Here is a 56499-nt window from a genome sequence, read left to right as displayed (position 1 = left end):
GACGATTCGGTGCTCAGCGCGTCGATTTCCTTGACCGCGGCCGCGCTGCGCTGCGCGAGCGCGCGGACTTCGGCCGCGACCACCGCGAAGCCCTTGCCATGCTCGCCCGCGCGCGCGGCCTCGACGGCCGCGTTCAGCGCCAGGATATTGGTCTGGAACGCGATGCCTTCGATCGTGCTCGTGATTTCGGCGATCCGGCGCGTCGCACGGCCAATGTCGTCCATCGTCGCGACCACGCGTTGCACCGCGGTATCGCCGTGGGTCGCGGCGGCCGATGCGTCCGCGACCAGTGCGTTCGCTTGCGCCGCGTGTTCGGCGTTCTGCTGCACGGCGGCCGTGATCTGCTCCATGCTCGCGGCCGTCTGTTCGACGCTGCTCGCCTGCGTCGCGATGCGCGCGGCGATGTCACCGCTGCCGGCCGCGATGCCGACCGTGCCGCGCGCGATGTCGGACGAACTGCTGCGCACCTGCGCGACGATGCGTGCGAGGCCGTCGCCGATGCCGTCGACCGCCTGCACGAGCCGGCCGATCTCGTCGTTGCCCGCCGCGCCGCGCGCGGCCGCGCCGTCGCGGATCCGGAGGCTGAGATCGCCGGCCGCATAGCGTTCCGACGCACGTGCCGCCGCATCGAGCGGCCGGCTCACGACGCGCCGCACGACGACCACGAACAGCGCCGCGAACGCCGCGACGAGCACGGCCGCGATCATCAGGAAACGGTTGCGGACAGTGCGCATGCCCGCCAGCAGTTCGTCGTCGAGCGCGATGCCGCCGACCAGCCACTGCCATTGCGGAATCGTCGTGAACGACACGAATTTCGCGGTGGGCCGGGCATCGTGCGCGGCCGGGTCGGCCGACGTGTATGCGAGTTGCCCCTGGCCGGCCGCGAGCATTTGCGAGTACGGTGCGCGCGCGTCGTCGGCGTGCTGGCCGGCCGCGTCGGGATGGACGATCAGGTTGCCGCGCGACGCGCCCGGTGACGCATCGAGCACGAAGTAGTAGCCGCTTTCGCCGATCTTCAACGTCCGGATGCCGTCCTGGACGACTTGCAGTTCGGCCCCGACGTCGAGGCCGACGAACAGCGCGCCGATCACGCGGCCGGTCGCGTCGGTGAGCGGCTTGTACTGCGTGATGTACGGCCGGCCGAACAGCTTCGCAAGGCCCGTGTAGCTGCGTCCGGCGACGAGCGGCGCGTAGGCGGGGCCGGCGCGATCGAGGCGCGTGCCGACCGCGCGCGTGCCGTCCTGCTTCTTCAGCGACGTCGTGATGCGCACGAAATCGTCGCCGTCGCGCGCGAAGATCGTCGCGATCGCGCCGCTTTTCTTCAGGAACTGGTCGGGAATCGAGTAATCGAGATCGAGCGGCTGGCCCCCCGCGGACAGCACGGGCGCGGCGACGCCGCCGATGTCGACGGTGCGCGCCGGGTCGAGCGAGAAATCGGCCGGCAGGAACCCGGCGAACAGCGACATGGCGCGGCTGGCTTCAGCGGACAGTGCCTTGTCGAACACCTCGACCATCGCGCGGATCGACTGCTCCTTGTCGGCGATGCGGGCATGGGCCTCGTCGGCGAGTTGCTGGCCGGCGAAGTGGGCGAGCGCCCATGCGAAAACGGTGAACAGCAGTGCGACGAGCGCACACGCCAGCGCGGCCAGGCGCGCGCCGACGCTCGCCCGGCCCAATTGGGGCAATCTCATATGACATCCTGAGTGGGGAGGGAGAGAAACGGAACGCACGCGTCACCGCATACCGTAAGGAATACGGCAGCTTCGGCGAATTCTTTAGCGGTGCGAAGCCGACGGCGGCGCGAGCGGGTTCACTCGACGCAGGCAGGCGGCGTCAGTGCATCACGAGCCAGGCGATCACCAGATACCGCCCGACCTTCGCGATCGTCACGATCGCGAGGAAGGTGGGCAGCGGCTCGCGCAGCACGCCGGCGATCATCGTCAGCGGATCGCCGATCACCGGCGCCCAGCTCAGCAGCAGCGACCAGCGGCCGTAGCGCGCGTACCAGCGCTCGGCGCGCGCGAGCGCGGACGGCTTGACCGGAAACCAGCGGCGGTCGCGGAAGTGCTCGATGCCGCGGCCGAGCGCCCAGTTGATCGCCGAGCCCGCGACGTTGCCGATGCTCGCGACGAGCACCAGCGCCCACGCGGGCTCGCGCCCGGCGAGCAGCAGGCCGGCGAGCACGGCTTCGGACTGGAGCGGGAACAGGGTCGCGGCGACCATCGACACGGCGAACAGGCCGCCGTAGGTGAACAGTTCTGACATCGCGCGATTGTACCGGCCGCGCACCGGCCGGCACCGGTCACGCGGCGTCGGGTACCGAACAGCGAACGCGCGCGGCCGCTCAGTTCCAGCCGACCATGATCGCGCCCATGCCAACCAGCAGCCCGCCCGTCACGCGGTTCATCGCGCGCATCCGCGCCGGGCGCTGCAGCGCCCGGCCAAGCCGGTGCGAGAACAGCGCCATCGACGCGACCCCGCCAGCGAACAGCAGCGCGAAAGTCGTCGCGAGCAGCAGGAACTGCGCGTTCACGCTCCAGTCGTCGTTCGGGACGATGAACTGAGGAAAGAACGACGGAAAGAACAGCAGCGTCTTCGGATTCAGGCCGGAGGTGGCGACGCCGCGCCAGAACAGTGAGCGTCCGGTGTCGGCGGCGGGTGCGGTGCTGCCGGCTTCCGTCGATGCGGCCGGCGCGGTTGCCGGCGCGCGGTTGAGCCACTGTTTGCAGCCGAGCCACACGAGGTACGCGGCGCCGGACCAGCGCAGCACGGTCAGCGCGTGTTCGTCGAGGTTGACCAGCGAATTCAGGCACAGCGCGGTCAGCGCCAGTTGCAGCAGCACGGCGAGCGTGCCGCCCCACACGCACGGCAGCGCACGACGCCAGCCGGCGCGCAGTGCCTGATTCATCGTGAGGAGGTTGACCGGGCCGGGGGCGTAGATGAGGACGGCGGACGCAGCGAGGAACGACAGATAAAGCCTGAACGACATGACGGGCGGTGCGGAAACGGAGGATCGGGCGCCGGCCCGCGCTGCCGGATCGGCGCGCGGGAAGCGGGGAATCGCATGCCTGCGTGTCCGGCGCCGCAACTCGTGATTGCGGCCTGGCGTCCCGCTGCGAAGGGGTTGTCGCGGGGAGCGTGCCGGACAACAGGCATGGAGAAAATGTATCAAGCGGGCCGGTTAAAAGGCTTCCTGTTTTCCAGCAAAACCGACCCAAAACCAGAATCATGTTCAGCTAGAATGCCGATTTCAAGTAGAAGATTCTTCCTGTCATGGCTACCCGCGAACGCACGCCCAGAACCCTCGACAACCAGGACCGCAAGATCCTCGGCGCACTGCAAAAAAATGCGCGTCTGTCGAACGCCGAACTCGCCGAACAGATCGGCATGTCGACCACCGCATGCTGGAACCGCACGCGGCAGCTCGAACTCGACGGCTACATCGACGGCTACGTCGCGCTGGTCAACCAGCGGATGCTCGGCTACGCGGACATCGTGATCCTCGAAGTCACGCTCGATCGCCACGAAGACGACGCGCTCGCGCGTTTCGGCGCCGAACTGGCGGCGCTGCCCGAAGTGCTCGAGGCGTATCTCGTGTCGGGTGAATACGACTACTGGATCAAGGTCGCGGTCGATGGCACGGCCGGCTACGAGCGTTTCCTGCGCGAGAAGCTGTACAGGATTTCGAGCATCCGCCACAGCCGCTCGATGTTCGCGCTGCGGTGCATGAAAGACGTGCCGTCGATTCAGGTATGACGACGGCGGCGCCGGGCCGCGCGTCGTCGTGACAACGCCGCGCGCGGCTGCGCTGGGGAAGGGAGGTGGCCGGGCTGTCGCGGCCGGTGCGCGCGGCCCGGCGCCGGATGCAGTCCGGACATGCCGGCTGGGCGGGAAAACGGATGAATCTTCCGTGACGACCCGGCGCGGCGCGTGGCATGCGCCATGTGCCGGCATTCCGGCAAGCGGCAGTCAACATCGTGCCGACACGCTCGGCACCAGCATCACGGCGCCCACATCGCGTGAGCGCATTCAATCGAGGCCATTCGGCCCTTTTTACAATATCCGTTGATACGCCGACGCCGGACGCGGCGGCCTTTCGGCGCGCGTCCCGGCACGCGGATCAGCCGGATATCGTGCCGCCGGCCGGCAGCCGGTCGCGGCGATCAGCGCGGCAGGCGTGCGTGCGCTTCGGCGATGACTTCGCAGTTCTCGAGGTGCAGTGCCCATGCTTCTGCAAGCAGCTCGCCAACACGTGCGAGCCAGCCAGCGGATTGGGTGGAACGATCGGAGACATTGGACGTTTGCATGACGAAGCCCCATATAGGTGGCGAGTTAGGGATAACCCTAATCATACGGGAGCCTCACCGTCTTGTGAAATGCGATTTCGTTATATGAGAATTACTGACAATTTCTGTTGCTGCTGCGCAACATGAGCGGAGTCCGCGGTGTCGTTGTTCGGTGGACCGGCGTGACGAGGCCGCGGCGAGCACGGGCCTCGCAATGAGGGACAGGAACGGAACGTCAGGCGGGGAGAAGGGCGCGGCAGCGGGGTGACGATTACTTGCCGATCCATCCGAACCGCCACGACAGGCGGCGCGTCGCGGCGAGCAGCGCATGTGCGAGTTCGCTGTCCGGCCCGCGCGGGAAGCCGCGCGACGAGCCGATGATCGCGATCACGAGCCGGATGCTGCCGGTGTGATCGAACACGGGCGCGGCGATCGTCCCGATGCCCGGCACCGGCGCATCGAACGCGAAATCGAGTTCGTCCGCGCGGATCGTCGCGAGCCGCGCGTGGAACGCGTCGTCGACCTGCGTCGCGCCGCCGGCGAGGCGCACGGGCTCGTCAGCCAGCAGGCCGGCCAGCACGTCGTCGGACATGCCGGCCGCGAAGATCCGCCCGATCGCGGTATTCACGAGGGACATCACCGTGCCGACCTGCAGGCTCACGTGCTGCGGCCGCGCGGACTCCTCGAGGCGGATCACGGTCGGCCCGAGCGGCCCGAGGGTCGCCGCGGCCACGCTCATGTCGGTCGCGGCCGCCAGCGCGACGATCTCGGCTTCCGCATCGCGCGTCGGCGACACGCGCTGCATCGCGATCAGCCCGAGTGCCTGGCCGAGCGGCCCGCCGCCGAAGCAGCCCGCATCGTCGCGGCTCAGCAGGCCGATCTTCTGCAGGCTCACCAGATGCGGAAACGCCTTCGCGGCCGGCATCCCGGCCGCCGCCGCGAGATCGCGCAGCGGCAGCGCACGGCCCGCCGACACGAGCGCAAGCAGCAGCTCGCCCGTGCTGTCGAGCGCGTTGATGCCGCGCTGCGCTTTCGCGTCGTCGGCGAGCGCGGGCGGCATGCGCTGGACTGCCGGGGCTGCGGCCGGCGGCGACGGCTGCGCGTCGCGGCCGGCATCGAGCGACGCGGTGGCCTGCCGCGCCGCATCGCGCAGCGCCGTCGCGATCGGGCCGTTCCAGCCGACATCGATCGACCCGGTCGAGCCGATCACCGTCAACGCGAGTTGCAGGCGTCCGTCGGCGTCCAGCACCGGCACGCACATCGCGCTGACGCCGGGGCTCGGCCGGTCCACGCCGCGCTCGATCCCGCGGGTGCGGATCGCGTCGAGTTCGGCCTGCCACGCGCGGGCATCGGACGTGGGCTGATCGCCTTCCGCACCCGCGAGCGTGTCGCCGGCGCCGGCCTGGCTGGCCGCCATCGCGTCCAGCTGTGCGGCGTCGCCGAATGCCCGGAATACGCGGCCGGTCGCCGTCGTGTCGAGCGACATCACCGATCCGACGTGCAGGTTCACGTGCAGCGGATAGCCGCCGTGCTCGATGCGCACGATCGTCGGCCCGAGCGCGCCCGGCACCGACAGCGCGACGCTCAGGCCGACCGTTTCCGCGAGCCGCGCCGCGTGCGGCAGCGCCGCGCGATAGGCCGGCTGGCGTTCGATCGACATCAGCCCGAGCCGCAGCGACAGCGGCCCCGGCTCGTAGTTGCCGGTGAGCGCGTCGCGTTTCACGAGCGCGAGGCGCGTCAAGCTGACGAGATAGGTATGCGCCTGCGCGGTCGACAAGCCGGCCGCGGCCGCCAGCTCCGACAGCCCGAGCGGCTTGCGCCGGCGCGCGAGCGCGTCGAGCAGCCGGCCGCCGACCTCGACGCTCTGGATCCCGCGCTGCGCCTTGGGCGGCACGTCGTCTGCGCTGGCTTCGTGGTTCTGCACGCGATGGTTCTTCCGTTGACGAAACCCCGCATGGTATCCGACGCCATTTGATGCGCCAGCCCGCAGGTTTACCAGTATTGGACAATAGCAAGCGACTTTGTCATTGACAAATTATCGGTGCGGGTCGATGATCCGCTCACTCCCCTCAACACATGGCTCGCAGCCACGGAACGCAACATGGCCAAAGCATTCGCCTCCCAAGCCGATCTGGAAGAGAAGAAAGTCACCTGGACGCAGCTGTCCGAGAACGCGTACGCCTACACCGCCGAAGGCGACCCGAACTCGGGCGTGATCATCGGCGACGACAGCGTGCTGATCGTCGACACGACCGCGACGCCGGCGATGGCGCAGGACCTGATCGCGAAGATCCGCAGCGTGACCGACAAGCCGATCAAGCACGTCGTGCTGTCGCACTATCACGCGGTGCGCGTGCTCGGCGCGTCCGCGTATTTCGACGAAGGCGCGCAGCACGTGATCGCGAGCCGCGGCACCTATGAAATGATCGTCGAGCGCGGCGAGGCCGACATGAAGTCGGAGATCGAGCGTTTCCCGCGCCTGTTCGCGGGCGTCGAGACGGTGCCGGGCCTGACCTGGCCGACGCTCGTGTTCGAGCGCGAGATCACGCTGTTCCTCGGCAAGCTCGAAGTGAAGATCATGCACGTCGGCTCGGGCCACACGAAGGGCGACACGATCGTCTGGCTGCCGTCGCAGAAGGTGCTGTTCTCGGGCGACCTGGTCGAATACGACGCGGCCTGCTATTGCGGCGACGCGCAGCTCGAACAGTGGCCGGCCACGCTCGAGGCGCTGCGCGCGCTCGGCGCGGAAAAGCTCGTGCCGGGCCGCGGCCCCGCGCTGCTGAATCCGGCCGAGGTCGACAAGGGCCTCGACTACACGAAGGACTTCGTGACGACACTGCTCGCGCAGGGCCGCAAGGCCGTCGAGCGCAAGCTCGACCTGAAGGCGTCGATGGCGCTCACGCGCGAAGCGATGGATCCGAAGTTCGGCCACGTGTTCATCTACGAGCACTGCTTGCCGTTCGACGTGTCGCGCGCGTTCGACGAGGCGAGCGGCATCGCGCATCCGCGCATCTGGACCGCGCAGCGCGACAAGGAAATGTGGGACGCGCTGCAGGACTGAGCGGGTCACGGCGGCGGGGCGTCCGGACGGACGGCCCGCCGTTTTCCTGACGGCACCTGAACGGCGGCGGCATCGCGCCGCGCTTCACGGCGCCGAATTCCGATCGCACAAGAAAGCAGGGCGCATGCACGCCCTCGGAGACTGCTGCGCGCTCGACGCGCGCGGCCCGTTTGGAGAGAGACATGCCCCGATCGCTTCCCGCCGAAGCGACGATCGCGCACGCGAGTGCTGCGGCGTCGACTTCCTCATACGAATCCGCGTCCGCGTCCGATGCCGGCGATGCGCTGCTGTTCCGCAAGATCGCGTGGCGGATCGTGCCGTTCCTGTTCCTCTGCTACGTCGTATCGTTCCTCGACCGCATCAACATCGGCTTCGCGCAGTTGCAGATGAAGCACGATCTCGGCTTCAGCGATGCGATGTACGGTCTCGGCGCCGCGGTGTTCTACGTCGGCTACGTGTTCTGCGAGGTGCCGAGCAACCTGCTGCTCGCGCGCTTCGGCGCGCGCCGCACGTTCACGCGGATCATGCTGCTGTGGGGCATCGCGTCGACCGGCATGATGTTCGTGTCGCAGCCGTCGCATTTCTACGTGCTGCGCTTCCTGCTCGGCGTGTTCGAGGCCGGCTTCTTTCCGGGCATCGTGCTGTACCTGACCTACTGGTTCCCGGCGAACCGGCGCGCGGCGGCGATCTCGGTATTCTTCGCGGGCGTCGCGGTCGCGGGCGTGCTCGGCGGCCTGATGTCGGGCTGGATCATGCGCGACATGAGCGGCGTGCTCGGGCTGCACGGCTGGCAGTGGATGTTCGCGATCGAAGGCGCGCCGGCCATCGTGCTCGCGTGCTTCGCGTTCACGTACCTGGTCGACCGTCCGCAGGACGCCGCGTGGCTCACGTCCGACGAAAAGGCGCGCGTCGCCGCGCTGTGCGGCGACAGCCGTACGCACGGCGCCGCGCATGGCGTGCACGACAAGCGCAGCCTGGTCGCCGCGCTCGCGAACCCGCGCGTCTACCTGTTCGCATTCATCTACTTCTCGCTGACCTGCGCATCGCTGACGCTCAATTTCTGGATGCCGCTGATGATTCGCGACTTCGGCGTGACCGATGTCGTGGCCGTGAGCCTCTACACGGTCGTGCCGAACGCGGTCGGCGCGGTCGGGCTGATCCTGATCGCGCGCCGCTCGGACCGCACCGGCGAGCGCCGCAGGCATTTCGCGTGCTGCACGATCGGCGGCGGGCTCGCACTCGCCGCGCTGACGCTGCACCTGCACAGCTTCGCGGCGATGCTCGCGTGCCTGTCGATCGCGGCGACGCTGATCTTCGCCGCGCTGCCGATCTTCTGGGCCGTGCCGACCCGCTACCTGTCGGGCAACGCGGCCGCCGCCGGGATCGCGTTGATCAGCAGCATCGGGATCACGAGCGGCATCGTCAGCCCGTGGGTGATCGGGCTGATCCGCACGCGCACCGGCAGCATGGATCTCGCGGTGTACCTGCTGGCCGCGTTGCTCGCGCTGAGCGGCGCGGCACTGATGCTCGGCGTGAAGGGCGAACCCGCGCAGCGCGCCTGAACCCCGGCCGGTCGCTGCCGGCGGCCGGCGTTGCGCTTCCAGTCCGCACCGCATTGGCATCCGTCGAGGAGACGATCGATGTCAGCCCATCTTCAAGCGGACGCCGCGCATGCCGTCGCGTCCGGCACGCGCGTCCGACCATGGCGCGCTGTACCGGCGCCTCGGCACGCGGATCGTGCCGTTCCTGTTCATTTGCTACATCGTGTCGATCCTCGACCGCAGCAACATCGGCTTCGCGCAGTGGCGGATGCGGCGGGATCTCGGCCTGACCGACGCGATGGACCGCCTCGGCGCGGATCGGCTAGGCCCGATACACCTCGATCCGGTTGCGGCCGCGCTCCTTCGCCACGTACAGCGCCTTGTCGGCGCGCGACAGCGCCTGGTACGCGCCGAAATCCGATGTCCGCATCGCGTCGATGCCGATGCTGACGGTCAGCGAGAGCAGATGATCCTCGTGCACGAGCCGCGTGTCGGCCGCGCGCTGCCGCACGCGCAGCGCGAGCGCAACCGCCGCGTCGATCCCGGCGCGTGGCAGCACGATCGCGAATTCCTCGCCGCCGAGGCGCCCGACGACGCCCTCCGGCCCGATCTCCGCGAGCAGCAGCCGCGCGAAATGCCGGAGCGCGCGATCGCCGAGCGGATGTCCCCAGCGGTCGTTCAGCGCCTTGAAGTGATCGAGATCGAGCATCAGTACGGCGGCGTCCTGGCCGCTCGCGCGTACGCCGCGCAACGCGGCTTCGCTTTGCCGCATGAACGCGTGGCGGTTCGACAGCTGGGTCAGATGGTCGGTCGTCGCCATCCGGTGCAGTTCAGCCTCGATATGCTTGCGCTCCGTCGCATCCGTGATGAAGCCGTGCCATACCGTGCCGCCGTCCGGCGTGCGCTGCGGGCGCGCGTCGCCTTCGCGCCATCGCATGCCCTGGTCCGGCAGCAGCACCCGGTATTCGAGCCGCCAGGGCGACAACTGCTCGGCCGACGCCAGCAGCGACTGACGGTATGCGGCCAGGTCGGCCGGATGGATCCGGGTTTCGACCGCATCCGCATCGCCTGCGATCTGGTCGGGTGTCAGTTCGTAGATGTCGCGCACGCCTGCGCTCGCATACGAAAAGAACCGGCGGCCGTCGGCGCTCTGCCGCAGCTGGAACACGAGGCCGGGAACCTGGTCGGTCAGGTTCGTGACGAGCGTGACGGAGTCGTGCAACCGGCCGGCGAGCTCGCGCAGCGCGGTGATGTCCGTGGTCGTGCCGACCATGCGCAGCGCTCGCCCGTTGCTGTCGCGGGTGATGACCTTGCCGCGGCTGCAGATCCATTTGTACGTACCGTTCTTGCAGCGGATGCGGTGCTCGACCGCATAGCTGTCGGTCCGGTTCTCGAAGTGGGCGAGCATCGCGGCCTTCACGTCGGCGACATCGTCCGGGTGCAGCCGTTGGTAGGCGTCCTCGATCCGGCTCGTCAGCTCGTGCGGCGCGTAGCCCAGCAGCGCCTTCCAGGCCGCCGAGTAATGGATCTCGCCGGTTACCACGTCGCGATCCCATACGCCGGTGCCGCTTTCGCTCAGCGCGAGCGTGGTCAGCGCGCTGTGTTCCTCGATGGCGCCGAGCCGTTCGCACAGCGCGGCCTGTGCGCTCGCGCGGCAGATCGCATGTTCAGCCAGCGTCGCCAGATCGTGAAGAAACGTGCGTTGCGCGGCGTCGAGCGTCAGGCCGGTGCTGCCGGTGACACACAGCGCGCCCAGCGTGGTGCCGTCGGGTGCGATCAGTTCGCAGGCCGCGACGATGTGCGGCCCGTCGTGCGGGAGGCTGCCCGCATCGGGCGTGATGAATCGTCTGCCGGCAGTCGGTGCGCGCTCGACATGCGCAGGGAAGAGCGCGGGGGGACGTGCGGCGGGCAGCGTGCCGTCGGATGCCGCCACGCGCTGCGCGCCGCCTTCCGCGTGCGCGACGAATGCGCCGGCCGTGCCGAAATGCGCACGCGCGAGACGGCACACGGTCGCCAGCTCGGGCAACGGCGCAGGCGCCGGACGATGGTCGGCGGGGACATGAGGGGAACCGGGCGTGTCGCCGATCCCGGTGGTGAACATACGGAACCGCATGGTCGAATTCCGCGACGGTCTATTGCGCCGATGATCGGACGAATGTCCGGGCGCTGCTTCGGGGATGCAATCCGAGAGATTATCGTCGAGTGAAATCCGTGACAAGCGGGGCGAAACCGGCTTGGGCGCCGGCGAGACGGCGTGGCCGGCATGCATCGCGGGCGTCGACGACGATCCGCGACTCACCCGCCATCGCCCGATTCAATTCGATTGGGCCGCCCCGTGGGGGCAGCCCGGGGCGCGGCCTGGAAACCGAGGGCTAGCGCGCAACCGCATAGCGCGGCGCAGGCGAATCGGTCGACAAATGCGGCGCCATCGTGCGGCGCGCGGCCTCGTACGCATCCCATTCGTCGCCCGCGTGCAGCGACGGAATCGTCACGCGTTCGCCGCGATCGAAACCGACCAGCGCCGCATCGACCAGGTCCGACGCCGACATCACGATTTCCTTCGGCAGGTGTTCGAGCGGCAGGCCGCCCGTCTGCCAGAAGTCGGTGGCCGTCGCTCCGGGCAACACGGCCTGCACCTGCACGCCCTGGCCGGCGAGTTCGTGATGCAGCGACTGGCTGAACGCGAGCACGAACGCCTTGCTGCCGCCGTATACGCCGTTCAGCGTTTCCGGCGAGATCGCGACGATCGACGAGATGTTGATCACGGCGCCGCGGCCGCGTGCGACGAAGCCGGGCACGGCCGCATAGGTCAGGCGCGTGAGCGCGGTCACGTTCAGGTCGATCATCCGCGTCATCGCGTCGACGTCGCTGTCGAGCAGCGGCGCGTGCGTGCCGACACCCGCGTTGTTCACGAGCAGCGTGATGGTCGCGTCCTGCTTCAGCTTTGCCTCGACGGTGGCGAGCGCCGCGCGGTCGTTGAGGTCCGCGCCGACGATCTCGACGCTGCGCCGCGTGTCGTTGGTGATGCGCTCGGCGAGGGCGGCCAGCCGGTCGCGGTTGCGCGCGACCAGAATCAGGTCGTAGCCGCGGCGCGCGAGCCGGTCCGCATAGATCGCGCCGATGCCGGACGATGCGCCGGTAATGACGGCGGTACCGCGATGTGCTTGAGTCATGATGTCGCTCCGGGTCGAAGGAGGGTGAGTGCGTGAATGCATTCTGGCTTCGAACCGCCGCGAAACAAATGACGTAGATGGGTATGATTCAGGACATCGGGCCGATCGCGGCGAGCGTGGCGCCCGGCACCGGAGACATGCATGCACCGAATCGGCTTCCTGATCAGCGACGGCTTCCAGATCATGGCGCTCGCCGCGCAGTCGGTGTTCGAGTACGCGAACATGGGCGCGGACGAGCCGTTCTACGCGATGGAGAGCTATTCCGTCGACGGCGGCGACGTGCGCTCGTCGCTCGGGCTGCCGGTCGCCACGCGCGCGCTGCGCGGACGCGGAAGCGACGTCGATACGTGGATCGTCGCGGGCGTCAACGATCCGCTCGCGTCGCCTGCGCCGGCCGGCGTCGTCGCGTTCCTGCGCCGCGCGAACCCGCGCGCGCGGCGGATTGCCGGCATCTGCACGGGCGCGTTCGTGCTCGCCGAGGCCGGGCTGCTCGCGCAGCGCCGTGCGACGACGCACTGGGCGTTCGGCCGCGACATGCAGAAGCGGTTTCCGGACATTCGCGTCGAGGAGGACCGCATCTACATCGTCGACGGGCCGATCTGGACATCGGCCGGGATGACGGCCGGCCTCGACCTGGCCCTCGCGATGGTGGAAAAGGATCTCGGCGCGAACGCCGCGCGCTCGGTCGCGCACAAGCTCGTGATGAACCAGCGCCGCGCGGGCGGGCAGTCACAGCATTCGGAAATGCTGGACCTCGCGCCGAAATCCGACCGGATCCAGAATGCGCTGAACTACGCGCGGCGCAATCTCGGCCGCGCGCTGAGCGTCGAGGAAATGGCGGAAGCCGTCCACCTGAGCCCGCGCCAGTTCAGCCGCGTGTTCACGCTCGAAACCGGGCAATCGCCGGCGAAGGCGATCGAGCGGCTGCGGCTCGAGGCCGCGCGGCTGATGATCGAGCAGAGCCGCCATTCGCTCGACGTGATCGCGAAGGAAAACGGTTTCCGCGACCGGCGCCACCTGCGCGACGCGTTCGTGCGCGGCTTCGGCGTGCCGCCGCAGGCGATCCGGCGCGTCGCGCGGGCGGACGAGCGCGAAACGGCCTGAGGTCGATCGTTCAGCGCGTGACGAACGCCGTGGCGTCGTGCGGCGCGGTGCGCGCATGCTTGCGCTGGCGCAGCAGCGCGACGCGGCAATTTTCGCGCGCGGTCTCGCGGCCGTCGTCGTCGAGCAGCACCAGGTCGCCGCGCATCACGTTGAGCGTGATCACGTCGTCGCCGGGCGCGCCGAGCGTTTCCGGCGTATGCACCGACCCGGCCGGTTCGAGCACCGTCGAGCCGGCCTGCGCGATCCAGTCGTACTCGCGGTAGCGCCACGCACCCTGCAGCGTGTGGACGAACACCTCGCCGTCGTGACGGTGGCGCGGCAGCGTGCCGCCGGCCGGCATCTTCAGCAGCGCGGTCAGCGTGTCTTCCGCCGCATTGATATGCAGATACTTGATCGCGAGCCCAGGCAGGTCGGCGCTCATCGGCAGCCACGGCAGCGCATCGCCGGGCAGGCAAGAGATCGGCGGCAGGTCGGTGGGGAGCGGGGCGGACGGCTGCGTCATGGCGGGAGGCGGAGCGGAAACGGAAAGTGCGCATTATCGCAGAGCGGATCGGACGGCAGAACAGCGCGGATCGTCTGCTGCACCGGACGTTCGGCCGCACGCCGATCGACGCGCCGGTCACGGGCCGGGCATGAACCATCTCGGCCCGCGCTGGGCGCTCGGCGCCGGCGCGGCGGCGCTGGTCGCCGTGTCTTTCCTGATGCGGATGCGCCGACAGTCGCAGCCTGCCGGCGAAGCCCGAGCCCGGCTACGCGCTGTCTTCGTCGCTGACCGGCCGCGCCGCCGCATGCGCGGCTTCGAGGCACGACTGGAACAGCAGCGCCGCCCGCGACGGCCGCGGCGAGCGCCGCAGCAGGCTTACGAACCTGCACCGGTAGTTGAAGCGCTGCGGCGCGATCGGCTGCATCAATCCCTTGTGCTCGAAGCTCTCCGCGTAATGGTCGGGCAGGAAGCCGAGGTAGCGGCCGGACAGGATCAGCGTCGCGATCGATTCCTGGTCCGATGCCGTCGCGCTGCGCGTGAGCTTCGCGCGATGGCTCAGTTCCATGTTCGGCGAATGGAAACCGAGCCCCGCGAACGCGTGGTTGCGGATCGTCGTCCACGTGAGCTTGCCGTGCGGCGCATCGAAGAGCGGATGCTGGCGGCCGCAGTACAGCAGCATCCGTTCGCCGAACAGTTCCGAATACACGAGGCTGCCCGAACTGCGGTGCGCGGGAATGATCCCGACCTGATAGCTGCCGTCGATGATCCCGCGCTCGACCTCGTTGATCGACGCGACGTGCAGGTTCAGGGCGACGTCGGGCGCTTCGTCCGTGAACCGGCGAATGGCGTCGCCAAGCCGCGCGTTCGGGTTGGTGGCCGTCTTGTCGAACACCGCGATGTGCAATTCTCCGCCCATCTTGTCGTGAATGCCGTCGATCCTGCTGCGAAATGCCTCCATCGATGCGAGCAGCCGCAGGGTTTCCTCGTACACCGTCTGCCCCTCGGCGGTCAGCGTGAAGCCCGCGCGGCCGCGCCGGCACAGCACGAGCCCGAGGCGCGTTTCCAGGTCCTTCACGTGCCGGCTGATCGTCGAGATGCCGATGTTCAGCTCGAGTTCGGCCGCCGCCATCCCGCCGCACTGCACGACGCCCTTGAAGACCCGCAACAGCCGCAGATCCATGTCGCTGAGCTGCCCGAGCAGCGCGCGGCTCTTCGGTTTCTTTGCTTGCATAGTTGCGCAAGTGAACATTGATATTGCGATATTCAAAAGACTAATTGGCGTCCCGACAATGTGCAACATCATCACGAGGAGGAGGGGCGCGCCGCGCCGACCGACATGACCGACACGACCACCGCCAGCCAGCAGGAAGAGACGAACATCCGCACCGACGCCGCCTGGCTCGACGCCCACTGGATGCCGTTCACGGCGAACCGCCAGTTCAAGTCCGACCCGCGCATGATCGTGTCGGCCCGGGATGCGTATTACACGGATGGCGAAGGCCGCAAGATCTTCGACGGCCTGTCGGGTCTGTGGTGCACGGGCCTCGGCCACGGCCGCGCGGAAATCACGGAAGCCGTGAGCCGCCAGGTCGCGCAGCTCGACTACGCGCCGGCGTTCCAGTTCGGCCATCCGAAGTCGTTCGAGCTCGCGAACAAGATCAAGGACCTGACGCCGGCCGGCCTCGACTACGTGTTCTTCACGGGCTCGGGCTCGGAAGCGGCCGACACTTCGCTGAAGATGGCGCGAGCGTACTGGCGCGCGAAGGGCAAGGGCACGAAGACGCGCCTGATCGGCCGCGAGAAGGGCTATCACGGCGTGAACTACGGCGGCATCTCGGTCGGCGGGATCGGGCCGAACCGCAAGCTGTTCGGCCAGGGGATCGACGCCGATTTCCTGCCGCACACGCAACTCGCCGAAAACAAGTTCTCGCGCGGGATGCCGGAAAACGGCGCCGACCTGGCCGACCGCCTGCTCGACCTGATCGCGCTGCACGACGCATCGAACATCGCGGCCGTGATCGTCGAGCCGTTCTCGGGCTCGGCGGGCGTGGTCGTGCCGCCGAAGGGCTATCTGAAGCGCCTGCGCGACATCTGTACCGCGCACGACATCCTGCTGATTTTCGACGAAGTCATCACGGGCTTCGGCCGCGCCGGCGCGATGACGGGCGCCGATGCGTTCGGCGTGGTGCCGGACATCATGAACTTCGCGAAGCAGGTGACCAACGGCGTGCAGCCGCTCGGCGGCGTGATCGCGACGAAGGAAATCTACGACACGTTCATGGCCGCGGGCGGCCCCGAGTACATGCTCGAGTTCCCGCACGGCTACACGTACTCGGCGCACCCGGTCGCCTGCGCGGCCGGTGTCGCGGCGCTCGACCTGCTCGTGAAGGAAGACGCGGTGGCCCGCGTGCGCGATCTCGCGCCGCATTTCGAGGCGGCGGTGCACGGGCTGAAGGGCCAGCGCCATATCGCGGACATCCGCAACTACGGGCTGGCGGCCGGCCTGACGATCGCGGCGCTGCCGGGCGAGCCGGCACGGCGCCCGTACGAGATCGCGATGCGCTGCTGGGCGAAGGGCTTCTACGTGCGCTACGGCGGCGACACGATCCAGCTGGCGCCCCCGTTCATCTCGGAGAAGCGCGAGATCGACAACCTCGTCAACGCGCTGTCCGACGCGCTGAACGAAGTGGACTGAGCCGCGGCTTGCCCTGAGCGACAACCGAATTCACGAAAGAGCCTGAACGATGAAACACGACAGCAATGTGACCTCCACCGTCGGCCACCTGATCGACGGCAAGCGCGTCGACGGCGGCAGCCGCGTCCAGCCGGTGTTCGACCCGGCGACCGGCGAATCGCACAAGAGCGTCGCGCTCGCCGACAAGCTGACCGTCGAAGCCGCGATCGCGTCCGCGCAGGCGGCGTTCCCGGCGTGGCGCAACACGCCGCCGCTGAAGCGCGCGCGCGTGATGAGCCGCTTCAAGACGCTGCTCGAGGAGCATGCGGACGAACTGTGCGCGCTGATCACCGCCGAGCACGGCAAGGTGCTCGCCGACGCGATGGGCGAGCTGCAGCGCGGAATCGAGAACGTCGAATACGCGACCTACGTGCCCGAGCTGCTGAAGGGCGAGCACAGCAAGAACGTCGGCCCCGCGATCGATTCGTGGAGCGAGTTCCAGGCGCTCGGCGTCGCCGCCGGCATCACGCCGTTCAACTTCCCGGTGATGGTGCCGCTGTGGATGTGGCCGATGGCCGTCGCGTGCGGCAACACGTTCGTGCTGAAGCCGTCCGAGCGCACGCCGTCGTCGACGCTGCGCATGGCCGAGCTCGCGCTCGAGGCCGGCCTGCCGCCGGGCGTGCTGAACGTCGTGAACGGCGACAAGGAAGCGGTCGACACGATCCTGACCGATCCGCGCGTGAAGGCCGTAAGCTTCGTCGGCTCGACGCCGATCGCCGAATATATCTATTCGACCGGCTGCGCGCACGGCAAGCGCGTGCAGGCGCTCGGCGGCGCGAAGAACTTCGCGGTCGTGATGCCCGACGCCGATATCGGCAACGCGGTGAACGCGTTGATGGGCGCCGCGTACGGTTCGTGCGGCGAGCGCTGCATGGCGATCCCGCTGGTCGTCGCGATCGGCGATGAAACGGGCGACAAGGTGGTCGAAGGCCTGAAGGCCGAGATCGCGAAGATGAAGGTCGGCCCGGGCAACGGTGCCGGCATCGACATGGGGCCGCTCGTCACGCAGCAGCATTTCGAGAAGGTGACGCGCTTCGTCGAAGCGGGCGTGGAGGCGGGCGCGACGCTCGTCGTCGACGGCCGCGGCGTGAAGGTCGACGGCCACGACGGCGGCTACTACCTCGGCCCGTGCCTGTTCGACAACGTGACGCCCGGCATGCCGATCTATCAGCACGAGATCTTCGGGCCGGTGCTCGGCGTGATCCGCCTGAAGTCGCTCGACGAGGCGATGGCGCTGATCGACGCTCATGAATACGGCAACGGCACGTGCCTGTTCACGCGCGACGGCGAAGCGGCGCGCTACTTCGGCGACAACATCCAGATCGGCATGGTCGGCATCAACGTGCCGCTGCCGGTGCCGGTCGCGTACCACTCGTTCGGCGGCTGGAAACGCTCGCTGTTCGGCGACCTGCATGCGTACGGCCCGGATGCGGTGCGGTTCTATACGAAGCGCAAGACGATCACGCAGCGCTGGCCGTCGGCCGGCGTGCGCGAAGGGACGGTGTTCAGCTTCCCGTCGAACCGCTGACGCGTGGGTGCCGGCCGCACGCGCCGCCTGCCGGTCGGCGGGTGTCGCCATGCAGCCGGCGTAGAGACGCACAGGCCCGCCCCGATCGGCGATCGGGGCGGGCTTTTTCACGCGTGCCGCGGCTGTCCTGACACGCGATGCGTGGAAGCGGCGCTTACGGGGCGACGACGTGCCACACGCTCTTGAAGTTGTCGCCGTTGCGATCGCCCTGTTTCATGTCCTTCGAGAAGAAGTACAGCGGCTTGCCCTTGTACGCCCATTGCGGGCTGCCGTCGTCGCGCTTGACGATCGTGTACGGGCCGACCGGTACGTCGGTCGCGCTGGCCTTGTACGGCGGCCAGAGGGATTCGCATTGGCCCGAGCACGTACTGGTGCCGGCGTTGGGCTTGTCCTTGTCGAACGAATAGACGGTCATCCCGTTCGCGGCGACGAGCGCGCCGTTTTCGACCTTGGTGATCGAGCCTTGAGCCGAGGCCGAAACCGATGCCATGGCGAGCAGGACGGAACTGACGAGCAGCACGGCTTTCATGGTTACCTCCTTGTAGTCCGGTGGGCGGCGCAGTTGCGCGCACGGCCGGGCGTGCGCGCGACTGCGGGGAATGGTGCCGGAACGCGGCGCCGCGGCCGCCGGTGCGAGCGACGCGAAGTCGAATGGCGGCGGCACGGACGCGCTTCATTCACCATAGGCGGTTTTTGGCAGGGCTGCGAGAAGAACCGGGGGCGCATCGGCGGCGCGTCGGTCGCGCGCAACGATGGGGCGTTTGCGCGCGCGGCGGGATTCGGCATCCGTCCCCGAAGCGCATGATCGCGGGGTGAACGGCGCCGGTCCGTGCGATGGGCGGCTTCAGGCCTCGTCGGCGGCGATTGCCGCGGCTGTTGAGCCGGCGTACCTGTGCCCGGCCGTCAGCGCAACACCGGCGCCGACGCGAGTGCCGTCAGCATGGCCGGCATCGCAAGCGCGGCGGCGATCGTCTGGAACGCGGTGATGCCGGCCATCAGCGGCGCGTCGCCGCCGAGCTGGCGCGCCATGATGTACGACGAGGACGATGTCGGCAGCGCCTGGAACAGCAGCGCGATGGTCAGCGCGGCATCGCCGAGCCCGAACAGGCGGCCGGCCGCGAGCGTGGCGAGCGGCATTGCCATGAACTTGAACGCCGACGCGATGCACATCGGTTGCATCCATCCGCGCGCCGCATCGAACTTCAGTGCCGCGCCCACGCACAGCAGGCCGAGCGGCATCGATGCGGCGCCGAGCGCGCGAACGGCCGGTTCGACGGCGGCGGGAAACGCGATGCCGGCGGCCTGCATCGCGATCCCCAGCGCGCACCCGACGACGAGCGGATTCGACAGGATCTGGCGCGCGAGCGCCCAGGCGCCGAGCCGCGTTTCGCCGTAGCGCGCGAACACCAGCACGCACATCAGGTTCACGGTCGGCACGATCGCCGCGACGCACACGGCCGCGAGCGCGATCCCGTGCGCGCTGAACAGTCCGGCGGCGAGTGCCGTGCCGACATAGTTGTTGAAGCGCACCGCGCCCTGGAACACCGACGTGAACCCGGCGCCGTCGACCTGCACGAACCGGCGGACCAGCAGAAGAAGTGCGGCGACGAACACGGTCGACCCGACCAGCGCCGCCGCGAGCGGCAAGACGGGCAACGATTGCAGCCGCGCATTCGCGAGACCGTGCGCGAACAGCGCGGGCAGCAGCACGTAGTAGCAAAGCCGCTCGGCGTGCGGCCAGAATGCATCGGCGATGAAGCCCGTGCGCCGCAGGCCGTGGCCGAACGCGACCAGCAGCGCGACCGGCGCGAGCGCGAGCAGGATCGGGCCGATCATCGACGCGCCTTCAGGTGGACCGGTCGGGACGGCCGGCAGGCGGAGCAGCGGAACGAAGCGGGAATGCATCCGGCGGGCAACATGGCGGCACGCGATCGAAAGAGTGACGATGCCGCCAAGTTAACACGGGGTTGCAGCAGGAATTATTGTTAATTATCGGGTGTTCAATGAGAAATTCTCATCGATGAAGCTGTGATTTCGGCGGCCAGCGCACGGGCGAAACGCTCGGCCGGGCGCGACTGGTGTTCGAGCAGCACGACCGCGCGGCCCATCTGCGGCTGGCCGAACGGCAAGCGCGTGACGGGCGGCAGACGCGCGAGCGTCGAGTCGGGAAGCGCGACGATCGCCGCGCCGAGTCCGCGCGCGACCATGCGCGCGATGGTCTCCGCGCTGTCGAGCACCATCTCCTCGCGCACGCGGACGCCGATGCGGCGCAGCTCGGCGGCGATCATCCGGCCGGCCCACGCCTGCGCATCGAAGCGGATGAACGGCAGCGCCTCGAGCAGCGTGCCCGCGTCGCGCTCCGCGTAGTGCGGCGGCGCGAGCAGCCAGAAGCGGTCTTCGTACAGCGTGGTCCACGTCAGCTCCGCCGGATGCGGGCGCACCGGGCGCGTCGTGATCGCCGCGTCGAGTTCGCCGGCCGCGACGCGGTTCGCCAGTTCGGCCGACATGCCGGCCGATACGTGCACGCGCAACGACGGATGCGCGTCGCGCAGCGCAAGCAGCGCATCGGGCAACGGTCCGGACAGCGCGGTCTGGATCGCGCCGATCCGCAGGCGGCCGACGAGCTTCTTCTCGTCGCTGAGCGCATCGGGAATCCGGTCGACCATCGCGAGCACCTGTTCGGCCTGCGCGACGAGAATGTTGCCGGCTTCGGTGAGTACCGGCTGGCGGCGCGAACGGTCGAACAGCTGGACGTTGTATTCGCTTTCGAGCGTCTTGATCTGCAGGCTCACGGCGGACTGCGTGAGCCCGATCGCTTCGCCGGCGCGTGCGAAGGTCCGGTATCGGGCGATCGCGACCAGCGTTCTGAATGCGCGTAGTGACATGGACTCGGTGAGGTGGGCGGCCGGGGGCCGGCACGCGGATTGCTCGATGATGCCGGAGGCGGCGCATGGACGGCGCGCCGAAGCGGACGGAGCAGCCGGCACGCTGGCGGACATCATGCCCGTGCGTGCGGAAACGGGCAACCGCGGCACCGGCGGGCCGACGCGGAAAGCGTGATGCGGCGTGGTGCGGTGCGTGCGCGCCGGCCGGTGCGGGTTTTCGTGAACGGCATCGAGCCGGGCGTGCGCGTCTATCCGCCAGCGCGGGAGCGGGCGCGGTCGTGCGTGCCGCCCGCATGGTGTTGAACGATGCCTCGGGGCGATGCGGGCCGTAGCATTCGTCCCGGCCCTTGACGGAGGTAACGACGATGCCTGACGACCCCGGTGAAGTTGCGCGCGCGAGCTATCGCGCGTATGTCGACAAGGACCGCGATGCGATCGAAGCGCTGATCGCGCCGGACTTCCATTTCACGAGCCCGCTCGACAACCGGCTCGACCGCGATGCGTATCTGGCGCGCTGCTGGCCGAACAGCGCGATGCTCGCCGGCTTCGAGTTCGTCGACGTCGCCGTGCACGGTGAATGCGTGTTCGTCGTGTACGAAGCCGAAACGAGCGCCGGCAGGCGGTTCCGGAACGCGGAGCGATTGCGCGTCCGCGAAGGGCGGATCGTCGAGGCCGAGGTGTATTTCGGCTGGTATGTGCCGCACCAGGCGCCTGATGGCGGGTTCATCGAATCCGGCGGTTGAAGGCGTCCGTCAACACCGAAGCGCTTAACCCGCCGCATCCTCCCCCAGCGCCTGAATGAACCGCGAAAACAGTTCCGGCTGCGACGAGATCCCGAGCTTCGCGTAAAGGTGACGCCGATGCACCTTCACCGTCTCCGGTGAAATCGCCAGCCGCTCCGCGATTGCCTTCGACGAATTGCCGCGCAGCACCATTCGCGCGATCGACATCTCGCGATCGGTCAGCACGCCCGCGCCGAAGCGTGCGAGCGCCTGTTCGACGCGCGCGCCGAGATCGTCGTCGGGCGTCGCGCGCGCGGCATCGCCCACCAGCCGCCAGTGCTGCCGGATCGCCGCAAGCACCCACGGCATCGCGGCCGTCAGCTTGCCGAGCGGCTCGACGTCGAAGCGGGTGGCGGCGCCGAGCGACAGCGACAGCAGCAGGTCGGGATTCGGCCGCAACAGGATCTGGATTTCATCGTCGCCGACCGCATCGCGGAAGTAGCTCAGGAAATACTCGCTCTGCCGGAACAGGTCGGGCGCGACTTCCTCGAGCCGGTAGCAGCCGTCGGCGAGCCCGTCGTGCGCGGCCTGCAGGAACGGATCGAGCAGATATAACCCATTGAGGTAAAGCGGCACCGGCGACGCGCTGTCGGTGCCGCCCGTGTCGTATTCGTCGAGCACGAGCGGCACGCCATCGCGGCCGATCGCGGTCGCGAGCGCATTGTCGAACGGCACCATTTCGTTGAGCAGCAGCACCAGGAAACGCCAGAAGCGCGGCTGGCCGAGATGATCGATTGCGCGGCCGAGTGCCTGGTGCATCGCGATTTCGGAGAAGAGTCGATCCATACCACCACCGGAGGGCGTAACACGAAGGGGGAATAGCGGTCCTGAAATTGGCTTCCTAGACTGCCACGCAATCAATCGGGCCCGAGTATGGGTGTTCAAAAAAGTGCAGCATAGGCGCAATAGGAGAACGAAATGGCGATGATGTCGGAATCGACGGGCACGCTGCAAGCGACGCCTGCCACGGAAGACGCGCCGCGCGCGTTGTCGCAGACGCTCAGCGTGCGCGACGCGGTGATGATCACCGTGTCGGGCGTGACGCCCGCAAGCTCGATCTTCGTGATCGCGCCGTTCGCGATCCAGCAGGCCGGCAGCGGCGCGGTGCTGTCGTTCGTGCTCGGCGGCGTGCTCGCGCTCGCCTTCGCCCTCTGCTACGCGGAGCTCAGCGCCGCGCACCGCAGCGCGGGCGGCGAATACGTGATGGCCAAGCGCGTGTTCGGCACGCTGCCCGGCTACCTGACCTTCATCACGGTGCTGTCGGTTAGCGTCTTCATTCCGGCCGTGCTCGCGAGCGGCGCCGCGCCGTACCTGAACAACGCACTCGGCACGCACTTCAGCAACCAGTCGGTCGCGCTCACGATCGTGCTGCTCAGCTATCTGCTCGGCATGCTGAACATCAAGACGAATGCGTGGATCACCGGCGCGTTTCTCGTCGTCGAGATCGGCGTGCTGATGCTGATCGCCGGGCTCGGCTTCGGCTCCCCGCAGCGCGGCGCCGACGTGCTGGTCGCGCCGGTCGTCGCGAGCGGCAATGCGCTGGTGCCGGCCACGCTCGCGGCGATCGTGCCCGCGATCGGCACGGCGATCTTCTGCTACAACGGCTTCGGCTCCGCCGCGTATCTCGCGGAAGACCTGCGCGGCGGCAACCGCAATGTCGCGAAGGCGGTGATCTATTCGCTGCTGGTGATCCTCGGCGTCGAACTGGTCCCGCTCACGGCAATCGTGCTCGGCGCGCCGTCGCTGACGGAGCTGACGAAGAGCGCCGACCCGATCGGCTATGTCGTGCGCTCGCTGAGCAACCCGGCGGTGTCGCGCGTGGTCAGCGGCGGGATCTTCCTGTCGGTGTTCAACGCGATCATCGCGATCGTGATCACGATGGGGCGCCTGCTGTACAGCAGCGGCCGGCATGCGCTCTGGTCGCGCGCCTGCAACCGCGCGTTCTCGACGATCCATCCGCGCTTCGAATCGCCGTGGCTCGCGACGCTCGCGCTGGCGGTGCCGTCGTCGGGGCTGGTGTTCGTGTCGAGCCTCGACGAGCTGACCGCATTCACGGTCGACCTGCTGCTGCTGATCTACCTGGTCGTCGGGCTGGCCGCGCTTGCGAGCCGGCTCGTGCGCCGCGACGTCGAACATCACTACCGGATGCCGCTGTGGCCCGTGACGCCGCTCGTCGCGGTCGCGGGCGCCGCGTATACGCTCTACACGACGCTGGCAACGGCGACGAAGCCGACCGACCTGATCATCATCGGCGGGCTGCTGGTGGCCGCGCTCGTGATGTATGGGACCTGGGCGCGCCACAGCGATGCGTTCCGCTCGCTCTGAACCCCGCGTCGACACCTTGCCGTACCGAAACACCGAACCATCGAAACACTGGAGGAATTGCATCATGCGCACGAGGGATCTCGGCATCCGCATCGGACTCGGCACGCCGGGCCGCTTCAACGCGATCACGGACGTACCGGGCGTGCGGGTCGGACATTGCACGCTGAACGTCGAGAACGGCGACGCATCGATCCGCACCGGCGTCACCGTCATCGAGCCGCGCGCGGGCGCCGCGCACGATTCGCCGTGCTTCGCGGGTGTCCACGTGTTGAACGGCAACGGCGACGCGACCGGGCTCGAGTGGATCCGCGAAGCCGGCCTGCTGACGACGCCGATCGCGTATACGAACACGCACAGCGTCGGCACGGTGCGCGACGCGCTGGTCGCGAACGAACGCGAGGCGGCGGCCGGCCGCGTGTACTGGTGCATGCCGGTCGTGATGGAAACCTACGACGGCCTGCTCAACGACATCTGGGGGCAGCACGTGAGCGCCGCGCACGTGCAACGCGCGCTGGCCGCGGCACAGTCGGGGCCGGTCGCCGAAGGCGGCGTGGGCGGCGGCACGGGCATGATCTGCCACGAGTTCAAGGGTGGCATCGGCACCGCGTCGCGGGTGGTCGCGGCCGGCGCGGGCGGCTGGACCGTCGGCGCGCTCGTGCAGGCGAACCACGGCGTGCGCGAGATGCTGCGCGTGGCCGGCTATCCGGTCGGCGAAGTGCTGCGGCACGTGCCTTCGCCGTTTGGCGCGCCCGACGCGCAAGGCGAGGCCGGGATGGGCTCGATCGTCGTCACGATCGCGACCGACGCGCCGCTGCTGCCGCATCAGTGCACGCGCCTCGCGCAGCGCGCGAGCATCGGGCTGGCGCGCGTCGGCGGCGGCACCGAGGATTCGAGCGGCGACATCTTCCTGGCGTTCGCAACGGGCAACGACGGATTGCCGGCCGCGAACTACGGCAGCAAGGGTGCGCCGACGACGGCCGTGAAGATGGTGAACAACGACCACATCTCGGCGCTGTTCGTCGCGGCCGCGGAAGCGGTGGAGGAAGCGATCGTGAACGCGCTGGTCGCGGGGAGCGACGTCGAGTCGCGCGGCGTGCGGGTCGAAGGGCTGGGGCAGGCGCGCTTGCTGGATGCGTTGCGCGAAGTGGGGTGGCGGCCGGGACGCGGCGCCTGAAAGGGCATGCGCCGCTTCACTCGAAGCGGCGTGGCGGGCAGTGTCGTTGCGGCGATCGGCCGGCGCGTCGTGCGCGCGCGCATGCGATGCGTGCGAAGCGCGCGCGGCGGGCCTGGCCGTGACGACGCGGCGTCATGCTCAGCTGCCGAAGTAGACGTTGCAGAAGCTGACGGGGCCGACGCATGCGTCAGGGTCGTCCTGCTTCGATTGCGCACGATCGACGCGGCCGGCAGCCTGGACGGCTTCGGCGCGGTTCGCCGGTTGCTGCGCGCGGTCGGCCGGCGCGGACTGGGCGTGCGCGACAGCGGCGGTGAGCGACAGCGCAACGAGGGCGAGGTGCAGCGGCTTCATTTCAGTTTCTCCTGGGTCAGTGCCAGTCTCGCTGGCAGTGAGGAAACTATAGGCCCGCACTGCTTGAAGATTAATTACCGCGGATGCAGAGGTTATTTCCAATCGGAACAAGGTTGAACGTTGCGCACGCATCGAGTGCCGCCGCTTGCCGTCGACGGTCAGTGACGGCGGTGGTTGAACGGTGCGTCCTTGTCCAGCAGCGCGCTGCGGATGAAGTGAAGGCAGCCGACGATGCGCTGCATGCGGTGGCGCGCGTCGGGCACCGCGTACCACGCGTGCAGCGTGTGCTGCGCGGCGCGGATCGCCAGGTTCACGGATTTCAGCGTGCGCGCGTGGTGGACGGGTGTCGGATCGTCGAAGAAGCGCGGCAGCTCGCGCAGCACTGCATCGACCGACTCGGTCCAGCGCAGCGTCTGCGGCGGTTTGGATTCGCAGAACCCGTGCAGCTCGTCGCGCAGGTCGATCACCGCATGGCCGACTTCGAGCGTCGCCAGCATCCAGCGCAGCGCGTCGCGATGCTGGCGCGTGCGCTTGACGAGCAGCGTGCGCAGCTGCGCCATCAGGTCGTGCGTGCTCGACTGGAAGCGCGCGGCGAGGCCCTCGCGCGCGCTTTCGCACGCGAGCGTGACCTGGCGGCGCAGATCGTGCGCGATGCGCGACGTGAGCCACGGCATGTGGGTCGGAAACACCACGGCAAACACGATCGAACACGCAAGCATCGCGACGACAACGGCGAAACCGTTGTTGATCAGCACCTCGGGCGTATACGCGATTGCGTTGTCAGGGCCTGCCAGCAGGCAGAAGAACACCGCGAAACCGATCCCGTAGCCGGACAGGCCCGGACGCATCGCGAGAAACGCGCCGAGGCCGAGCACCGGCGCGAGTGCCGCGCACAGCAGCGGAAAACCGTCGATGTTCGGATACACGTAACAGAGGAACACATAGCCGACCGCCGTCGCGAACGCCGCGCCCACGCCCATCTGCGCGACGAACTTCGGCGCGCGCGGCGACGTCGAGCTCAGCGCGCACGCGATCGCGGTGGCGATCACGGCGAGCGAGCCGCTCGGCCATTCGGATGCGATCCAGAACGCGCTCATCGCGCCGACGGCGACGAGCGTGCGCAGGAATGCGAAGCCGACGAAGAACGTATTGGTCTTCACCGCGTAGTGGGTGACGGAACGTTCGAACGCGTGATCGTCCTGGTCGAGCGACGCGTTGGTGTCGGCATAGCCGAGATATTCGCCGATGAAGCGATACATCAGCTCGATCGCGGTATCGAAGTCCAGCAGGCCGCCCGCCGCGTGATCCTCGATCTCGCGGCGCGACGCGCGCGCGGCCTTCGGCAACGCGGTGTGGAAGCGGCGCAGTTCGAGCAGCGCGCCGGTGGTCGACGCGCTGCCGCGCTGCCGCTCGTCGCGCAATGCGGCGATCCGCCGCGCGAGCGCATCGATGTGCGGCGCGAGCGCGTCGAGCACGGCGTCCGAGCGGCTCGTGCGCAGGCGCTTGACGAGCTGATGCAGCGCATGCAATCGCGTGCACGCATTCATGAACTCGCTGTTCAGCCGCGCGAGCCGGCGGCTGCGCGCGCGAATGTGCGGATCCTCGAACGAGGCGAACGCGCGGTTGGCTTCGAAGCCGACGATCTCGTCGACGAAATCGGCGAAGCGCCGTTCGAATTCGCCGCGCGCGAGGCTGCCCGACAGCGCGCCTGCCGCGAATGCCGCGAACTTCACATGACGCACGCTCAGCGAGCGCATCAGCGCCTTCGCGGAGCTGAGCGGCAGGATCAGCGCGCTGACCGCGCCGGAGCACGCGATGCCCAGCGCGACCTCGGCGGCGCGCGTGAGCGCGGACTGGAACAGCGCCTGCGGCGTCATCACCGCGGGCAGCCCGATCAGCGCGGCCGTATAGCCGGCGAGCACGAACCCGTACCAGCGGAAGTGACGGTTGCGCACGGCGAGCGCGATGCAGCCGCCGACCCACAGCGTGATACCGGCCATGTACAGCTCCGGCTGCTGCGCGAACAGCCCGCCGAGCGCGAGCGCGGCGACGAGGCCGGCCGCCGTGCCGAGCACGCGATAGAAACTCTTCGCGAACACCATCCCCGACAGCGGCTGCATCAGCACGAACACGGTCGTCATCGCGGTGCGCGGCTGCGACATCTCGAGCCGCATCGCGATGCCCATCGCGAGCAGCGCCGCGAGCACGGTCTTGGCGAGGTGCAGCCAGATCAGCCCGTCGCTCGCGGCCCAGTCGCGCGCGGCGCCGCCGAGCGGATCGAGCCAGGCTCTCCATCGTGCGGGTTCGACGGAAGGTCGCTCGATCGCAGGTTGTGGCTTCATGAAAAGAGGGGGCCGGTGCGGGGCCGGGCAGGGTGCCGCGGCGCGTCCGGACGGGGCCGTTCGACTGGTGAGGCGCCGATTGTAGGAGCGCGGCGCGCGGGCATTAACGCAGCTGCGGGGAAACGATAGTTGCAGGCCGCGTAACAATCTGTCGCCCCCGCTGGAGGAAAATGGCGGCTCTGCTACAGGTGGTTCACAGGAATGGATACGCTACAAAACATGCGGGTGTTTACGCGCGTCGTCGAGACGGGCAGTTTCACCGCGGCCGCGCAATCGCTGAATTCGACGACGGGCGCGATGTCGCGCGCCGTGTCGGAGCTCGAGGCGCGCCTGCGCACCCGTCTGATGAATCGCTCGACGCGCCGTCTCGCGCTGACGTCGGCCGGAGAAAGCTATCTGCGGCGCTGCCGCCAGATCCTCGCCGACGTCGATCGCGCCGAAGAAGAGGCGAGCTGCGCGCACGAGCGGCCGGCCGGCGTGCTGCGCATGCACAGCTTCGCGAGCGTCGGCCATCACTACGTGATGCCCGCGCTGACGCGCTATCACACCCAGTATCCGGACGTGTCGATCGAGCTGTCGCTGTCGCAGCGCATGCCCGACCTGTTCGACGGCACGAGCGACATGGCGGTCGTGACCGCGTCGTCGCTGCCCGATTCGGAGCTCGTGTCGCATCTGCTGGGCTCGACCTTCAGCATCCTGTGCGCGTCGCCCGAGTACGTGAAGCGCCACGGCGCGCCGGCCCGCCCGCAGGATCTCGGCGCGCACGCGTGCCTGACGCTCTGCACGCCTGCATTTCCGACCCACGAATGGGTGCTCGAGGGCGCCGAGGGCGTCGAGCAGATCCATGTCGCCGGGCCGGTGCAGACCAATACGGCCGAGTCGCTCGCGCTGGCGATCCGCGACGGCATCGGGATCGGCATGCTGCCGCTGTATTCGGCGATCGACGCGCTGCAGGACGGCACGCTCGTGCGCGTGCTGCCCGGGCATATCCTGCAGAAGATGAATGTGTATGCGCTGTATCCGTCGCGCCGCTTCGTCGACGCGAAGGTGCGCACCTGGGTCGAGATGCTGCGTGCGCAGGTGCCGGGGATGATCGCGCGCGACGTCGAGATGCTGAACGCGATCGACCGCGAACCGCAGGCTGCCTGAGGGCGAACACGGAAACAGGATGGAGGATGGCGGCGTGCCGGACGGCGCGCTGTCCGGCCGCATCGTTACGGGCCGGTTCGCGCGATATCCGCCGCGCCCGCTGGACACATGTCATGCGGGCGCGGCGTTGCTGCATGCATTCAGAGCGCGGGCTTCGCTGCCACGCCCGATTCGGTTGCGCCCGCACCGGCCGGGCCATATGCGGCTTGCGCAGCCTTGTGCTCGGCGAGCCGTTTTGCTGCCAGGCGTTCCTGCGCGGCCATGATGTCGTCCGGATAGTTGCCGGCGTCGCCGAGCGACGGGTTGTAGCCCACCGATTCGAGGTCATAGAGCTCCTGCAGCACCTGCGCACGCGTGACGGGCGACTTTGCGGATTGCGCGAACGACAGGGCCGGTGCGGCAAGCAGGACGGCAGCGGCGGCGGTTACGACGAGCGATTTCACGATGTTCTCCTGTGGACGGGGTAGCGGGCCGGTTCGGCGATCGAGGTTCGATCCGAACCGTCGACGCCAGTCTATGCAGCGCGCATCGTCACAAAAACCCCGATTCCCGGCAGGCAGCTTTCCAGATGGCACAACATTGGGGCGCGCCGCCCGCGGCGCATGAACCCGTCTGTCAGGACAGGTTCACGGCTGACGGGCGACGCGCCGTCCTGCGGAGCAGAACTCAGAACCGCGTACGCATGCCGATCGTGCCGACGATCTGGTTCGCGGTGCTCGATGCGCCGCCCGACGTGTTGATGAACGCCTGGTAGCCGCGGCCCGACGCGTGCTGGTACATCGCTTCCGCGTACAGGTCGGTGCGGCGCGACAGCTTGTACACCGCCTGCAGGTCGACCTGGTGCCACTTCGGATCGGTGCCGTGCTTGCTGTCCGGGTTCGACACGCTGGCGTCTGTGTACACGTAGGCCGCGCCGAGGCTGACGGCCGGCGTCACCGCATAGCGCACGTTCACGTCGTAGTTGTTGAACGCGACCTGGCCGGTGGAGCCGAACGAGCCCGAATTGTCGTATTGCGAGCGCGTATAGACGAAGCCGACCGTCGCCGGGCCGAACACGTAGCTGACACCGCCACCGTACGTGCGCATGCGGTCCGCGCCTACCGACCAGCCGCCCTGGCTCACGCTCTTCGCTTCGGCCACGTCGGTCGCGCCCGGGCTCGCGCTCGTCGAGCCCTTCGTGCCGTTCATCTGCAGGTACGCGCCGGCCAGCTTCAGCGGGCCGTTCGTGTAGCTCGCCGCCACGCTGTACGCGCGGTTGCCGGCGAAGTTCGTCGAGTTCGAGAAGCCGTACAGCGCGCCGACCTTGAAGCCCGCGAGCGTATCGCTCGTGTACTTCACCGCGTTGTTGATGCGCACCGAGTGGTTCAGGTTGTCGTTGTCGAACGGATGCGCGAAGCCCGCATCGCCGAAGTCGCCGGCCGTCGCGGACAGCGGCGCGACGAAGTCGACCATCGTGTCGTACTGGCGGCCGAGCGTCAGCGTGCCGTAGCCGCTGTGGGTCAGGCCGACGTAGGCGTGACGGCCGAACAGCTTGCCGTCCTGGCCGAGCGCGCCGTTGTTCGCGTTGAAGCCGTTCTCGAGCACGAACAGCGCCTTCAGGCCGCCGCCGAGATCCTCGGTGCCGCGCAGGCCGAAGCGGCTGCCGTTGATGGTGCCGGTGGTCATGCGCCACAGCGATGCGCCGCCCGCGTTGTTGGTGTAGGCGATGCCGGCGTCGATCAGGCCGTACAGCGTGACCGAGCTCTGTGCGTGGGCGAGCGGGGCGAACAGCGCGGCCGTGCATGCGGCGGCAACCAGGGTTTTTTTCATGTAGCAGCTCCTGCGTGTGGGACGGGTGACCAAAGTTCGGCGCAAGTGTAGGGGCGGGTTCGCGCGATTCCGGCCGTCGGCGCGCGAGCGCTCCATTGCGCGTTGTGCAACAGTGCGTCACACGCCGTTCACAAATCGGTGCCGAGGCCCAATGGCGCGCGTTTTCGCCGACGGCGCGCCACGAGATGCGGGGGCGTCGCGCACGCCGTGTCGCGCATTGACAACACGCACGGCGCCGGCGCGGGAGTTGATTGCGGCGCCGCGCGCGTGGAGAATGAGCAGACCCATACCGAGATCCGGAGACCCCGATGACTGCGCCTCGCCGTCCTTCGTTCAGTGTCGCGCTGTGCTATCGCGACCCGAAAGCCGCGCTGGCGTGGCTCGAACGCGCATTCGGCTTCGAGCGCTCGATCGTCGTCACCACGCCGGAAGGCGACATCGCGCATGCTGAGATGAAATTCGGCGACGGCCTCGTCATGATCGGCGGCGCGTGGGCCGACTTCATCGCATCGCCGGAAGACACGGGCGATCGCAACACGCAGAACGTCCACGTGCATCTTCCCGACGACGCGGACCTCGACGCGCACTGCGAGCGCGCGCGTGCCGCCGGCGCCGAGATCCTGCAGGCGCCGGCCGACCAGTTCTACGGCGATCGCATGTATCGCGCGCGTGATCCGGGCCGGCATGTGTGGACCTTCGGCAAGCACGTGCGCGACGTGACGAACGACGAGATGAGCGCGGCGACCGGCCTGAAGATCGAAGATTTCAACTGAGCGCCGCATACATCGCCCGAACCGCTTTTCCCCACCACGCGGCGCACCGGCGCCGCATGACGCCCTGGACCTACATGAACCTCTTCAATGCACGCCTGCGCGGCCGCGACGGGCTGTTCACGATCGGCATCGATGGCGACAGGATCGCGCGAATCGACGCGCAACCCGCGCCGTTGGCGCCGGCCGGCGCCGACGATCTCGACGCGGGCGGCCGCCTCGCGATCCCGCCGCTCGTCGAGCCGCATATCCATCTCGATGCCGTGCTCACGGCCGGCGAGCCGGCCTGGAACATGAGCGGCACGCTGTTCGAGGGGATCGAGCGCTGGTCCGAGCGCAAGGCGACGATCACGCACGAGGACACGAAGACACGTGCGCATGCGGCAATCGGCATGCTGCGCGATCACGGCATCCAGCACGTGCGCACCCATGTCGACGTCACCGATCCGACGCTCGCCGCGCTGAAGGCGATGCGCGAAGTGAAGGACGAGGCGCGCGGACTGATCGACCTGCAGATCGTCGCGTTTCCGCAGGAAGGCATCGAGTCGTTCGACGGCGGCCGTGCGCTGATGGAGCAGGCGATCGACCTCGGTGCGGACGTCGTCGGCGGGATCCCGCATTTCGAGAACACGCGCGAGCAGGGCGTCAGCTCGATCCGCTTCCTGATGGAGCTGGCCGAGCGCACCGGCTGCCTCGTCGACGTGCACTGCGACGAGACCGACGATCCGCATTCGCGCTTTCTGGAGGTGCTCGCGGAAGAAGCGCGCGTGCGCGGAATGGGCGCGCGCGTGACGGCGAGCCACACGACCGCGATGGGCTCGTACGACAACGCGTACTGCTCGAAGCTGTTCCGGTTGCTGAAGCGCGCGGGCCTGAACTTCGTCTCGTGCCCGACCGAGAGCATCCACCTGCAAGGGCGTTTCGACACGTTTCCGAAGCGGCGCGGGCTCACGCGGGTCGCGGAGCTCGATCGCGCGGGCCTGAACGTGTGCTTCGGGCAGGATTCGATCAGGGATCCGTGGTATCCGCTCGGCAACGGCAATATCCTGCGCGTGCTCGACGCCGGCCTGCACATCTGCCACATGATGGGCTACCAGGACCTGCAGCGCTGCCTCGACTTCGTGACCGATCACAGCGCGACGACGATGCATCTCGGCGACGGCTATGGGATCTCGGTCGGACGGCCGGCGAACCTGGTTGTGCTCGACGCCGACAGCGACTACGAAGCGGTGCGCCGGCAGGTGAAGGCCACGCTGTCGGTGCGCCACGGGAAGGTGATCATGCGGCGCGAACCGGAGCGTGTCACGTATCCGGAGTGAGAGGGGCGGGTCGGGAGGCGGCAGCACCGGCGAGGGTCGCCTCTCGTTGTGTATTCGTAAAATGCATGAGTTGATCAGAAAAATACGTTTATTTCATGAGAGGTCGACGCCTACGATGCGGTCCTGACGGCGGCGTGCATGGTGTGCGCCGTCTTGTCGATCCAAGTTCGCCGACCTCATGCGCCTCGATCTCCCGTCCGCTCCAGCGTCTTCTTCGCCTTCCGCCATTCAAGGCTTCCCGGGTATTCCGATAGCTTCCGAATACGCCATTTAGATCCTTGATTTAAAAGAGATTTATGGGTGGCGGCGTGCTTGCGGCTACCATTGACGTCCCGCACAATTTCCTCACGAAGTATGGGTATCCGCGTTGGCCGATCGATGAGGTGCTGGTGCGTCACGTGACGAACGGTGTCCACGTGCCGACCTGGGATTCCGCGTGGTCGGACGATCTGTGGACCCGCGCTTGCGGGAAGGGCCGCTGGCTCGGCGCGGTCGATGGCCACACGGCGGCCGTCGCCGCGTGCGACGACGAGACGCTCTGGGCGCTGTCGGCCCAGCAGCGCCGCGACCTCGTCCGTTATGCGCGCGCGCGGCTCGCGTGGCAGCTCGGACAGCGAGGCGAGCCGTCCGACAAGCTCGCCTATGCGTCGCGCGTGCTCGATCCGAACATCCCGACGCTCGGCTTTGCGCGCCGCTTCACGGGCTACAAGCGTCCGAACCTGCTGTTGCGCGATTCGGCACGCCTTGCACGCCTGCTGACGAACGAAAAGCTGACCGTGCAGCTCATCGTTACGGGCAAGGCGCACCCTGACGACGTGGAGGGCAAGGAACTGATCCACGAGTGGTTCGATGACACACTGTTTCGACGCTGCGCACGGGCGTGGTATACATTGAGGACTACGATATGGCGCTCGCGCAGCAGCTTGTGCAAGGCGTCGATGTGTGGATCAACACGCCGCGGCGCGCGTGGGAGGCATGCGGTACGAGCGGGATGAAGGTGCTCGCAAACGGCGGGCTCAACCTCTCCTCGCTCGACGGCTGGTGGGCGGAAGCCTATCAGCCGCGCTACGGCTGGGCGATCGGCGACGACAACGGCAACAACAACGACGCGGACGATGCTGAGCACCTCTACGAATTGCTCGAGGACGACATCGTGCCGGCGTTCTACCGCACGTGACGAGGGCATACCGCGAGACTGGGCGCAACGCGTGCGCGCGAGCATGTCGGAACTTGCGCCGCGCTTCGGCAGCAACCGGATGCTGCGCGAATATCTGGATGGCTTCTACTGGCCGGCGGCCGTCGCGTATCGCGATCGCTTGCGCGACGGCGGCAAGCTCGCGCGCGTGCTCGCCGAGTGGGAGGCGACACTCGGCGCGCGCTGGCACGAGGTACATTTCGGCTCGATGTCGGTGCGTTGCGAACGCGACGCGTGGCATATCTGCGTGCCGGTTTATCTCGGCGAAGTGCCGGCCGAGTGGGGGCTTGTCGAGTTTTACGCGGACACGGAGCAGGGGCAACCTGCAGAGTGTGCGTTGATGAGCGAAGGAGTACCGATCGCCGGAGCGATCCAGCGATACCTTTACCATGGGACGCTCGCTGCCAGGCGGCCTGCAGAGCATTACACGCCGCGTGTGCGCGTCGCGCGCGACGGCGTGTTCGTGCCGGCCGAGCTCAGCCTCATTGCATGGTATCGGTGACTGCTTGTGCGTGCAGCATGGGGCCGCCCCGCCTGCGCCCTGACAGCGGTGGGCCGGATATGGCGTAGGAATCCTCTCTTTCCGAACTTCAAATCCGGCGCCGGGTGTCAACCGTTCGCTGGCCGCGTCAATTCCGGCTGCCTTACGCCACGCTTCGTCGTGTCAGTGCCGACGTTCAGGCGCCCGCCAGTGCAGGCAATCCCGCATCGTCGCCGAAATACTGCGAGCGCGTGAAACCCGCTGCCCGTTGCGAGTGGTAGCCGTCGCACGATGCCTCGATGCGCGTCGGCAGCACGTCCGGCGTGTGCGCGCTCTTCTTCGCGAGGATTGCTGCGCTCAGGAACTCCGCGCTATACGCATTGAGCAGATGCGGTTGTTGCGCCTCGATGTAGGCAACAACGCGAGCGTGGTCGCCATCGATCGCCGCGAGCGACATCAGCGTTTGCGCATCCCAGCGAAAGCGCAGCCCCAAGTCGGCGAATGCGCTGTTGAACGCGCACAGCTGCGCATTGACTGCGCGGTCGTAGTCGGTCCGTTGTCCATCGTCGTGTGCATTGCGCATGATCCCCTCCATTTCATCGATTACGTGACGACAGCATAGGTCGGGCTATGGATTCACGATAGTTAAAGTTTTCTGTAAAAACCATTCTTTAATGCTTATGGATTGGGTGCAGCAAAGCAGAGTGCAGGGGAGCTGGTTTCAGGAGAACATGTGATATACAGTATTGTGAATATGTGATCTGGGAAAAAGCGAGGCCGAACGACCGCGCCTGTACGGCCCACGATCGAGCGGACCATCACCGTAATCGACAACGAGGAGATACGTCGACCATGTCCACCGACACGCCAGAGAATGTCCGCGCGGTCCCGTTGAGCCTGAACCTCACGCCGATCAGCGCGACGGCATCGCTGCGCGACCAGGCGTATGTGCGACTCAAGCAGGTGATCGCGGATACCGACATCTATCACTCACATGAAGAGGTACGTCTCGATGAAAAGGAACTGACCGAGGCGCTCGGCGTGAGCCGCACGCCAGTACGTGAAGCGATGACGCTGCTCGAGCAGGAAGGCTTTCTGCGCACGGTGCCGCGCCGCGGCGTCTATATCCTGCGCAAGACGAAGAAAGAGATCGTCGAGATGATCTGCATGTGGGCTGCGCTTGAAAGCGTGGCGGCACGCCTCGCGACGCTGCGCGCGTCGAACGAGAACATTGCGCGCCTGCGGGCCATGTTCGATCAATTCAGCCGGGCTGCACCGACCGATCACATCGAGGAGTACTCGGAGGTGAACATCGCGTTCCATCAGGCGCTCGTCGAATTGTCCGGCTCGCAGATCATCCTCGACACGATCAATAACATCATCATGCACGTGCGCGCGATACGCCGCATGACGATCGCGCAAAGCGACCGCGCGTCGCGTTCGATCGAAGATCACATGCGCATCATCGAAGCGCTCGAGGCGCGCGATACCGAGCGCGTCGAAACGCTCGTGCGTCAGCACTCGCTCGATCTCGCGCAGTACGTCGAAGCGCATTGCGATTTTCTGGACTAAGGCTGCCGTCATACCCGCACGGCAACCCCGGGACTATCCCGGGCCGGCGCATGTGCAGTACGCGATCCGATCGCCGACACGCCTCACACACAAAGCACTGGCGACCTTGTGCGATGCAGCAGCATGAGCAGGCATCTGCAAAAAGCCATTGACTAATACTGTGTATGGAATATTGTATATTACGTCGCGCGGCATTCTTGCGCCAAGGAGGCGACATCATGGCAGATGGGGTGGGGGAACTCGATCAAGTTCCCGGACCTGACGCCGTGCCGTGCGAACGAAGGAGTCACTCGAATGGCGTCCAGGCGGGCGCTGTTTTTCACTGAGCGGTATCCATATGACGCACGAGCCCGACTATGCAAGCAGCTATCATTGACTACCAACAACTGGTGAACGCGATCGGCGATGCCGTCGTGATCTCGGACAGGAGCGGCGCGATTACGATGTGGAATCCCGCAGCAGAACGCATGTTCGGCTTCACGCCAGGAGAAGCGCTCGGCAATTCGCTGGATCTGATCATTCCCGAACGTCTGCGCGGGCGTCATTGGGAAGGCTACGAAAAGACGATGGCGACCGGGCAGACGCGCTATGGCAACGACGTCCTTCGAGTGCCCGCTGTTCACAAGGACGGCCGCGCACTGTCGATCGCTTTTACGGTCGCACTCTTGTATTCGGACGAGCGCGAATTGACGGGCATCGTCGCGGTGATTCGCGACGAAACCGCGCGCTTCCAGGAAGATCGAAATCTGCGCAAGCGCATCGCGGAACTGGAGGCGCGCGTCAGCGCCTGACGTGTCGTTCCGGGCGCTCGAACCTGGGCGGCATGCGTGCCGCCTTTGTACTCGCGCAGTCAATATCACGTCGAACGTCGTTGCGACGAGCAGCGCGGAGAACATCGACGCGTGTAGAAACGCGTGTGCCGTATCAACTCGAATTATCGGCCATGCAGTTCATTCACAGCGGCGATTGGGCCGCCTGTACCATCGTCCGCAAACTCGATGACGGCGCGCATGCGCCCCTTCTTGCCCTATCAACAGGACGTCGATCTCACCGTATTCGCAAGCGCAACCGCGGCTATCGTGGCTGCGCGCGTCGTCGCTCCATTGATCGGACAGGACGCACGTTGACGACAACACTCGCGGCCGAGTCGGTCACTTGACGCTCTTCGCGAGGGCGCCGGTCATCGCAAGCGCAATTATCTTTCGGGCGCAGCGCGTCGCGGGTGGGGCGCGTCTTCAGCGCGGGTTGAGTATCGGTGCGGCCAATACGGGTTTGCCCTCATCGGAAATCGCCGGAAAAAGCTTGCCCAAACGCCATGCTGTAAATACGATATATCACATATCATGTGTGTCGATGCCTGGGCAAGGTGAGTCCGGACTGGCACGAAAAGCGTCAGCGGCGAACAGCAATCAACGATGGGAGATGTAGCATGAGCAAAGCACTCGACGGTGTGCGCATTCTCGATTTCACGCACGTGCAGTCGGGGCCGACCTGCACGCAGCTGCTCGCGTGGTTCGGGGCGGACGTGATCAAGGTCGAACGCGCAGGCGCGGGCGACGTCACGCGTGAACAGCTGCGCGACGTTCCCGATGCCGACAGCTTGTACTTCACGATGCTCAACCACAACAAGCGTTCGGTGACGATCGACGCGAAGCACCCGGAAGGCAAGCTGGTGCTGGAGGCGCTGATCCGGAAGTGCGACGTGCTGGTGGAGAACTTCGCGCCGGGCGCGCTGGACCGGATGGGCTTCACGTGGGAGCACATCCAGGAACTGAATCCGCAGATGATCGTCGCGTCGGTGAAGGGCTTCGGTCCGGGGCCGTACGAGGACTGCAAGGTCTATGAGAACGTCGCGCAGTGCGTGGGCGGCGCGGCGTCGACGACGGGTTTCGACGACGGCCCGCCGGTGGTGACAGGTGCTCAGATCGGCGACAGCGGCACGGGCCTGCATCTGGCGCTGGGCATCGTGACGGCGTTGTATCAGCGCACGATAACGGGCCGTGGGCAGAAGGTGCTCGCGGCGATGCAGGATGGCGTGCTGAACCTGTGCCGCGTGAAGTTGCGCGACCAGCAGCGTCTGGAGCGCACGGGCGTGATGAAGGAGTATCCGCAGTATCCGAACGGCGCATTCGGCGAGGCGGTGCCGCGGGCGGGCAATGCGTCAGGCGGCGGACAGCCGGGATGGATCCTGAAATGCAAGGGCTGGGAGCACGATCCGAACGCGTACATCTACTTCATTACGCAGGCGCCGGTGTGGGTGAGGATCTGCAACGTGATCGGCAGGGAAGAGTGGGCGACGGACCCGGAGTACGCCACGCCCGGCGCGCGGCTGCCGCGGTTGAAGGAGATCTTCGAGGAGATCGAGCGCTGGACGAAGACGAAGACGAAGTTGGATGCGATGGCGATCCTTAACCAGCACAACATTCCGTGCGGGCCGATCCTGTCGATGAAGGAGATCGCTGAAGACGAATCGCTGCGCAGGACGGGCACGATCGTCGAGGTCGATCATCCGGTGCGGGGCAAGTACTTGACGGTCGGAAACCCGATCAAGCTGTCCGACAGCCCGACGGAGGTAACGCGCTCGCCATTGCTCGGCGAGCATACGGACGAGGTGATGGTCGAACTCGGCTATTCGCCGGCACAGATCGACGCGCTCAGAGCCTGCGGTGCGATCTGAAACGAGCAAGCGAACGAACAGCCGAGGCTGAACGCCCGACTGGAGGCGAAGGCCGTGGCCGATCGCTTCGCCGTGCACTTCCGCGTGCCGTGGAAAGGCGTGTCAACGGCGCGAGCGCGGTGGGCGCGCACAAGACGGCGATGCTGCATGACCTCGAGGCCGGACGTATGATCGAAATTGATTCACTGCGGATGGTGGTGCAGGAGATTGCGCTTGCGGGCGGGAAAAAGCGTAATATCGATCGGACCCGTAATGGCGGTTCCGCACCGACCATCCGTGCTTTGGATCTGTTGTGGTGCTTGAGCAACAGTATCTGATATACTAAATACAAGATGCTTGATTCATGTCGCGACGCAGCATATGATTGAGTGATTCAATCATCAATTGGCTGGAGCAACTCATGGATCTCGTGTCGCTTGCAATCTTTGCCGTCGCCCTCGTGGGCCTGGGTTCGGCCGCAACCGTGCTGTTGACCTCTTGGGTGCCGCTGCATGTCGCCGAACTTGCGTCGAAGCACGGCCGTTATGTCGGTCTCGAAGCCGCAACCGGGCGTGAGGCCATGCCGAACGACTCGCGCGTTGGAGCAGTGATGGGCGCGATCGGCTCGTCGAACTAAGCGAACCTGGTAGTGAATACTCCTGTTCTGAACCTGCCTCTGGCGCTGCATCCAATCGGCAATAGCGCCAGCCTCCGCGACCAGGCCTACGCGATGTTGCGCCAGGCCATCGCGGATGCCGACATTTACGCGTCGCGCGAAGAGATTCGTCTCGACGAGCGCGTGCTGAGCGAATCGCTCGGTGTGAGCCGCACGCCCGTTCGCGAGGCAATGACGCTGCTCGAGCAGGACGGTTTTCTGCGCATGGTTCCGCGGCGCGGCATCTACATCGTGCGCAAGAGCAAGCGTGAGATCGTCGAAATGATCCAGATGTGGGCCGCGCTCGAAAGCATGGCCGCACGTCTTGCCACGCAGCACGCAACTGACGAAGAGATCGCGAAACTGCGCCACATGTTCGACCAGTTCCGTGACTCGACGCCTGCCGAACATATCACCGAGTACTCGGATGCGAACATCGCGTTCCATCAGGCGATTGTCGAACTGTCGAAGTCGCAGATCATTCTTGACACGATCAAGAACATCTTCATTCATGTGCGCGCAATTCGCCGCATGACGATTTCTCAGAGCGACCGCGCGTCGCGGTCGATCGTCGACCATTTGCGAATCATCGAGGCGCTGGAAAAGCGCGATACCGAACTGGCGGAGCGTCTGGTGCGCGATCACTCGCTCGGGCTTGCCGCGTTTGTCGAGTCAAATTGCGATTTTCTCGACTGAGCGCTCTGCGCTCCGTCAACCCCCGTTGAAGCCGAAGGCCGGCGGACCTGAAGGTCCGCCGGCTTTTTTATCGCCTGACGGGCCGCGTCGTCCGGCGCGCTTGTCCGGCGATGAAGCCGGCCACCGGGCTTCTTTGTGCGCGCGCGTCCTTCGGATGCTGCGCCAGATCTACCGCTTTGGCGGCCTGGGCGCCGAAGTTGTATTCGCAAGGCCAGATGGGAGAGGGGCTGAAGTGTTCTCCGGGACTCCCCCAAGTGTGGCTGAAAGCGCTTGCGACGATCTGTTATATCACATACTGTATTGAGTGTCGGTGCCGATGCGCGACAGGTACCTGACAGCGGGCAACCCGATCAAGCGGACGGACAGTCCCACGTAGGTGACGCGTGTTCGCCCGTGCCCGACGAGCACACGGATGAAGTGATGGCAGAACCCGGCTATTCGCCGGCACCGACCGACGCGCTCAGAGCGTGTGGCGCGATCCGAGCGAGTAACGGAACGAAACAACAGCGAATGCACGAAGCGAGGAGGAGGTTGCATGCCGGACTGGGCTAGCTTCATCACGTGGTCGGGGCTTGAGCGCCTGGAACTTTGTGTGTTTGTTTTCGCGGGCGCGTTGGTGATTGCGATAACGGCAACAGTGCTCGTCAACCGGCTGACGCATGGCAGGCGAAACACGTGGCAAGGTGCACCCGGCGACAAGGTCATCGATATGGTCGCGCTCGGATTGTGTGTCTGGATTGGTTATGCTTTCGTCAACGAGCCTGCGCAAACGCCTGGAATCGTAGCGCTGTTCGCGGTGAGCCTGCTGGCCGCCGCGTTGGGCGCGCATGTGATGCTGACCATGCATGAGCATCACGCGCGCGCGCCCGCGCATTGCGGCATGTCACCACGACGCGGCGCGACGTTGCGCCTCGCGTGGGACGGCGATCCTTCGCATCTGCAGCCTGCAGACGATTTCACGCAGCACTGGACGTGGTCGATCAATCCGCGCCGTGCGCAGCCGCGCTGCGCATCATCTGCGCGGAACGCGCAAATGACACATGCAACGATGCGCGTGCGTAGCCGCCAACGCCATCAGGCAAAGCGACACTGACGAAACACGTAGCGGCAACTGCGTCGCGAACCATCAGGTTCGCGAGCGCGGAGGTCGAAGAGAATCACGAATGAACTGCAATTGTGCGTCATCGAGCCATGGGCTCGCGATAGAGCTGGTTTTTCCGGTCGAAAATCAGTTGCACGAGAAAAGCGGCGTCGTAGGCGTTGAGCAGATGCGAATGAAAGCGCTCGATGTAGGCCGTAATGCGTGCAGGTTCATTGCTGACGTCGTCGAAGAAATCGAGCGTGTCCTGGGTCCAGCGAAAACGTAAGCCCAGATCGCTGAACGCGGCGTTATAGGCGCTCAGCAACGCTTCATTATGCAAATCGGCAGATTGATTCATCGCGATCTCCCAAGCGGTCGAGTGATGTGACTCGGAAGAAGCATAGAGGTCGCGATGAATACACAATAATTAAATTTTCATTGGCATTCCATAGCGCGTCATCTATGGACGGTCAATTGATTTACGTGCGTGATCTGCTCGATCAGATCCGCACCTTCTTCCAGCAAAAAGCGCTTGAACGCAACCGCAACAGGCGGAAGCCGCTTGTTCTTGCGATGAACGACGTACCAGTTGAGCATCACCGGAAAGCCTTCGACATCGAGCACGGCGAGATGCCCGAGCTGCAATTCGAGGCTGATGGTATGTGCGGACAGAAACGCGATGCCCATGCCTGCAATCACGGCCTGCTTGATCGTCTCCGTGCTCTTGATCTCCATCGCGATGTTGAGGTTCGTAAGACGCCCTGCAAAGCCCTCTTCCATCGAATTCCACGTGTCCGAGCCACGTTCGCGCACGACGAACGATTCGCTCGCGAGCTGGCTGATCTTGATGTTGCGCTTGCTGGCAAGTGGATGCGAGGGCGCCGCCACAATCACATACGGATGCGGCGCGAACGCCTCGTTGATCGAATCCATTTCTTGTGGCGGCCGCACCATTACCGCGAGATCGGTCTGATTGGTTGCCAGCTGGTGCAGCAGTTCCTCGCGGTTGTGCACTGCAAGGTTCAGTTCGACACCCGTATAGCGTCGCGTGAATTCGGCGAGCAGCCGCGGAAAGAAGTAGTCGCCCGCGCTGATGGCCGCGACGTTCAGCTTGCCGCCCGAGATGCCTTTCAACTGGCCCATCGCTTCATCCACTTCATGAAACTGCTGAATGATCGCTCGGCTGTAATGAAGCATTTCCGTGCCTGCTGGCGTCAGATAGATCTTTTTGCCGAGCTGTTCGAAGAGCGGCAGGCCAGCGTGCTCCTCGAGCTGCTTGACCTGGGTGGAGACGGCGGGCTGCGTGAGGTGCAGTTCCTCGGCCGCGCGCGAGAAGCTGAGGTGCCGCGCCACCGTCTCGAACACTTTCAGCTGGCGCAGGGTGGCGTTACGCATCGTCATGGTGGATGTATAAGCGAAGATGAATCCTCATGGTAACAAACTTTAATTATCAGTAATTCAGCAGAGACCCTAGGATGAATTCTGCAATGGACGATGGAACGCGTGAGCATCGGGTTAACGCTGAAAACAAGGCCCGGCGCGGTGAAATCGAGAAAAAATGACCTGCAGGCGCCTATTCGTCCGAGCAATGAGCCGTAAATCAGATTAAAGATTTTTAGAAAAGAAGCGCTTGAATTTTCGTTGCGAAATACACCCGACGCGGTCCGATCGGGACGCAACGATAAGGTATGCATGCATACAGACCGGATTTTTGGTCGGCTACCCTAAATATAGATGGCGGAGACAGGTACATGAACAGCATTTCTCAGCAAGCTCCGGTAGCGTTTTGGCGCAGCCGCTGGTGGCAGCTAGCATTCGGCATCCTGTGTATGGCGCTCGTCGCCAATCTGCAATATGCGTGGACGTTGTTCGTCGCGCCGATGAGTGCAAAGCATCATTGGGGGCAAGCTGAAGTTCAGCTCGCGTTCTCGATTTTCATTCTCACCGAAACGTGGCTGGTGCCGGTGGAAGGGTGGCTCGTCGACCGCTTCGGTCCGAAGCCTGTCGTGGCGGGCGGTGCGATCTGCGTAGGGCTTGCGTGGGTGATGAACTCGTTTGCGACGACGCTGCCCGAACTCTATATAGCGTCCGTCATCGCCGGTATCGGTGCGGGCGGCGTGTATGGCACCTGCGTCGGCAACGCGCTCAAGTGGTTTCCGGACAAGCGCGGCCTCGCCGCCGGCCTGACGGCGGCGGGCTTCGGCGCGGGCGCGGCGGTGACAGTGATTCCGATCGCAAACATGATCACGCGCTCAGGTTACGAGCACACATTCCTGTTCTTCGGCATTCTGCAAGGGGTGTGCATTTTCCTGCTCGCGTTGATGCTGAGAAAGCCCGACACCGCAAAAGTGTCACCTGCCAAGCGCAAATTCGCTGTCACGAAAACGGACTATACGCCGGGTCAGATGATCAAGGCGCCGGTGTTCTGGGTGATCTACGCGTCGTTTGTCGCGGTGGCGGCAGGTGGCCTGATGGCGACGGCGCAACTTGGTCCGATTGCCAAGGACTGGGGGCTCGCCAAGCTGCCGATGAGTCTCTTCGGCATGACGCTGCCGCTGCTCACGATGACGCTGTCGATCGACAACATCTGCAACGGCTTCACGCGTCCGTTGTGCGGCTTCATTTCCGACAAGATCGGCCGAGAGAACACGATGTTCGCGATCTTTATCGGCGAAGGGCTTGCGCTGCTGGGCCTGATGCAATATGGCCAGAACCCCTATGCGTTCATGACATTCGCAGCACTGATTTTCCTGTTCTGGGGCGAGATCTTCTCGATCTTCCCGGCGCTTTGCGCCGATACGTTCGGCAGCAAGTACGCCGCGGCGAACGCGGGCACGCTTTATACGGCGAAGGGTACGGCGTCGCTCATCGTGCCGATCGCTTCGGTGCTCGCCACGACGGGCGGGTGGAATCTCGTGTTCCTCGTGTCGGCGATAGTCACGATTGGGGCAGGCGTGTCGGCGAAATTCATTCTCGCGCCGATGCGTGCACGCTGGATCGCTTCAACGAATGAGAAGTGTGACGAACACGTGCCGGAACTCGCGGCAAGCGGACCCGGCCTGCGTCACTGGCCGGAACAGACTGGCGAATAACGTTCGTGTCAGCGCGCCGGGATCTGAACACATGAACGTAACGCTGCAGCAACTGAAGGTGTTCATCGCCGTCGCGCGCCAGCGGAGTTTCACTCGCGCGGCACGCGAGTTCGATTTGACGCAGTCGGCCGCTAGCCGGCGCGTGCGCGAACTTGAAGAGGCTATCGCACTGCGCCTCTTCGATCGCACCACGCGTCAGGTAGAGCTGACGACGGCGGGCTCCCGGCTCGAACGACGCATCGGCTGTCTGATCGAAGAATTCGAAATGACGCTGCGCGACGTGCAAGCCGCACGTGAAGAACCCACGGGGTTCGTCGTCTTCGCGTGCGATTCCATGCTCTCGTCGGGCCGGTTGCCCGAGTGGCTTACGCGTTGCGCTGCGGCTTTCCCAGGTCTGATCGTCACCGCGAAGGAACAGCTGCAACACGCGGTACCCGCCTCTGTCGAGCAGGACGCAGTCGATTTCGGTGTCCTGTGCGATGCAAACTTCGCAGGCACCGACGCCGCTTTGTGCCGTATTGCCGCATGCGCATCCGCTCACATCCGGTGCCGCGCTGTGCTGGGACGCGTTGCGCGACACGCCGCTCGTCACGCTCAACGCAGAAGCCGGCACGCGCAATGTGACGGAACGCACGCTCAATACGTATCGCGTCGGCACGCAACGCACCAACGAGTGCGCGCATGTCGCCACCGCATTGCGCATGATCGAACTGGGCCTCGGCATCGGTGTGCTGCCCATCGACACACGTGCGTCGACTCTGCCGTCGTCGCTCGTTGCACGTCCGCTCGTGCCGGAAGTATCGGTGACGACCATGCTCGTGCGCCGCCGCCACCGCTCGCTGCGTCCCAATGCCGACGCTGTGTGGACGCTGCTTGCCGACGGGAATTCTCGGGACCCGCGCGGCGGCGCGCGCCAGACGCAACGCGGCACCCGCAACCCGATACGACGGGAAGCAGCAGACGAACCGATGCCGCTCGTCCCCCGATGACGACGCATTGATGCGAGCGTCGTAAGCGCGGACAGGCGCGGTTTTGCCAACGGTTCGAGATGAACGATAGCGCCATTCGCAATGTGTATGCGATGGACACTGATGCGATCTCAGACGACATGACCTCCTTATCGACGGAACGCGGCGAGCGCCCGGCACGGGCGAATACTCTGGCATGCTCAATACCGCCACGGAAGAACCGATTGAGATCGTCGCGCTGGAACTGCGGAGCGGCATACGCACTGCGGAGCATGGACTCATCCTGATGCGATTTTCCGAATTTTTGCGCAAGTGCCGGGGTGCAATCGTAGCGCTCGAGCGTCTCGACGCAGGCAAGCCCCTTGCTGCCGCCAATCGCCGGACGTGCCCGCCGCCATCGGCACGCTCGCCCACTACGCGGGCTGGTGCGACAAGATCAACGGCCAAGTGGTGCTCGTGCATCCCGATGCGCTCACCGACACGATGCGCAAGCCACGTTTTCGTGGTCGGCGCGATTGTCGAACTTCGGATTCGGCGAGCAGGGCGCCGCGTTCCCCGACAACCACGTCCTCACTGGCGTCATGGCGGCAATCATCCCCGGCGCCATGACGCCTGCCCCCGCGGTTCGAGAGCGGGCAGTTTGCATGGAACGGGAATGGAAGGCCTGGCTCCGAGCTGCCCAACGCGGACAGGCTGAACAGTTGCGCCGTGTTCGTGGCTGCGCTGTCCGGTCCACATGCACCTACAGCACGGTCCTTCCACGAATCTTTCTGATATGCAATATACGATATATAAAACGCAAAATCGCGTACCAACTGCGATCTGCCGAAGGGGGATGGGGCAGAGCGACTGCGGGACGCATCCGATATCTCTCGTCCACATGCACCACATCGAAGCCCTCCCTGAACTGGCTCCGCAACAGCGACGCGACCCACGCGGCGGGACCCCCGCGTGGGCTCCCCAGACCCGGCCAAAAATATCTGTTGACACATTCAATATGTGATATATCATATACCAGAAGCGCCACCATTTGCCCCCAGGAGACATGACATGGCAGAAGTCGTTGGGACCATTCCAGTGGAAACCCGCCCGGCACAAGAAGCCGCATCGATGACCGATGGATTCCATCTCATCATCGACGCGTTGAAGATGAACGACATCGAGACGATCTACGGTTTGCCAGGCATTCCGATCACCGATCTCGCACGGCTCGCGCAGGCCGAAGGCCTGCGCGTGATCAGCTTTCGTCATGAGCAGAACGCAGGCCACGCCGCTGCGGCCGCGGGTTACCTGACGCAGAAGCCCGGGGTGTGCCTGACCGTCTCGGCCCCCGGCTTCCTCAACGGCCTTACGGCGCTGGCCAATGCGACGACGAACTGTTTCCCGATGATTCTCATCAGTGGCTCGAGCGAACGCGAGATCGTCGATTTGCAGCAGGGCGACTATGAGGAGATGGATCAGCTCAACATCGCGAAGCCGCACGCGAAGGCGGCGTTCCGTGTGCTGCACGTGGAGGACATCGGCATCGGGATCGCGCGCGCGATCCGCGCGGCGGTGTCGGGCCGCCCCGGCGGTGTCTATCTCGATCTGCCGGCCAAGCTGCTGTCGCAGGCGATGGAAACCGAGAAGGCGCGCCGCTCGCTGGTGCGTGTGATCGACGCGGCGCCACGCCAGCTGCCCGCACCGGATTCGGTGCAGCGTGCGCTCGAAGTGCTGAAGCGCGCAAAGCGTCCGCTCATCCTGCTCGGCAAGGGGGCGGCATATTCGCGCGCCGACGGCGAAATCCGCGCACTCGTCGAGAAAACGGGTATTCCGTTCCTGCCGATGTCGATGGCGAAGGGCCTGCTGCCCGACACGCATCCGCAGTCGGCCGCTGCCGCGCGCTCGTATGTGCTCGCCGAGTGCGACACAGTGCTACTCATCGGCGCGCGCCTCAACTGGCTGCTCGCTCACGGCAAGGGCAAAACCTGGGGCGGCACGCCGAAGCAAATCGTGCAGATCGACATCTCGCCGACCGAGATGGACAGCAACGTACAGATCGCGGCCCCCGTCGTCGGGGATATCCACTCATGCGTGAAGGCGCTCCTCGACGGTGTCGCGACCGGCTTTCCGAAACCGAGCGATGAATGGCTCGAGGCTGTCGCCGGGCGAAGGAACAAGAACCTCGCGAAGATGGCAGAGACGCTCGCGAAGAACCCGTCGCCGATGAGCTTCCACAGTGCGCTGCGAGTGTTGCGCGACATCGTGAAGGCGAACCCGTCGATGACGGTCGTCAACGAAGGCGCGAACACGCTCGACTACGGCCGCGCCGTGATCGACATGTACGAACCACGCAAGCGTCTCGATTGCGGGACGTGGGGAATCATGGGTATCGGCATGGGTTTTGCGGTCGCCGCGGCGGTCGAGACCGGCAAGCCGGTGCTCGCGATCGAGGGCGATAGCGCGTTCGGCTTCTGCGGCATGGAGATCGAGACGATCTGCCGCTATAACCTGCCCGTCTGTACAGTCATCTTCAACAATAACGGCGTCTATCGCGGCACGGACGTTAACCCGTCGGGGGGCGCCGACGTCGCGCCGACGGTGTTCGTCAAGGGTGCGCGCTACGACAAGATGATGGAGGCCTTCGGTGGCATCGGCCATCACGTCACGACGCCGGAGGAGCTCGAAAAGGCAGTGACGGAGGCGATCCGATCGGGCAAGCCGACCCTTGTCAATGCGGTCATTGACGAAGCAGCCGGCACTGAAAGCGGCCGCCTGACGAATCTCAATCCCCAAAGCGCGGCGATGAAGAAGTAATCCATCCGGGTAACCTATCAGGAGAAAAGACGTGAGCAATCCCCTCGACGGCATCAAGATCATCGATTTCACGCACGTGCAGGCGGGCCCAGCGTGCACGCAGCTTCTGGCCTGGTTCGGCGCCGATGTGATCAAGGTCGAACGCCCTGGCTCGGGCGACGTGACGCGCAATCAGTTGCGCGACATTCCGGAAGCCGACGCGCTGTACTTCACGATGCTCAACAGTAACAAGCGCTCGCTGAGCCTCAACACGAAAACGCAGGAGGGCAAGGAGGTACTCGAAAAGCTGATCCGCGAGTCGGACGTGCTCGTCGAGAACTTCGGCCCCGGCGCGCTCGACAGAATGGGTTTCTCGTGGGAGCGCATCAGTGAGCTGAACCCGAAGATGATTGTTGCGTCGGTCAAGGGCTTCAGCGACGGGCACCACTACTCGGACCTGAAGGTCTACGAGAACGTCGCGCAGTGCGCGGGCGGCGCCGCATCGACGACGGGTTTCTGGGACGGTCCGCCGACCGTGAGCGCGGCCGCCCTCGGCGACAGCAACACCGGCATGCACCTCGCGATCGGCATCCTGACTGCGTTGATCGGCCGCGACAAGACGGGTAGGGGCCAGAAGGTTGCCGTGTCGATGCAGGATGCGGTGCTGAACCTCTGCCGTGTGAAGCTGCGCGATCAGCAGCGCCTCGACCGCGTCGGCCATCTGGAGGAGTATCCGCAGTACCCGCACGGCACGTTCAGCGATGTCGTGCCGCGCGGCGGCAACGCGGGCGGAGGCGGCCAGCCGGGCTGGGTGCTCAAGTGCAAGGGTTGGGAGAGTGATCCGAACGCCTATATCTACTTCACCGTGCAGGACCATGCATGGGAGCCGATCTGTCGCGCGATCGGCAAGCCGGAGTGGATCGACGATCCCGCGTACAACACTCCACGCGCACGCCAGCCGCACATCTTCGACATCTTCAAGACGATCGAGGACTGGCTCGCGAACAAGACCAAGTTCGAGGCCGTCGATATCCTGCGAAAGTTCGACATTCCGTGCTCGCCCGTGCTCAGTATGAAGGAGCTCGCCGCGGACGAGTCGCTGCGCAAGAGCGGCTCGATTGTCGAGGTCGATCATCCGGTGCGCGGCAAGTACCTGACGGTCGGCAGTCCGATCAAGTTCTCCGATCTGAAGCCGGAAATCACGTCGTCGCCGCTACTCGGCGAGCATACGGAGGATATCCTGCTCGGCCTCGGCTATAGCAAGGAGCAGATCTTCCAGATGCGCGAGACGAAGACGGTCTGATCGTCCGCCCGCCCGCCGCTTGACTTCGCGGCGGGCGACATCGCAGGCGCCGGCGAATTGATTCGCGACAAACAAGCCGCTTTCAGGGCGTGCGGAGCTTACGCAAGAGGCTTACCGAACCGGAGGCTCGCGTCGGGGGCCGATGCCGCGTGCTGCAGTGGAGCACGCGCGGCGCGGCGACCGACGAGAGATCAAGCGAAAGAAGGGGACGTGCGATGCATGTAGAGTTCCTGGGAACATATCGGTTCAAATTGTTTGCGATGCAGCTCATCGAGAACGGCGGATGGACCGCGTATGCGGCGGTCCGCGGCGCCGAAGACGAAGGCGGGACGCAGATGAGCCCGCTGCCGTATCGGCGCGTCGACGACGACGCCGCGTTCGAGAGCGAGGCCGCGGCACTTGCCGCCGCGCGGCGCGTTGCAGTCGCACTCGTGCGATTGGGCAACGCTTCGTCCTAGTCGCTACGATCTTTTCTCACGAGTCAGTATTCGTAAAATACATAGCAGTGCATATCAAATTGAGGCGGCCGAATCAAGGAGGCTGACCCACATGACAGGACGGCGCGCCGGAGCGGACGCGGCCATGATGCAGACAAACAAGGTGGGGAGGCAGGAAGTGATCGAGACATTGAATAGTGTGCGCACCATCGATTTCGTACATGTGCTGTCCGGCGCGTATTGCGCGCAGCATCTGCCCTGGTTCGGCGTGAATGTGATCACGGTAGAACGGACCGGCGCGGGCAATGTTTGAGCCTCACCCGCTGGCCTGCAGAACTCGGCCCCACTCCGCGAAGCGCTGCTCGCCGGGCATACCGACGAGGTCGTGATAGCGCTCGGGTTCACGCCCGAAGACGTTGAGCATTTTCGGGTGCCTGGCGCGAAATGACCGTATGCGGAGTGGTCATCGCCTTTGCAGGGCTCGAACACGCTGTATGCGAATTCCATTCTCAATCAATGATTCATACATCCAGGAGACCCCGATGACATCGTGGATACGCTTTCAGGCGGCGAACGGAAGCGTCGGCTTCGGCTTGCTCGAAGACGACTGCGTCGCCGAGTATCGAGGCGACATGTTCGGCGATGCCGAACCGACCGGTGCGTGCCACCCATTGGATGACGTCACGAGGTTGAGCCCGTGCATTCCGAGCAAGGTCATCGCATTGTGGAATAACTTCTACGCACTCGCCGCAAAGCTCGACAAGGCGCCGCCAACTCATCCGCTCTTTCTTATCAAGCCACCGATGTCCGTGATCGGGCCTGGCGAGCAGATTAGACGCCCTGCCAATTATCACGGCAAGGTTGCTTACGAGGGCGAACTCGGGATCGTGATAGGAACGCGCTGTAGCAACGTGTCCGTCGAAGAGGCCGAGCAATACATCTTCGGCTACACGTGCATCAACGACGTCACGGCGATCGAACTCTTGAACGAGGATCCCAACTTCGCGCAATGGTGTCGCGCGAAAGGCTTCGACACGTTCAGTTGCATCGGACCCACGATTCGATGCGACTTCGACTGGCGCGCTGCGAGGGTGACGACGCACGTCGACGATACCGAGCGGCAGAACTATCGGCTCGACGACATGATATTTTCGCCGGCCCAGCAGGTCAGCATGCTTTCGCATGACATGACGCTCATGCCCGGCGACGTCATCGCATGTGGAACGTCGTTAGGCGTCGGGTCCATCAAGGACGGCTCGACCGTGACGGTGTCGATCGATGAGATCGGCTCGCTCTCGAATGTCCTTTCCGCGAGAGGATGAGATGGCAACAACGATTGCAGTGCCGCGCGAGGTGCATGCAGGGGAACGCCGCGTCGCGGCGACGCCTCAATCGGTCGGCCAATTGATCAAGCTCGGGTATGCCGTGAACGTCGAGGCAGGCGCGGGTGCCGCCGCGTCGTTCGATGACGACGCCTATCGTGCGGCAGGCGCGCAGATTGTCGCCGATTCGCGCGCGTTATGGGCTGGCGCCGATGTCGTCATCAAAGTGCGTCCGCCCGAGTTTCATCCTGCGCTTGCCGTCGATGAGGCGACGCTCGTCAAACCGGGCGCCACGCTAATCGGCTTCATCTGGCCAGCACAGAATCCCGCCTTGCTCGAGCAGCTCGCCGCTCGTGGCACGAACGTGCTGGCGATCGATTGCGTACCGCGCATCTCGCGCGCGCAAAAGCTCGATGCGCTGAGCTCGATGGCGAACATGGCCGGCTATCGCGCCGTCATCGAGGCCGCAAATCACTTCGGGCGCTTGTTTACCGGACAGATCACCGCGGCCGGAAAGATGCCGCCGGCGAAAGTGATGGTGATCGGTGCGGGCGTCGCAGGACTCGCCGCAATCGGCGCCGCGCGAGGGCTTGGCGCTATCGTGCGTGCGTTTGATACGCGACCCGACGTCGAGGAGCAGGTGAAAAGCATGGGCGCGGAATTCCTCACGGTCGATTTCGAGGAGGAAGGCAGCGGCAGCGGCGGCTACGCGAAGCAAATGAGTGCGCGCTACATCGAAGCGGAAATGTTGCTCTTTGCCGAGCAGGCGAAGGAAATCGACATCATCGTGACGACGGCGCTGATTCCCGGCAAGCCGGCACCGAAGCTCATTACGGCCGAGATGGTGGCTTCGATGCGCTCCGGCAGCGTGATCGTCGACATGGCGTCCGAGCAGGGCGGAAACTGCGAACTGACAAGACCTGGCGAAGTGGTTTCGGCGGGGGGCGTGACGATTATCGGCTACACCGATCTGCCGAGCCGCATGGCGACCCAGTCGAGCCAGCTCTATGCAACCAACATCCGTCATCTGCTGACCGATCTCACGCCCGGGAAAGACGGTGTTCTGCAAATCAACATCGATGACGATGTCATGCGCGGCGTGACCGTTGTCAACCGTGGGGCGATCACGTGGCCGCCACCCGCGCCGAAGCAGCCCGCGATTGCGGCACATGTGCCGCAGCCGTCGAAGCAGGCCGCGAATCAGGAGAAGGCGCGCGGACGCGAGGATTCGAACCGCGGGCCCGGCGTGGGCAAATTTGCGCTCGTCGTCGTCGCTGCCATCGCATTGCTTGCGTTGGGCGCCGTCGCGCCTCCACCGTTCGTTGCGCATCTGACCGTCTTCGTGCTGGCCGTGTTCGTCGGGTACCAGGTGGTCTGGAATGTCACGCCCGCGCTGCACACGCCGTTGATGAGCGTGACGAACGCGATCAGCGGCATCATCGTCATCGGCGCGTTGCTCCAGCTTGGAATCTCAAAGCCGCTCGTTACGACGCTTGGCGGCGTTGCGCTCTTTATGGCGTCGATTAACATCGCAGGCGGATTTCTCGTCACGCAGCGAATGCTGAAAATGTTCCAGCGTGATCAATCGGGAGAATGAAATGTTGAACGGAATCGGCAGCGTTGCGTATCTCGGAGCGAGTACGCTGTTCGTCCTGAGCTTGCGCGGACTCAGTCATCCGCTCACGGCGCGCCGCGGCAATCTATACGGCATGTTCGGCATGTTGATCGCGGTAGCGGCGACGCTCTTGATCGCACCGGCTGTCAGTCTCGAGATCGTGCTCGTCTCATCCGCGGCGGGCGCGGCACTCGGTGCGCTGCTCGCCCGGCGTGTGGAGATGACGCAGATGCCTCAGCTAGTCGCGATCCTGCACAGCTTCGTGGGGCTCGCGGCCGTGATCACGGCCGTGAACAGCTATCTGGCGCCCGTCGCGGGACTCGATAGCGTGCAACGCACGATCCATGAGTGCGAGATATATCTCGGCGCGTTGATCGGGATGGTGACATTCGCGGGCTCGATCGTCGCTTGTCTGAAGCTGCAGGGCACGATCGGCGGCAAGCCGCTTGTCTTGCCGGGGCGTCACTTGATCAATATCGTCGTCGTTGCGCTTTGTGTCGTGCTCGGCTACCGCTTCTTGAGCGCGTCTTCGGGTGACGCCAGACTATTCGCACTCTTGACGATGATCGTTCTCGCCATGGCGCTTGGCGTGCATCTGGTGATGGCAATTGGCGGGGCGGACATGCCCGTCGTCGTCTCGATGCTGAACAGCTACTCGGGATGGGCCGCCGCGGCAACGGGCTTCATGCTCGACAACGATCTGCTGATTACGACGGGGGCGCTCGTCGGGTCAAGTGGCGCGATCCTGAGCTACATCATGTGCCGTGCGATGAACCGCAGCTTCTTGTCCGTCATTCTTGGCGGGTTCGGCGCATCGAGCGGCGCTGGCGTGGCGCAAGTCGAGGGGGAGATTGTGTCGGCGAGCGTCGACGAAGTCGGCGCCATGCTGCGCGACGCGTCGGACGTCATCATCGTGCCCGGCTACGGCATGGCTGTCGCGCAGGCGCAAGCGACGATCAGCGAAATCACGCGCAAGCTGCAGGCGTCGGGTGTGCGTGTGCGCTTCGGCATTCATCCTGTCGCCGGCCGGCTGCCGGGGCACATGAACGTGCTGTTGGCTGAAGCGAAGGTGCCGTATGACATCGTGCTCGAGATGGATGAAATCAATGACGATTTTGCTGGTGCGGACGTCGCACTCGTGATCGGTGCGAACGACATCGTCAATCCCGGCGCACTCGAGGATCCGACCAGCCCGATTGCCGGAATGCCGGTGCTTGAAGTGTGGAAGGCTCGCACGGTGATCGTATCCAAGCGCAGCATGGCCACCGGCTATGCCGGCGTGGAAAACCCGCTGTTCTATAAGGAAAACACACGGATGCTGTTCGGCGACGCGAAAGGAAGCGTCGACGCGCTGCTCAAGCAACTGGATGCTTGAGCGGCAGCGCGATGGCAATGGCGCTCCGTTGTCGCTGAGTCCCGGGGGCGCGGCGTGGCCGGTTGGGTGCGCCGCCAGATGTGTTGCCAACCATTCATTTCATACGAGTGATCGATCATGCTCCGTAGTCGTAAAGCCAAGATTGTTGCCACGCTGGGCCCCGCAACTTCCGATCTGCAAACGGTTACGAAGCTGTTTCGGGCCGGCGTGGATGTGTTCCGCCTGAATTTCAGCCACGGCTCGCACGAGGATCATCGGCGACGCCATGAGCTCGTGCGTGAGGTCGAGCGTGCGACGGGCAGACCCATTTCGGTGCTGGCCGATATGCAAGGGCCGAAACTGCGCGTTGGCACGTTCGCTGCCGGCAAGGTTACGCTCGCAGCGGGCAGCCGCTTCGCGCTCGATCGCAACCCGGCCCACGGTGACGTCGGCCGCGTTCACTTGCCTCATCCTGAACTGTTCGAAGTGGTTGCGGCGGGACAGTCGCTTCTTCTCGACGACGGCAAACTGCGACTGGAAGTGATCGACAACGACGGCGAGTGCATCAGCACGTGCGTGACACACGGCGGCGTCTTGTCGGATCGCAAGGGCGTGAACGTGCCCGACACACTATTGCCGATTCCCGTGCTGACCCGGAAAGACCGGGTCGATCTGGAATTTGCGTTGTCGCTCGGCGCCGACTGGATTGCGCTGTCGTTCGTGCAGCAGCCGGAAGACCTGATCGATGCGCGTGCGCTCATCGGCGAGCGTGCGGGACTCATGGTCAAGCTCGAGAAGCCCGCTGCGCTGGATCGGCTCGACGAGATCGTGAGCGCGGCTGATGCCGTGATGGTCGCGCGCGGCGACCTCGGCGTCGAGCTTCCCCCGGAGCGCGTGCCCGGCGTGCAGAAGCGCATTCTTCGCTCATGCCGCAGTCGTGGCAAGCCCGTGATCATAGCGACGCAGATGCTCGAATCGATGATATCTGCGCCGGTACCCACGCGTGCCGAGGCATCTGACGTTGCGACGGCGATCTACGACGGCGCGGATGCCGTCATGCTGTCCGCGGAATCGGCCAGCGGCGGTTATCCCGTCGAGGCCGTCGAGATAATGGACCGGATCATCCAGGAGGTGGAGCGTGATCCCCTTTATCGGAGCCTGCTCGACGCACAGCACGAACTTCCTCTGCATACGCCCGGGGACGCGATCTGTGCGGCCCTTCGGGATGTCGCGCAGACAATCTCCGCGGTTGCCACGGTTACCTATACGACTTCCGGGCACACCAGCCTGCGGGCTGCTCGGCAGCGCCCGAGCGCCCCGATTCTGAGCATCACGCCGAAGCTGTCGACGGCGCGGCGGCTTGCGTTGGCGTGGGGCGTGCACTCCACGGTCAGCCCTGACGTCGAAACCGTCGACGAGATCGTGAGTGCCGCGTGCGGCATCGCTATGGGACAGGGCTTGGCCAGTTCCGGCGATCAGGTGGCTATCGTTGCCGGCATGCCCTTTGGCGAGCCGGGCAGCACTAACATGTTGCGGATTGCGAGAGTGTGACGCTCTGTAGCGGACTGCTCCGTCGGCACGTCGCCCCAGGGGGGCCACCGATGAAGTGCAAGACGATTTCGCCATTGCGGTATTCGAACGTATAAAGGATATCTAACCGACACGATAAATATTATTAACTTTTATTAATGGATGGTATCGAGCACCATGTTTTACATCGTGCATGTCGATCTCCGGATGCGCTTGAGTGAGTGTGTTGCCCGGATAGGGCAACGGGTAGGGCAGAGCTTGTGTTGAGCAAGCGAATAAATCAACAGACGGAGACAGAAAACGTGACGCAACCCTACGCGGCCTTCAGCGGCTATACGTCTAGGCGGCATAACCGTTGGGTCCAGCTGGCTTGAGGGCGGCCGAAAGCGCGCTCGCGTATGGATCGCGGTGTCCGATAGGTAAGCGAAGTTTTTCCGAGGCCTGCTCCGCAGGAGAAGATCATGGTCCATCTCGATGCGTTGATTGAACGGCACGTCAGTTGCGGCCGCTCGCTCGTGGCGATCCTGCACGCGATCCAGGACGATGCGGGTTACGTGCCGCCGGGCTGCGTCGCGCCGCTCGCCAGGGCACTCAACCTGTCGCGTGCGGAAGTGCACGGCGTGCTCACTTACTACCATCACTTCCGCACCGCGCCGCCCGCCCGTGTGACGATCCAGATGTGTCGCGCCGAAGCGTGCCGCAGCATGGGCTGCGAAGCGCTGGCCGCGCATGCGGAAGCCCGTACGGGTTGCCGGTTCGACGCGGCGCACGGCGACGTCGCGGATACGCATGCGCCCGGTGACGTCGCGCTCGAATCGGTCTACTGCCTCGGGCTGTGCGCACAATCGCCATCGATGACGGTCAACGGCGTGTTGCACGCCAAGGTCACGCCGGAGAAGTTCGACGCCCTGCTCGCCGACGCGGCCGCCCACACCCCGGAGGCCGCATGA

Annotated in this window: 52 protein-coding genes and 4 pseudogenes (1 of these 56 only partly in view); 36 read left to right on the top strand and 20 right to left on the bottom strand. The window is 65.6% G+C overall.

The features are described from left to right. The 3 genes from DIE21_RS31260 to DIE21_RS31250 all read right to left on the bottom strand — a co-directional run. Positions 1 to 1691: the 5' portion of a methyl-accepting chemotaxis protein gene (locus DIE21_RS31260; RefSeq protein ID WP_124501293.1), read on the bottom strand. 292 nt of this gene lie to the left of the window's left edge; the window shows 1691 of its 1983 coding nt (coding positions 1–1691); its start codon is at positions 1689 to 1691; the stop codon falls past the left edge of the window. Between the two features lie 142 nt (positions 1692 to 1833). After that, complete coding sequence (locus tag DIE21_RS31255) at positions 1834 to 2265, bottom strand: YqaA family protein (protein WP_124501292.1); 432 nt, start codon at positions 2263 to 2265, stop codon at positions 1834 to 1836. A 79-nt stretch (positions 2266 to 2344) separates the two neighbouring features. Next, the gene (locus DIE21_RS31250; RefSeq protein ID WP_124501291.1) at positions 2345 to 2989 is read right to left on the bottom strand and encodes a LysE family translocator; all 645 of its coding nucleotides are present in this window, start codon (positions 2987 to 2989) and stop codon (positions 2345 to 2347) included. 284 nt (positions 2990 to 3273) lie between these two features. On the opposite strand from DIE21_RS31250, the gene DIE21_RS31245 reads away from it, so the two are divergent. Further along, positions 3274 to 3756 carry an Lrp/AsnC family transcriptional regulator gene (locus DIE21_RS31245; RefSeq protein WP_124501290.1) on the top strand — a complete coding sequence of 161 codons (483 nt, stop codon included), beginning with the start codon at positions 3274 to 3276 and terminating at the stop codon, positions 3754 to 3756. A 407-nt stretch (positions 3757 to 4163) separates the two neighbouring features. Here DIE21_RS31245 and DIE21_RS31240 read toward each other — a convergent pair whose 3' ends face one another. Both DIE21_RS31240 and DIE21_RS31235 read right to left on the bottom strand, forming a co-directional pair. After that, entirely contained in the window at positions 4164 to 4307 is a 144-nt protein-coding gene (locus DIE21_RS31240) for a hypothetical protein (RefSeq protein WP_179955234.1), read from the bottom strand. 250 nt (positions 4308 to 4557) lie between these two features. Further along, entirely contained in the window at positions 4558 to 6210 is a 1653-nt protein-coding gene (locus tag DIE21_RS31235; protein WP_124501288.1) for an IclR family transcriptional regulator, read from the bottom strand. Positions 6211 to 6387: 177 nt separating this feature from the next. On the opposite strand from DIE21_RS31235, the gene DIE21_RS31230 reads away from it, so the two are divergent. From DIE21_RS31230 to DIE21_RS38030, 3 genes and pseudogenes are all read left to right on the top strand, one after another. Further along, positions 6388 to 7347: an MBL fold metallo-hydrolase gene (locus tag DIE21_RS31230; protein WP_124501287.1), complete on the top strand. Its 960-nt coding sequence runs from the start codon at positions 6388 to 6390 to the stop codon at positions 7345 to 7347. A gap of 182 nt (positions 7348 to 7529) precedes the next feature. Continuing rightward, on the top strand, positions 7530 to 8909 hold the full coding sequence (locus DIE21_RS31225) for an MFS transporter (RefSeq protein WP_124501286.1): 1380 nt from the start codon (positions 7530 to 7532) through the stop codon (positions 8907 to 8909). A gap of 78 nt (positions 8910 to 8987) precedes the next feature. After that, positions 8988 to 9297, top strand: a pseudogene (locus DIE21_RS38030) (MFS transporter); the annotation flags it as partial. On the opposite strand, the gene DIE21_RS31215 reads toward DIE21_RS38030, so the two are convergent. Together DIE21_RS31215 and DIE21_RS31210 are read right to left on the bottom strand one after the other, a co-directional pair. After that, positions 9211 to 11001: a sensor domain-containing diguanylate cyclase gene (locus DIE21_RS31215; RefSeq protein WP_124501285.1), complete on the bottom strand. Its 1791-nt coding sequence runs from the start codon at positions 10999 to 11001 to the stop codon at positions 9211 to 9213. The pseudogene DIE21_RS38030 and the gene DIE21_RS31215 sit on opposite strands and share 87 nt — an antisense overlap. A 259-nt stretch (positions 11002 to 11260) precedes the next feature. After that, positions 11261 to 12061 (bottom strand): SDR family oxidoreductase, encoded by an 801-nt coding sequence (locus DIE21_RS31210; protein ID WP_124501284.1) that lies wholly within the window; start codon positions 12059 to 12061, stop codon positions 11261 to 11263. A 141-nt stretch (positions 12062 to 12202) separates the two neighbouring features. Between DIE21_RS31210 and DIE21_RS31205 the strand changes: the two genes are divergently transcribed. Further along, a complete protein-coding gene (locus tag DIE21_RS31205) occupies positions 12203 to 13165 on the top strand; it encodes a GlxA family transcriptional regulator (protein WP_124501283.1) in 963 nt (320 codons plus the stop codon). A 10-nt stretch (positions 13166 to 13175) separates the two neighbouring features. Here DIE21_RS31205 and DIE21_RS31200 read toward each other — a convergent pair whose 3' ends face one another. Both DIE21_RS31200 and DIE21_RS31190 read right to left on the bottom strand, forming a co-directional pair. After that, complete coding sequence (locus DIE21_RS31200) at positions 13176 to 13667, bottom strand: 2,4'-dihydroxyacetophenone dioxygenase family protein (protein WP_012365998.1); 492 nt, start codon at positions 13665 to 13667, stop codon at positions 13176 to 13178. A 247-nt stretch (positions 13668 to 13914) separates the two neighbouring features. After that, entirely contained in the window at positions 13915 to 14880 is a 966-nt protein-coding gene (locus DIE21_RS31190; protein WP_185640640.1) for a LysR family transcriptional regulator, read from the bottom strand. 105 nt (positions 14881 to 14985) lie between these two features. Between DIE21_RS31190 and DIE21_RS31185 the strand changes: the two genes are divergently transcribed. Together DIE21_RS31185 and DIE21_RS31180 are read left to right on the top strand one after the other, a co-directional pair. Then, positions 14986 to 16344, top strand: a complete 1359-nt coding sequence (locus DIE21_RS31185) for an aspartate aminotransferase family protein (protein ID WP_124501281.1) — start codon at positions 14986 to 14988, stop codon at positions 16342 to 16344. Between the two features lie 49 nt (positions 16345 to 16393). Then, positions 16394 to 17911, top strand: coding sequence for a CoA-acylating methylmalonate-semialdehyde dehydrogenase (locus DIE21_RS31180; RefSeq protein ID WP_124501280.1), 1518 nt, complete (start codon positions 16394 to 16396; stop codon positions 17909 to 17911). 154 nt (positions 17912 to 18065) lie between these two features. Here the strand turns inward: DIE21_RS31180 and DIE21_RS31175 are convergent, their stop codons facing one another. The 3 genes from DIE21_RS31175 to DIE21_RS31165 all read right to left on the bottom strand — a co-directional run bounded on the left by DIE21_RS31175 (position 18066) and on the right by DIE21_RS31165 (position 20796). Continuing rightward, positions 18066 to 18440 (bottom strand): hypothetical protein, encoded by a 375-nt coding sequence (locus DIE21_RS31175; RefSeq protein WP_124501279.1) that lies wholly within the window; start codon positions 18438 to 18440, stop codon positions 18066 to 18068. A gap of 374 nt (positions 18441 to 18814) precedes the next feature. Beyond that, positions 18815 to 19747: an AEC family transporter gene (locus DIE21_RS31170; protein ID WP_124501278.1), complete on the bottom strand. Its 933-nt coding sequence runs from the start codon at positions 19745 to 19747 to the stop codon at positions 18815 to 18817. Between the two features lie 164 nt (positions 19748 to 19911). Then, positions 19912 to 20796: a LysR substrate-binding domain-containing protein gene (locus tag DIE21_RS31165; RefSeq protein WP_124501277.1), complete on the bottom strand. Its 885-nt coding sequence runs from the start codon at positions 20794 to 20796 to the stop codon at positions 19912 to 19914. A gap of 365 nt (positions 20797 to 21161) precedes the next feature. Between DIE21_RS31165 and DIE21_RS31160 the strand changes: the two genes are divergently transcribed. Next, complete coding sequence (locus tag DIE21_RS31160) at positions 21162 to 21539, top strand: nuclear transport factor 2 family protein (RefSeq protein WP_124501276.1); 378 nt, start codon at positions 21162 to 21164, stop codon at positions 21537 to 21539. 24 nt (positions 21540 to 21563) lie between these two features. On the opposite strand, the gene DIE21_RS31155 is transcribed toward DIE21_RS31160, so the two are convergent. After that, positions 21564 to 22364, bottom strand: coding sequence for a helix-turn-helix transcriptional regulator (locus DIE21_RS31155; RefSeq protein ID WP_124501275.1), 801 nt, complete (start codon positions 22362 to 22364; stop codon positions 21564 to 21566). A gap of 132 nt (positions 22365 to 22496) precedes the next feature. On the opposite strand from DIE21_RS31155, the gene DIE21_RS31150 reads away from it, so the two are divergent. Then, positions 22497 to 23903, top strand: coding sequence for an APC family permease (locus DIE21_RS31150; RefSeq protein WP_124501274.1), 1407 nt, complete (start codon positions 22497 to 22499; stop codon positions 23901 to 23903). Positions 23904 to 23967: 64 nt separating this feature from the next. Next, positions 23968 to 25077, top strand: a complete 1110-nt coding sequence (locus DIE21_RS31145) for a P1 family peptidase (protein WP_124501273.1) — start codon at positions 23968 to 23970, stop codon at positions 25075 to 25077. Positions 25078 to 25215: 138 nt separating this feature from the next. Here the strand turns inward: DIE21_RS31145 and DIE21_RS31140 are convergent, their stop codons facing one another. Together DIE21_RS31140 and DIE21_RS31135 are read right to left on the bottom strand one after the other, a co-directional pair. After that, positions 25216 to 25428 (bottom strand): hypothetical protein, encoded by a 213-nt coding sequence (locus DIE21_RS31140; RefSeq protein ID WP_124501272.1) that lies wholly within the window; start codon positions 25426 to 25428, stop codon positions 25216 to 25218. A 158-nt stretch (positions 25429 to 25586) separates the two neighbouring features. Beyond that, positions 25587 to 27770 carry an FUSC family protein gene (locus DIE21_RS31135; protein ID WP_124501271.1) on the bottom strand — a complete coding sequence of 728 codons (2184 nt, stop codon included), beginning with the start codon at positions 27768 to 27770 and terminating at the stop codon, positions 25587 to 25589. Positions 27771 to 27971: 201 nt separating this feature from the next. On the opposite strand from DIE21_RS31135, the gene DIE21_RS31130 reads away from it, so the two are divergent. Next, entirely contained in the window at positions 27972 to 28919 is a 948-nt protein-coding gene (locus DIE21_RS31130) for a LysR family transcriptional regulator (protein WP_124501270.1), read from the top strand. Between the two features lie 140 nt (positions 28920 to 29059). On the opposite strand, the gene DIE21_RS31125 is transcribed toward DIE21_RS31130, so the two are convergent. Then, positions 29060 to 29362 (bottom strand): DUF4148 domain-containing protein, encoded by a 303-nt coding sequence (locus DIE21_RS31125; RefSeq protein WP_124501269.1) that lies wholly within the window; start codon positions 29360 to 29362, stop codon positions 29060 to 29062. Between the two features lie 223 nt (positions 29363 to 29585). Beyond that, positions 29586 to 30728, bottom strand: a complete 1143-nt coding sequence (locus DIE21_RS31120) for a porin (protein WP_124501268.1) — start codon at positions 30726 to 30728, stop codon at positions 29586 to 29588. Between the two features lie 308 nt (positions 30729 to 31036). Here DIE21_RS31120 and DIE21_RS31115 point away from each other — a divergent pair, with 308 nt between their 5' ends. The 5 genes from DIE21_RS31115 to DIE21_RS38015 all read left to right on the top strand — a co-directional run bounded on the left by DIE21_RS31115 (position 31037) and on the right by DIE21_RS38015 (position 34514). After that, complete coding sequence (locus DIE21_RS31115; RefSeq protein ID WP_124501267.1) at positions 31037 to 31501, top strand: VOC family protein; 465 nt, start codon at positions 31037 to 31039, stop codon at positions 31499 to 31501. A gap of 74 nt (positions 31502 to 31575) precedes the next feature. Next, positions 31576 to 32817, top strand: a complete 1242-nt coding sequence (codA, locus tag DIE21_RS31110; protein WP_124501301.1) for a cytosine deaminase — start codon at positions 31576 to 31578, stop codon at positions 32815 to 32817. 398 nt (positions 32818 to 33215) lie between these two features. Next, a complete protein-coding gene (locus DIE21_RS38025; protein ID WP_260426705.1) occupies positions 33216 to 33812 on the top strand; it encodes a hypothetical protein in 597 nt (198 codons plus the stop codon). Beyond that, complete coding sequence (locus tag DIE21_RS38020; RefSeq protein ID WP_260426706.1) at positions 33722 to 33994, top strand: hypothetical protein; 273 nt, start codon at positions 33722 to 33724, stop codon at positions 33992 to 33994. The genes DIE21_RS38025 and DIE21_RS38020 overlap by 91 nt, the downstream gene beginning before the upstream one ends. Positions 33995 to 34037: 43 nt before the next feature. Further along, positions 34038 to 34514 (top strand): hypothetical protein, encoded by a 477-nt coding sequence (locus tag DIE21_RS38015; RefSeq protein WP_260426707.1) that lies wholly within the window; start codon positions 34038 to 34040, stop codon positions 34512 to 34514. Positions 34515 to 34689: 175 nt separating this feature from the next. Here DIE21_RS38015 and DIE21_RS31100 read toward each other — a convergent pair whose 3' ends face one another. After that, positions 34690 to 35076, bottom strand: a complete 387-nt coding sequence (locus DIE21_RS31100; RefSeq protein ID WP_124501266.1) for a hypothetical protein — start codon at positions 35074 to 35076, stop codon at positions 34690 to 34692. Positions 35077 to 35345: 269 nt separating this feature from the next. Between DIE21_RS31100 and DIE21_RS31095 the strand changes: the two genes are divergently transcribed. From DIE21_RS31095 to DIE21_RS31055, 7 genes and pseudogenes are all read left to right on the top strand, one after another. Next, positions 35346 to 36065, top strand: a complete 720-nt coding sequence (locus DIE21_RS31095; protein WP_124501265.1) for a GntR family transcriptional regulator — start codon at positions 35346 to 35348, stop codon at positions 36063 to 36065. Between the two features lie 356 nt (positions 36066 to 36421). Further along, complete coding sequence (locus DIE21_RS31090; protein WP_124501264.1) at positions 36422 to 36856, top strand: PAS domain-containing protein; 435 nt, start codon at positions 36422 to 36424, stop codon at positions 36854 to 36856. 638 nt (positions 36857 to 37494) lie between these two features. Beyond that, entirely contained in the window at positions 37495 to 38742 is a 1248-nt protein-coding gene (gene frc, locus DIE21_RS31080; protein WP_124501263.1) for a formyl-CoA transferase, read from the top strand. A 39-nt stretch (positions 38743 to 38781) separates the two neighbouring features. Continuing rightward, positions 38782 to 39059 (top strand): annotated as a pseudogene (locus DIE21_RS38335) (hypothetical protein); the annotation flags it as partial. A gap of 83 nt (positions 39060 to 39142) precedes the next feature. Beyond that, positions 39143 to 39358, top strand: a complete 216-nt coding sequence (locus DIE21_RS31070) for a hypothetical protein (RefSeq protein WP_124501262.1) — start codon at positions 39143 to 39145, stop codon at positions 39356 to 39358. 33 nt (positions 39359 to 39391) lie between these two features. After that, positions 39392 to 40072 carry a GntR family transcriptional regulator gene (locus DIE21_RS31065; protein ID WP_124501300.1) on the top strand — a complete coding sequence of 227 codons (681 nt, stop codon included), beginning with the start codon at positions 39392 to 39394 and terminating at the stop codon, positions 40070 to 40072. A 535-nt stretch (positions 40073 to 40607) separates the two neighbouring features. After that, positions 40608 to 41165 carry an NADP transhydrogenase subunit beta gene (locus DIE21_RS31055; protein WP_124501261.1) on the top strand — a complete coding sequence of 186 codons (558 nt, stop codon included), beginning with the start codon at positions 40608 to 40610 and terminating at the stop codon, positions 41163 to 41165. Between the two features lie 88 nt (positions 41166 to 41253). Here DIE21_RS31055 and DIE21_RS31050 read toward each other — a convergent pair whose 3' ends face one another. After that, entirely contained in the window at positions 41254 to 41511 is a 258-nt protein-coding gene (locus DIE21_RS31050; protein WP_124501260.1) for a hypothetical protein, read from the bottom strand. A 98-nt stretch (positions 41512 to 41609) separates the two neighbouring features. Next, the gene (locus DIE21_RS31045; RefSeq protein ID WP_124501259.1) at positions 41610 to 42554 is read right to left on the bottom strand and encodes a LysR family transcriptional regulator; all 945 of its coding nucleotides are present in this window, start codon (positions 42552 to 42554) and stop codon (positions 41610 to 41612) included. 350 nt (positions 42555 to 42904) lie between these two features. Between DIE21_RS31045 and oxlT the strand changes: the two genes are divergently transcribed. The 13 genes and pseudogenes from oxlT (at position 42905) to DIE21_RS30985 (ending at position 56499) form a co-directional block, all read left to right on the top strand. Then, positions 42905 to 44245, top strand: a complete 1341-nt coding sequence (gene oxlT, locus DIE21_RS31040) for an oxalate/formate MFS antiporter (RefSeq protein WP_124501258.1) — start codon at positions 42905 to 42907, stop codon at positions 44243 to 44245. Beyond that, positions 44163 to 44405, top strand: a pseudogene (locus tag DIE21_RS38190) (LysR family transcriptional regulator); the annotation flags it as partial. The gene oxlT and the pseudogene DIE21_RS38190, both read left to right, overlap by 83 nt. 319 nt (positions 44406 to 44724) lie before the next feature. Next, complete coding sequence (locus DIE21_RS38000; RefSeq protein WP_260432568.1) at positions 44725 to 45234, top strand: LysR substrate-binding domain-containing protein; 510 nt, start codon at positions 44725 to 44727, stop codon at positions 45232 to 45234. 130 nt (positions 45235 to 45364) lie between these two features. Next, positions 45365 to 45733: pseudogene (locus DIE21_RS37995) on the top strand (aldehyde dehydrogenase family protein); the annotation flags it as partial. Positions 45734 to 46263: 530 nt separating this feature from the next. Then, positions 46264 to 48009, top strand: a complete 1746-nt coding sequence (gene oxc / locus DIE21_RS31025) for an oxalyl-CoA decarboxylase (RefSeq protein ID WP_124501257.1) — start codon at positions 46264 to 46266, stop codon at positions 48007 to 48009. Positions 48010 to 48040: 31 nt separating this feature from the next. Beyond that, positions 48041 to 49291 carry a formyl-CoA transferase gene (frc, locus tag DIE21_RS31020; RefSeq protein ID WP_124501256.1) on the top strand — a complete coding sequence of 417 codons (1251 nt, stop codon included), beginning with the start codon at positions 48041 to 48043 and terminating at the stop codon, positions 49289 to 49291. A 149-nt stretch (positions 49292 to 49440) separates the two neighbouring features. Further along, positions 49441 to 49749: a hypothetical protein gene (locus DIE21_RS31015; RefSeq protein WP_260432567.1), complete on the top strand. Its 309-nt coding sequence runs from the start codon at positions 49441 to 49443 to the stop codon at positions 49747 to 49749. Between the two features lie 91 nt (positions 49750 to 49840). Continuing rightward, a complete protein-coding gene (locus tag DIE21_RS31010) occupies positions 49841 to 50041 on the top strand; it encodes a hypothetical protein (protein WP_124501255.1) in 201 nt (66 codons plus the stop codon). 229 nt (positions 50042 to 50270) lie between these two features. Beyond that, positions 50271 to 51050, top strand: a complete 780-nt coding sequence (locus tag DIE21_RS31005; RefSeq protein WP_124501254.1) for a fumarylacetoacetate hydrolase family protein — start codon at positions 50271 to 50273, stop codon at positions 51048 to 51050. Between the two features lies 1 nt (position 51051). Beyond that, on the top strand, positions 51052 to 52647 hold the full coding sequence (locus DIE21_RS31000; protein WP_124501253.1) for a Re/Si-specific NAD(P)(+) transhydrogenase subunit alpha: 1596 nt from the start codon (positions 51052 to 51054) through the stop codon (positions 52645 to 52647). A gap of 1 nt (position 52648) precedes the next feature. Next, positions 52649 to 54040 carry an NAD(P)(+) transhydrogenase (Re/Si-specific) subunit beta gene (locus DIE21_RS30995; protein WP_124501252.1) on the top strand — a complete coding sequence of 464 codons (1392 nt, stop codon included), beginning with the start codon at positions 52649 to 52651 and terminating at the stop codon, positions 54038 to 54040. Positions 54041 to 54157: 117 nt separating this feature from the next. After that, positions 54158 to 55570, top strand: coding sequence for a pyruvate kinase (pyk, locus tag DIE21_RS30990; protein ID WP_124501251.1), 1413 nt, complete (start codon positions 54158 to 54160; stop codon positions 55568 to 55570). 440 nt (positions 55571 to 56010) lie between these two features. Beyond that, on the top strand, positions 56011 to 56499 hold the full coding sequence (locus DIE21_RS30985) for an NAD(P)H-dependent oxidoreductase subunit E (protein ID WP_124501250.1): 489 nt from the start codon (positions 56011 to 56013) through the stop codon (positions 56497 to 56499).

This window comes from Burkholderia sp. Bp9140 (assembly GCF_003853425.1).
GTDB lineage: Bacteria > Pseudomonadota > Gammaproteobacteria > Burkholderiales > Burkholderiaceae > Burkholderia.
Note: the sequence above shows the minus strand (reverse complement) of the source record. Positions and strands in the feature narration are given on the sequence as shown.

Excerpts from the sequence above, each read along its gene's own strand:
- DIE21_RS31255 (WP_124501292.1), bottom strand. The coding sequence starts at position 2,265 with ATGTCAGAACTGTTCACCTACGGCGGCCTGTTCGCCGTGTCGATGGTC.
- DIE21_RS31250 (WP_124501291.1), bottom strand. The coding sequence starts at position 2,989 with ATGTCGTTCAGGCTTTATCTGTCGTTCCTCGCTGCGTCCGCCGTCCTC.
- DIE21_RS31245 (WP_124501290.1), top strand. The coding sequence starts at position 3,274 with ATGGCTACCCGCGAACGCACGCCCAGAACCCTCGACAACCAGGACCGC.
- DIE21_RS31240 (WP_179955234.1), bottom strand. The coding sequence starts at position 4,307 with ATGCAAACGTCCAATGTCTCCGATCGTTCCACCCAATCCGCTGGCTGG.
- DIE21_RS31230 (WP_124501287.1), top strand. The coding sequence starts at position 6,388 with ATGGCCAAAGCATTCGCCTCCCAAGCCGATCTGGAAGAGAAGAAAGTC.
- DIE21_RS31225 (WP_124501286.1), top strand. The coding sequence starts at position 7,530 with ATGCCCCGATCGCTTCCCGCCGAAGCGACGATCGCGCACGCGAGTGCT.
- DIE21_RS31215 (WP_124501285.1), bottom strand. The coding sequence starts at position 11,001 with ATGCGGTTCCGTATGTTCACCACCGGGATCGGCGACACGCCCGGTTCC.
- DIE21_RS31210 (WP_124501284.1), bottom strand. The coding sequence starts at position 12,061 with ATGACTCAAGCACATCGCGGTACCGCCGTCATTACCGGCGCATCGTCC.
- DIE21_RS31205 (WP_124501283.1), top strand. The coding sequence starts at position 12,203 with ATGCACCGAATCGGCTTCCTGATCAGCGACGGCTTCCAGATCATGGCG.
- DIE21_RS31200 (WP_012365998.1), bottom strand. The coding sequence starts at position 13,667 with ATGACGCAGCCGTCCGCCCCGCTCCCCACCGACCTGCCGCCGATCTCT.
- DIE21_RS31190 (WP_185640640.1), bottom strand. The coding sequence starts at position 14,880 with ATGCAAGCAAAGAAACCGAAGAGCCGCGCGCTGCTCGGGCAGCTCAGC.
- DIE21_RS31185 (WP_124501281.1), top strand. The coding sequence starts at position 14,986 with ATGACCGACACGACCACCGCCAGCCAGCAGGAAGAGACGAACATCCGC.
- DIE21_RS31180 (WP_124501280.1), top strand. The coding sequence starts at position 16,394 with ATGAAACACGACAGCAATGTGACCTCCACCGTCGGCCACCTGATCGAC.
- DIE21_RS31175 (WP_124501279.1), bottom strand. The coding sequence starts at position 18,440 with ATGAAAGCCGTGCTGCTCGTCAGTTCCGTCCTGCTCGCCATGGCATCG.
- DIE21_RS31170 (WP_124501278.1), bottom strand. The coding sequence starts at position 19,747 with ATGATCGGCCCGATCCTGCTCGCGCTCGCGCCGGTCGCGCTGCTGGTC.
- DIE21_RS31165 (WP_124501277.1), bottom strand. The coding sequence starts at position 20,796 with ATGTCACTACGCGCATTCAGAACGCTGGTCGCGATCGCCCGATACCGG.
- DIE21_RS31160 (WP_124501276.1), top strand. The coding sequence starts at position 21,162 with ATGCCTGACGACCCCGGTGAAGTTGCGCGCGCGAGCTATCGCGCGTAT.
- DIE21_RS31155 (WP_124501275.1), bottom strand. The coding sequence starts at position 22,364 with ATGGATCGACTCTTCTCCGAAATCGCGATGCACCAGGCACTCGGCCGC.
- DIE21_RS31150 (WP_124501274.1), top strand. The coding sequence starts at position 22,497 with ATGGCGATGATGTCGGAATCGACGGGCACGCTGCAAGCGACGCCTGCC.
- DIE21_RS31145 (WP_124501273.1), top strand. The coding sequence starts at position 23,968 with ATGCGCACGAGGGATCTCGGCATCCGCATCGGACTCGGCACGCCGGGC.
- DIE21_RS31140 (WP_124501272.1), bottom strand. The coding sequence starts at position 25,428 with ATGAAGCCGCTGCACCTCGCCCTCGTTGCGCTGTCGCTCACCGCCGCT.
- DIE21_RS31135 (WP_124501271.1), bottom strand. The coding sequence starts at position 27,770 with ATGAAGCCACAACCTGCGATCGAGCGACCTTCCGTCGAACCCGCACGA.
- DIE21_RS31130 (WP_124501270.1), top strand. The coding sequence starts at position 27,972 with ATGGATACGCTACAAAACATGCGGGTGTTTACGCGCGTCGTCGAGACG.
- DIE21_RS31120 (WP_124501268.1), bottom strand. The coding sequence starts at position 30,728 with ATGAAAAAAACCCTGGTTGCCGCCGCATGCACGGCCGCGCTGTTCGCC.
- DIE21_RS31115 (WP_124501267.1), top strand. The coding sequence starts at position 31,037 with ATGACTGCGCCTCGCCGTCCTTCGTTCAGTGTCGCGCTGTGCTATCGC.
- codA (WP_124501301.1), top strand. The coding sequence starts at position 31,576 with ATGAACCTCTTCAATGCACGCCTGCGCGGCCGCGACGGGCTGTTCACG.
- DIE21_RS38020 (WP_260426706.1), top strand. The coding sequence starts at position 33,722 with ATGGCGCTCGCGCAGCAGCTTGTGCAAGGCGTCGATGTGTGGATCAAC.
- DIE21_RS38015 (WP_260426707.1), top strand. The coding sequence starts at position 34,038 with ATGTCGGAACTTGCGCCGCGCTTCGGCAGCAACCGGATGCTGCGCGAA.
- DIE21_RS31100 (WP_124501266.1), bottom strand. The coding sequence starts at position 35,076 with ATGCGCAATGCACACGACGATGGACAACGGACCGACTACGACCGCGCA.
- DIE21_RS31095 (WP_124501265.1), top strand. The coding sequence starts at position 35,346 with ATGTCCACCGACACGCCAGAGAATGTCCGCGCGGTCCCGTTGAGCCTG.
- DIE21_RS31090 (WP_124501264.1), top strand. The coding sequence starts at position 36,422 with ATGCAAGCAGCTATCATTGACTACCAACAACTGGTGAACGCGATCGGC.
- frc (WP_124501263.1), top strand. The coding sequence starts at position 37,495 with ATGAGCAAAGCACTCGACGGTGTGCGCATTCTCGATTTCACGCACGTG.
- DIE21_RS31070 (WP_124501262.1), top strand. The coding sequence starts at position 39,143 with ATGGATCTCGTGTCGCTTGCAATCTTTGCCGTCGCCCTCGTGGGCCTG.
- DIE21_RS31055 (WP_124501261.1), top strand. The coding sequence starts at position 40,608 with ATGCCGGACTGGGCTAGCTTCATCACGTGGTCGGGGCTTGAGCGCCTG.
- DIE21_RS31050 (WP_124501260.1), bottom strand. The coding sequence starts at position 41,511 with ATGAATCAATCTGCCGATTTGCATAATGAAGCGTTGCTGAGCGCCTAT.
- DIE21_RS31045 (WP_124501259.1), bottom strand. The coding sequence starts at position 42,554 with ATGACGATGCGTAACGCCACCCTGCGCCAGCTGAAAGTGTTCGAGACG.
- oxlT (WP_124501258.1), top strand. The coding sequence starts at position 42,905 with ATGAACAGCATTTCTCAGCAAGCTCCGGTAGCGTTTTGGCGCAGCCGC.
- DIE21_RS38000 (WP_260432568.1), top strand. The coding sequence starts at position 44,725 with ATGCAAACTTCGCAGGCACCGACGCCGCTTTGTGCCGTATTGCCGCAT.
- oxc (WP_124501257.1), top strand. The coding sequence starts at position 46,264 with ATGGCAGAAGTCGTTGGGACCATTCCAGTGGAAACCCGCCCGGCACAA.
- DIE21_RS31010 (WP_124501255.1), top strand. The coding sequence starts at position 49,841 with ATGACAGGACGGCGCGCCGGAGCGGACGCGGCCATGATGCAGACAAAC.
- DIE21_RS31005 (WP_124501254.1), top strand. The coding sequence starts at position 50,271 with ATGACATCGTGGATACGCTTTCAGGCGGCGAACGGAAGCGTCGGCTTC.
- DIE21_RS31000 (WP_124501253.1), top strand. The coding sequence starts at position 51,052 with ATGGCAACAACGATTGCAGTGCCGCGCGAGGTGCATGCAGGGGAACGC.
- DIE21_RS30995 (WP_124501252.1), top strand. The coding sequence starts at position 52,649 with ATGTTGAACGGAATCGGCAGCGTTGCGTATCTCGGAGCGAGTACGCTG.
- pyk (WP_124501251.1), top strand. The coding sequence starts at position 54,158 with ATGCTCCGTAGTCGTAAAGCCAAGATTGTTGCCACGCTGGGCCCCGCA.
- DIE21_RS30985 (WP_124501250.1), top strand. The coding sequence starts at position 56,011 with ATGGTCCATCTCGATGCGTTGATTGAACGGCACGTCAGTTGCGGCCGC.